Below are 57,671 nucleotides of genomic sequence, written 5' to 3'. Positions count from 1 at the left end.
GACTACCATCTCCGTCAATAAAAATTTTCATGAAAAATTTTCCTTTCTATCAATTAACGAATGGATAAAATAAACGTATAATATAATGTAATCAAAAGAATAGCAGTGTTTAATAAGGAAGTGGCACTATGACCTACAATAGAAATTCAAGTCAAAAAAGACCGTATATGGGAAAATCAATCATTGGTTTTCCAAAAGATTACGTGATGATTGATATTGAAACAACTGGATTAAAACCGAATAATGATGAAATCATAGAATTATCAGCAATTCGTATTCGTGACCACCAAATAACGCAGACATTTTCAACACTTGTTCAACCAAACCAGCCAATTTCAGCTTTTATTACCAATTTAACCGGTATAACGAATGATATGGTCATGACAGCGCCCAAAATTATTCAAGCATTGCCAGAATTTTTAGGTTTTCTACAGGAAGATATTATTTTAGGCTATAACGTAAAATTTGACCTAAGTTTTATTTATGATACGGCAGTTAGTTTGTATAATGCCCCTATAAGGAATGACTATCTTGACGTGTTGACCATTGCAAGAAAATTAGTGACGGGTACACCTAATCATAAGTTGGGGACAATGGCAAAATTTTATGGTATCTCTTATCAAGGGGCTCACCGTGGTTTGAACGATTGCTTTATTACAGTGGCAGTTTATAATCAGCTTTTTCATCAAGCTAAGAAAGTTTACCAAAGTGAGCAAGATTTCAAAAATGCTTTTTATCGCCGATCTTATCCAAAGAAGATTAAAGTTGAAGATTTAAAAGCAGAAACATCTAACTTTAATCCTATGCATCCCTTATTTAATAAAACGATCATTTTTTCCGGTGACCTAGAGAATATGTCGCGTGAAGAAGCCATGCAAAGCGCTTTAAATAAAGGCGCAATATTAGGAAAATCGGTTACCTTAAAAACAGATTACTTAATCGTTGCACAATCTGACTTAAATCAACAAAAAAAGACAAGTAAATTTAAAAAAGCTGAAGAATACGCTAACCGTGGTGAAAAAATTAAAATTATTTCAGAAAAAATATTTAAACAACTACTGGAAATGTCCTAGTATTAGTCACTATGCTAGTAGGTGTTTATTGCTTTATCCTATAGACAGATATATATTTGGATAATTTATTGCAAGTAAAGAAGCTGTGAGTGGTTTGTCACAGTCTAATCTACTATAGGATTAGCCTTTGGGGCCGTGCCGTTGAATAATATCATGGTGTTTTTCAACTAGTTTGTGACCACGTTCAGTAGTTTGATAAGCAATCATAGGCATTTGTGGTGCTAAATCATCTTCACTAATTTCATTTTGGACAAATTTAATTAAAGCATCTTTCTTCATTGATGAGTAACCGGAAAGTCCGGCATTCTTTAGGATTCTCTTCAATGTGCCCGCATTGACCAAGTATAGTGTTTCTTTGGCTGACATTTGGTAAGCTAGGCCAGCTTCAATAAGGACATCTAATTCAGCTAGTGCATTAATACCATAGCTATACTCAAAGTAGCGTGGGATAGCCGATTCAGTTGAGAAGGTACCTAGGTCAAGTCGCCATAATAGAATAATATGTCCAGGAAGCAACCCTTCATCAGTACGTTGCATATTTCTTTTTGGGACAAGATTTTCCTTTTGGACAGCTAACTTATCTATAAAGGTATCAAAATCGCGATTTGGATTGATATAGGGCATTTCAGAATAGTGAGTGTGAGTATAGCGTTTTTTAACTGTATCTATGTTGGCCATAAATTTCTCCTTTAGTTTTGTTTACATTTTAACTTAGTATAGTTTCTAGGAGAAATTTAAACAAGTTTATGTAAGCAAAATAGTAAATAATCGTATAATAATTAGTGGGTTAGTGTACGGGAGGAATTATATGAAAATTGAACCAATCGGTTGGATTGAAAATGCCTTTATTGAAAAATTTGGTATTCCCAGACAAAGTATGGTAGTGCCTGAAGTAAAGGGAACAATTTACTTTTATCCACCTTTCAACCAAGAAGCTTATTTTAAAGGTATTGAAGCATTTGATTATTTATGGCTAGTTTGGCATTTTTCTGAACAAAAAGGACGTACCCATAAGGCAACAGTTAGGCCACCACGGTTGGGTGGAAACCAGAGAGTGGGGGTTTTTGCATCAAGGTCACCGTATCGACCTAATCCAATCGGGCTGTCTTCTGTGAAACTAGAAAAAGTCCATGTAGATGAAAGTGGTAAGGTCTCATTAGAGGTATCAGGTATCGATTTACGCCACAATACGCCTATATTGGATATCAAACCATATATTAAGACAGATATTCATGAAGGCGCTAGATCTGGTTTTATGGATGAGGTGGCCTGGCAACCGCTAAAGGTAGAAATAGCAGATGAGGTTTCGTCTGTGATACCAACTGATCTGGTTGAACAATTGCTTGCTGTTTTAGTCGAAGATCCAAGACCGAGAACTCAAGTGGATACTGATAAAGTATACGGCATGCGATTTGATGCATATGATATACATTTTACCGTAAAAAGTGGTATTTTAAGAGTGGTAAGTATAATCAAAGTAGATAGATAATAGGAGGATAACTATGAAATTTCTTCAATATTATAAAGCAAATTCAGATAATATTCATGTGGGTATTGAGAGTGAATTTGGCATTATAGATCTTTCGGAAGCTAGTGAGACTCTAGGAATCCCTGTCCCAAATCAAATGAAGGCAATTATTCAAGGGTCACATGAGGACCATATTCAACAAATCCTTGATTATTATACACACCATGCACACGAGGTTTCTTTCGTGGATGAATCTACTATTTCCTATGCACCAGTGGTTAATAATCCAGAGAAGATTATTTGTGTAGGTTTAAACTACCATGATCATGTCAGTGAATCGAGTATTTCAGATACCCCGGATGAGCCAGTACTATTTTCAAAATTTAACAATGCTTTAGCTAGTCATCAGCAAGTGATTCCTTTAAATTCACGAGGAGTGCAATTTGACTATGAAGGCGAATTAGCAGTGATTATCGGGAAAAAAGCCAAGAATGTGCCTAAAGATTCCGCATTAGATGCTGTCTTTGGCTACGCTGTTGCTAATGATGTATCTGTTCGTGACTTACAATTCAAATCCGGTCAATGGTTACTAGGTAAAAGCAATGATTTTTCAGCGCCCATTGGACCCTATTTAACTACTAAAGATCAGGTAGACGTTAACCGTCTTAATATTAAAACGTTTCGTAATGGGGAACTTGTACAATCGGCTAATACCCAACAAATGATTTTTAATGTGGCTGAAATTGTTTCGTATATTTCTGAATACATGACGTTACAAGCCGGAGATATTATCCTAACAGGCACCCCATCTGGTGTTGTACTAGGATATCCAAAAAATGCGCAAAATTGGCTAAAGACTGGTGATGAAATTACTGTTGAGATCGAACATCTTGGACGTTTAACCAATACCTTTGAGGTCGAAAAATAAATTGAAGTATAAAGGAGATGTAAATGCTGTTATAGTACTTTTAATCTCTTTTTTGTACAATAATGAATGATATTGCTTTATCGATAATGACATTTAAAGTATAATTAAAACATCAAAAGAAAAGGAGTTGGATATTATGGTGTGGATTGTTGTCATTGCGATAATTGTTTTATTAGTTATATGGGGGATTGGTGCCTATAATAACTTCGTACGTTCTAAAGAAATGGTTTCAAATGCCATGGCGCAAATTGCAGCACAAGTAGAATCTCGATGGGATGCCTTAACGAATTTAATTTCAGCAACAAAACAATATCAAACACATGAACACGATACATTAACTGAAATTGTAGCAGCACGTGCTAGTGTATCTCGAAACTCAACAGTTAGTGATGTAGAAAAAGATGATGCAGCCTTCAATCGTGCGTTACGTTCAATTGATGTTGTTGTGGAACAATATCCTAACCTAAAAGCATCAGAAGTTTATCAATCAACGATGAATTCAGTCAATACATATGAAAATAATGTACGTCAATCACGTATGGTCTTTAATGATACAGTTACTAAATACAATCGTTTAATTAAAACCTTCCCGAATTCTGTTATTGCTGGATTTACAGGATTTACAGCAGAAGAATATTTTGAAAATTCAGCAGAAAAAGCGGAGATGCCACAATGGTAAAAACACATCAAAAAGCTATTGGATTTATCTTAGCCTTTGGTGCGTTGTTTTTATTTTGGGTAATGCCCCAATCAGTATTAGCAAATGAAATTAATGCAATTGATGTAGAGGTGACTTTACAATCGGATGGTTCAGCATTAATTCATGAAACTTGGGATATGAATACTGATGAAGGGACAGAGATTTATAAAGGTTTAAATCTTGAGGATATTCAGGATATTTCTAATTTTACTGTTTCAATGGATGGTCAGCCTTTAGAAGAACAATCATCTTGGGATATTGATGATAGTTTCGAACAAAAAGCAGGAACCTATGGGCAAAACACCAATGAATTGAATTGGGGTATTACTGAATATGGGAATCATACTTATGAGTTATCTTATGAAATTTCAAATTTTGTTACGCAAACTTCAACGGATCAAATGGTTTACTGGCAGTTCATTAACTCAGACCTATCCCCATCACCAGATGCTGTGTCTGTAGAAATTTCTTCAGAGATAGCTTCATTCAATTATGATGATAATCGTATCTGGGGATTTGGGTACAAAGGTAATATTGATATCACAAGTAACGGTGTCGTACATACAGCCTCTACTGAGTCTTTAGGTGCTAATAACTACGTTACTATCCTATTACGTATTCCAGATGGTATGTACCCAACTGACTTTATTATTGAAGACAGAACGTTTGATTCATTTGTAGAGCAGGCTTTTGAGGGTTCTTCATATAACTATGAGGACTATGATCCTAATGCCACTTACGAAGAAATCCAAGAGATGGATGGAGTGAATGAAGCGGATACTTCTATGGGCACAGATACAAAAGTAATCCTAGGTATATCTGCTTTAGCAGCAGCAGGGGGACTTGGTGCTGGTGTCTGGAGTATTGGTCAATACGCGGCTAATCAACGAAAATATCGAAAATATTATCCAACGATGGCCACTATGGAAAGACGTACACAAGGTGAATATTACCGTCAGACGCCTAGTAAAGATATATTCCAACTATATAAAGTTTTAGAACAGTTAATTGATAATGAGAATGAATTACGCCAAAATTATATGACTGCTGGTATTTTATATCTGGTTAAAAATGGCTATATTACCGTCCGTGAAGAAGAAATTACTGGTTTCTTACGGTCTAAAGATCAAGCTGTTATATATATTCAGTCTGAGCAAGCACCAACTGGTCCTGTTGCACGATTATTTAAATTAATGCAAAAGGTCGCGCAAAAGGACGGACGTGTAGAACAAAAAGCCTTTTCTAAATATATCGAAAAAAACTATAAAAAAATTGAAGCTTATCAGTCAGCCCTGGATACCTACTCTTCAGATTATCTAGAAGACAACGGCTATACGCTTACGGGCTTAACAGCTAAGCCCCGTCGTGAAAAGACTGATTTAGATATTGCCCATGAAGTAGCGAAAGTAGCTTATACTGAAAAAGGTTTTGAATTACGAGACAATGTTGTAAAATTTAAAAACTATTTATTAGATTTCTCTTTACTAAATGAACGCCAAACTAACGAGGTAGCACTTTGGGATGAATTGATGATTTATGCCGGTGCATTTGGTATTGCAGATGAAGTAGAAGAAGAGTTTCGCAAGATCTATCCTGAATATGCAGAAATATCAACATACTCGGATGCACCATTCTTCTACTATGCTTACTATGGCTCAATGTTAAATCGTTCATATTCTGATGGACATAGCGCTGCAACAGCCTCGTCATCTTCTGGTGGCGGTGGTGGTACCAGCTTTGGTGGCGGCGGTGGTTCATTCGGTGGCGGTGGTGGCGGTGGTGTTCGCTAACTGAGCCTACTAAATTTAAATAAACATTGTGTTGGAAGTTGAGATAAAAGTAGCTGGGAATTGACGTACTTGGCCAAAAGCCGAACAATAATGAAATGTTATTGGTGCATTTTAAGAAATATCGGACAATGCTATCTTTTAAAATCTGATTATAAACGTTATTATATAGCAAAAGAGGCTGAGATATTTTTTCTCAGCCTCTTTTTATTTTTGAATATTCTCATAATCATTAAAATTAAAAGTATCGATATCATTCAATACTATTTATAATATGGAAGTTGTGATACTAAAGTGAAAAAATCCACTCCAATTACAAATTGTTGGAGGATTAGTCATCATTTTTATCAAAAAAGAACTTAAAATGAGAATTCAATAGTGAATCATGATATATTAGTCGGGATAGCTTTTTAAAAGTATAAAGATGAAAAAACTAGTTTGATAGTAGGAAAGTGAATATTATAGGAGGGTAGAATGGTAGTAAATGTTTTGGCCAATATGGCCATTATTTTTATTGACATCTATTTTATTTGGCGTTGGCAATATAGCATTGAAGAAAGACGTAATCCGACGAATAATCGTTTCTTATTTATCGGTTTACAAACAGTAGCAGGTATTTGTTTGATGCTGTCTTCCTTTATTGTGGAAGGCGTTCGCTTTGATTTTCGTCCTGTATTATTTGCCTATACCATAGTTTATTTAGGTAAGGAAATTGCATACCCATCAATGATCTTGATTGCAATTTGCCGCTTTTTATTTGGTGATTTATTAGTATCTAGCATAAGCCTTATAATTGTCTTCGCTTATATACTATTAAGTTTAGGATTGTTTGATCATTTTAAAGAAAAATTTTCACCATTACTACAATTATGGATTTTAGCCCTTGCAACAACTGTGATTACTATACCAATTTCGCTCGTTCGATTAGATGAACCACCAATAATTTTTGTATCTTATTTATTGCTAGCTGGTCTTTCCTCTGTATTTATTTATATTTCTTATCATTTCACCAAAGATTTAGATAAATTGTACCAATCCTCTGTTCATGGTAGCCTGACTACACTATATAATGCCCGAAAATTAGAAGAGGATTTAGAAAAAATTTCAAGAGAGAATCATTCGTATTCAGTTTTGATTTTAGATATAGATAATTTTAAAAAGTTAAATGATACATATGGGCATCTTGTTGGCAATAAAGCTTTAGAAGAAATTGGGATAGTGCTCAACGATTTGAAATCTGATTTATATGATTATTATCGCTATGGGGGTGAAGAGTTTGTTAGCTTGGTTTTTGACTGGAGCGGACAGAAGGCAATTAAGTTAGCAGAAAAGATTCATCAAAAAATCTCTGAGTTATTCATATTAAGTGAAGATGGAGAACCGATAAGTCTTACTGTTTCAATAGGCATAGCGCACCGCAAGTCCCATGAAGATATGAAAACTACTTTACTTAGGGCAGATCAAGCGCTGTACCAAGCAAAGCTTCAAGGAAAAAATCAAACAGTAAGTGATAAGAAAAAAGTAAATATGTGTTAAGTTATTAAATATTATCCTATCCGCATATTTCTCAATCTTAGGCTAGGAATTTCAGTCTAAAGATTGATACAATAGCTATAATACAAGAGTAGACTAGATTCGTCTTCTATGGGCATCTAGAAAAAAGAATGAAAGAGGAGAATAGATGAATAATAAAAAAGATATTGTTTTTTCGGCAGATTGGTTTATACGTGTACTTAAAGGTGCAGCAGTAGGTATTGGAGGTATCCTTCCAGGATTATCTGGAGGTGTATTAGCCGTTATTTTTGGACTATACGACCAAATCATTCACTTTTTAGCCAATATCACAGAAAACTTTTGGAAGAATGTCCGCTACTTCATTCCTGTAGGTATCGGTTTCTTATTAGGAATCCTTGTTTTCTCTATTTTTGTTGAAAAAGCATTTGGTTTGTATGCAGCTATCTTTATTACCTTATTTATCGGCTTTGTAGTCGGTACATTACCTTCGTTATTTAAATCTGCTGGTAAAGAGGGTAGAAGTACTGCTGATTTAACAATATTAGCAGTCACAGCTATTATTATTTTTCTAATTATGTATTTTGGAGGTCAAGATATTACTCAAGTTACACCTTCCTTTATTACTTGGATTCTTTCTGGCGCTTTAATCGGTTTAGGTGTGATTGTACCTGGGATGAGTCCATCAAATTTTTTAATTTACTTTGGTTTGTATGACAAAATGGCCGCAGGTATTGCTGCACTTGATTTTTCAGTTATTATTCCGCTTGGACTAGGTGGTTTACTATGTGTCATCGCCTTAGCTAAAGCAGCTGAGTGGGCCTTTAAACATTACTATTCAAAAATGTACCATTTTATTTTGGGGACAGTCATCGGTTCATCAATTGCACTATTCCCAACACAAGTGTTTCCAGGCTTTTCTACTGAAGGATTAGCCAATTCAGGTTTATCATTTATGAGTACTTTAGTTTGGTGTGTAATTGCCTTTGTAATCGGCACAATCTTTTCACTTTGGTTCTCAAAAATAGAAGAAAAATATTCTAATGACTAGCTAGATTAAAACAGGTATCTCTTTTTAGGAGGTACCTGTTTTATTTTACGATTAATAATTTATTTTGTATAATGGCAAGACACAGGAGTAGATAGGTGTAGGGAACGGAGTGAGGTTGATGGAAACGATTAAAGATGTATTTGAACAACAGATAGACAAAGTATCAGCTTTGTATATAGATTATCAGAATAATCCATTTTCCGTGAAACTTGTTCATGATCTAAGAGTAGCTATTTCAAGAGTTACGAGGCCTCTTAAATTTTATCAAAAAACGGTTGGATGAAGCATATTATGACCAGTTAAACCAACAATTAGCTGAGGCAGGGCGTGTATTTAGGCCACTTAGAGAATTGGATGTTTTGTATGCCTATTGTGAGCAGTATGCAATTCATCATCCTAAAAATAGTAATCATTATTACGATTTATTTAATACCTTTATGAAAGATAGGCGTTTAGAAATGAATCGAACTTTTAACAAAGGTAATATAGATACGGTTCAACAAGCAATTGAAAGTGCAAAACGAGTGATTGAATTTGATTTATTTGATCAAAAGAAGGATTGGAAAAAGTATGCACTTAAACGTTTCAAGAGAAAAGATAAAAAATTACGTCATGCCTACCAATATGTAAATACTTTAGACTACCAAGCAGTGCACGAGCTAAGGAAAAGCGCCAAGAAGCTTCGTTATGCAGCTACTTATTTTAACGAGACATTACCAAAAGATTTAAACAAATATATTAAGGATACCAAAGCTATTCAAACTGAATTTGGTGAAATAACGGATGCCCATGTAAATTATGAGCTATTAAATGTATATGCTGAAAAAATAGACGATGAGCATGTGCACAACTTATTACGCCAAATCCGAGACAGCATTGATTTATCAAAATAAAAGTATTTAAGTGAGCAAATAGAAAAAGCAGCTGGTTTGACCAACTGCTTTTTCTGTAGTGTGTATTTGATTTATAGGAAGTTTTTTAAAAGTTACGAGCGTATTTATAGCCTCTCACTAAAATCGTTCATTAGCATATCTTGTTAAGAAGGCTTTAGTTCTTTCCTGTTTAGGTGTATCAATCACTTCTTTAGCTGGACCTTGTTCAACAATTACACCTTTATCCATGAATACAATATTCGTTGATACATCTCTAGCAAAAGCCATTTCATGTGTAACAACAATCATTGTTAAGCCTTCTTTAGCTAATTGCGTCATGGTTTCCAATACCTCACCGACCATTTCTGGGTCAAGGGCAGAAGTAGGCTCATCGAATAATAATACCTCAGGGTCCATTGATAGTGCACGCGCAATAGCTACACGTTGTTGTTGACCACCGGAAAGTTGTTCTGGACGAGCATCACGATATGGTGCCATGCCTACTTTTTCCAAGTTTTTGAGTGCAACTGCTTCTGCCTCAGCTTGACTACGGCCTAAAATCTTACGTTGGCCAACAGTACAATTTTCAAGTGCAGTGAAATTTTTAAATAAGTTAAATGATTGGAATACCATACCAACTTGGGTACGGTATTTATTAATATTCATTTTTTTACCATTTAAAATGGATTGGCCGTGATATAAAATGTCGCCCCCAGTTGGTTCCTCCAATAGGTTTAAACAACGTAGTAGGGTAGACTTTCCAGACCCGGAAGACCCAATAATAGAAGTAACTTGTCCTGGGCGTACTTGAAAGTCGATATCTCTAAGGACTAAATTTTCGCCAAAACGTTTTTCTAAATGTTGAACATTTAAGATTAGTTGATCTTGGTTTTGCATGTCTTTTTCCTCCTATTGTTCTTTTGGACTATTGACTACTGAATTCGTACTAGATTCATAGACATGGTAAGTCTTTTTCCCAGCCATTCTACTCTCAATAAAGTTCAAGACACGAGTAGTTGTAAATGTTAATACGAAGTAGATAATGGCTGTAATTAAGAATGTTTGGAAGGTTAAGTATGTTGAACCTGCAGCAGACTTGGTAACGAAGAATAACTCAGTTACCGCAATAACATTCAATACAGACGTATCTTTAATATTTATTACAAATTCATTACCCAAGGCTGGTAGGATTGAACGTATAGCTTGTGGTAACACAATTGTTATCATTGTTTGATAATGGTTCATTCCAATCGCACGTGCAGCTTCTGTTTGGCCTTTATCTACTGAGGTAATACCACCACGAATAACTTCTGCAAGGTAAGCTCCTGTATTAATAGATACAATTAGCAATGCAGCGAACATGGTAGACATTTGGAAGTTGAAGAATAATCTTGAACCATAAAAAATCATCATGGCTTGGACCATCATCGGTGTACCACGGAAAATTTCAATGTATGCAGAAATCAAAAAGTCGAATAATTTATAGAAAAAGTAACCGATTGGCATTTGATCACGACGCACAATTAGCGAACGATAGATAGCAATTAGTAATCCTATAATAAAACCGATGATAGTTGAACTTAAAGCAATAAACATCGTATTACCAGCACCAACTAAGAATTGAGCACCGTAAGTTTGCCAAATTCCTGCTACCTCAGACCAGAAACTAGCACTTTCACCACGTTCGTTAAGGTTTACCATATCTTCCATCAATCGGTCACGTTCAGCAGTTGGAATGACACTTAAAGCTTCATTCACAATCGCGGTTAATGGCGAATCTTTTCTAGTTGCTACGGCAATATCAGAAGTGACTTCTCCTAAATCAAAACCTTGACCTTCAGCAAATTCAACATAAGTCAGGTCAGGATTAGCTGCCACAGCAGCCATAGCCCCAGGCTTTTCAGAGACATAAGCATCAACTGAACCTGCATTCAGCGCTGTAATCATTGTTGGAAATGAGTCTAGTGCAGTTGCTTGGTTGACATTGGGAATTTGTGGGATTAAATCATAATGGAAGGTATTTAATTGACCAGTTACTGTGGTACCAGTAAAATCTTCTAAGGTTGTTGCATTAGCATATTCACCATTTGCCATCGTTACAAGAACAATATCAGATGAGTAATATGAATCTGAGAAGTCCATTTGTTCTAATCGTTCTGCTGTTGGTGACATACCAGCAATGATGACATCAATCATGCCAGATTCAAGAGCAGGTGGTAGACCGTCCCATTCTAGTTTAACGATTTCAAGGTCTAAGGCAAGTAAATCAGCTAAGCGCTTAGCAATTTGAACGTCATAGCCGTTTGCATATTCACCGTCAGAATTTGTTATAGGGACCGCACCATCTGTATCGGATGTTTGCGACCAGTTGAACGGTGCATAGTTGGCTTCCATACCGACACGTAACACGCCATCTTGGTCTAAGCCTTCTGCTAGTGTAGCTTCATCTACCTCAATAGTTGTTCCTACTTCATTTGCCGAAACGAATGAAGAAGTTGGACCAATAACAGCAAATATAATAGTTAAAATAGCCATGAATACTTTTTGCCAAGTATTACTTACTTTGTGATTTTTCATAAAATAACCTCCCGAAAATAATTAAAAGCCTCTACAGCAATAAATTGCAATAGAGGCTTCCATTCGTACGCATCTAGACCGTCTTTGATCTTTCGTCGTTACTCATAGGATAGCGCATCACTAGCATAAGTGACAGTCATAAACATATTTTGTTTATGCCCAATATTTCAACTTGGGGTTAAAATATTTCGGCGAATATTCCTTTCCATACTGTCATAGCTCCCGCTCGAGTATGTACTGATAAGCTCCGCACCTCTATCTCAATATATTGTATCCCATCATACACGAAGAATATTGAATTGTCATGAAAATATGATTAGATCTTTTATATGTTTTTAAAAATATTGTAAATAATATGAAGTATTTTTAGCAGATAATGGCTAGGTCTAGCCATTATCTAGGATAAATGGTAGAATATTTAAGATTATGAAAACAAGATAATTAGCAAATACAAACAGTTAAAAAGTTGGAGTGACAAATATGTCGAATGACAAAAAAAATAGAGTAACGGCAAAATTGGGGTATCATAAGTTCACTATTAAGAGTCATAAAACGAGTGAACATATTCAGCAAGTCAGTCGGGAAATTAACCAATTGCTTGCTGAAATCAGTAAAAAGAACCCAAATATGTCTATGGAAGAAATGGCGTTATTGCTGGCGTTGAATATTCAATCTGATTATTTGGACTTACAGGACCAAATGGCAGCTAAGACAAAAGAGAATGCTGATCTTATGATACGCGTGAAGTCTATGGAACAAACTATGGGTACTTTAGTGAAAGAAATTGCAGAAATTGAAAAAGAAAAACTACGTGCTGGTCAGGATTCTAAAAGTGGAAAATCTAGCCAGAGCCAAGCAAGGACACGAACTCAAAAAACTGGAAAAACAAAACAAGCAGGGCCACAAGCTAAAAAAAATCAAGAAATTCCTCAAATTAGCCAACCCAGTTTGAAATCAAGTGTCAACTCTGCTTCAAAAAAATTGGGACGCTTACGCCAAACACCAAGATCATAGGCAGTAAATAGAATTGGAGCTACGGGAGGAAAGTATGATCAGTTTTTTTATTTTACTGTTTTTTATTCTAAGCGTCGCTATTGGTATTTACCGAGGCGCTTTAATACAAGGGATTCAATCATTAGGTTTATTGATTGCCTACTTATTTGCGTTATTATTTTATCAAAATCTTGTTGATATTGTATCTTTATGGGTGCCTTATGTAGGGTTTGATATCGAAAATACTTTTGCATATTATCCAGTTAGTCTACTTCAAAATATGGATATCATTTACTTTAGATTAGTTGCAATCTTAATAATCATCCTTATTATATGGTTGCTAACTAAGTTACTTACATATAGTGTTAGAGATTTAAAATTTACAGAGATGGATATTCAATGGAACGGTATTCTTGGTGGCTTATTCGGCTTCTTCTCAGCTTGGTTTTGGGCATTTTTTATTCTTATATTTATGACAGTATTAACTTTTGAAGCAGTTCAATCTAGTATAGAGCATTCAACTATTGCGAACTTTATTATTTTGAATACACCAATTTTATCTAGACAAGTATTTAATATCCTATTGCAAGGATTGGGCAATTTACCATTCTAACAACGTACAAATATATGCCTTTGCGTAATGCGCAATCATGGCACCCCTTATGGCTGTGATATCTATCACGGCCTATTTCCAACTTAAGGCGACTTTTTAAGATTATCCCTAATTAAAAATTTGAAGGAGGGCAAATGTTGAATCATAAAATATATCAAACCTTAGAATTTGAAAAAATACAACAACAATTAGCTAAAGAAACCCGCACAGAAATTGGTAAAATTCAGGCATTAAATCTGATACCAAGCTCAAAAGCAGCGGAAATTGAACAACAATTACAAAGTGTTGACGATGTGAAACACTTGTTTGAATTAGACAAGCGAATTCCTATTAGTCAATTAATCAACGTTAAGCCTTATCTCAAAAGATTAGATATTGGCGCAGATTTAAATGGAAAAGAATTGGCGGCGATAAGCCGTGTGCTACGTGCAACTGGTGAAGTTTCTAGCTTTTTCAATAAATTAAGAGAGGAACAAGTAGCATTACAACAGCTATATACAATAGCAGAAGAATTTATTGATTTACGGGACTTAATGCGTAAAATGCAAAATGCGATTGCAGAAGATGGGACAGTTCATGATAATGCTTCAGCAACCCTACATGGCTTGCGACAAGGAATAAAGCGTGAGGAAGCTGGCATTCGTGTTAAGCTTGACCAAATTATACGGTCAAATAAAGCTGCTTATTTAAGTGAAGCAATCATTACAATTCGAAATAATCGCTTTGTTATCCCTGTTAAGCAAGAATATAGAAATGCATTTGGTGGTGTTGTCCATGACCAATCTTCTTCTGGACAAACTTTATATATCGAACCGCAAACTGTTTTGGATGCGAACAACCACTTGCGCTCGCTACAAGTTCAAGAAGATGAAGAAATAAGGCGGATTTTCCAAGAATTGTCAGCTGAATTAGCACCGTATACGAATGAAATTGCAGAAAATAACCAACGATTAGGCGACCTTGATTTCATTCAAGCTAAGTTCTTTTTTGCCCGTGAAATTGGCGCAAATCGACCAATTTTAGCAAAAGAATCAGAACGCATTAACTTAAAAGAGGCGAGACATCCACTCATAGACCGCAAATTAGTAGTAGCTAATGATATTCATTTTAATGAAGACTATAATATGATTGTGATAACAGGACCCAATACCGGTGGTAAGACAATTACATTAAAAACGGTAGGCTTATTGCAATTAATGGCCCAATCAGGTTTATACATTACTGCAAAAGTTGATTCACGTGTAGAAATTTTTAATGAAATTTTTGCCGATATTGGCGATGAGCAGTCAATTGAGCAAAGTCTATCTACCTTTTCAGGACATATGACAAATATTATACGCATCGTTAAAGAAGCAGATGATCATTCACTTGTTCTGATTGATGAATTGGGATCAGGTACCGATCCTCAAGAAGGGGCAGCTATTGCTATTGCAGTATTGAACCGTTTTGCCTTCCTAAATGCTCGAGTGATAGCCACTACCCATTACCCTGAATTGAAAACTTTTGCTTATGAACACCCTGGCGCTATCAATGCTTCGATGGAATTCAATGAAATAACCCTTGAACCGACTTATCAATTGTTGATTGGTATACCTGGTCGTTCAAACGCCTTTGATATTTCGCAGCGTTTAGGTTTACCCGTTGAAATGGTTGATGAAGCCCGCTCTTACATTCAAGAAGACAGTCAAAATCTGAATGAAATGCTACTTGACTTAGAAGCACAACGCCATAAGTATGAAGACCTATCAGCCGAAGCTGCTAAAGATTTAGTAGATGCCGAAAATCTTTTGAATGATTTGAAAAAGGCACAAGCCAGCTTAGAAGCTGACAAACAAACCTATATGAATCGTGCTCGAAAAGAAGCCAATCAATTAGTTGAAGAAACAAAAGCAAAAGCTGATGCAATTCTAGCGGAAATACGGGAATGGCAAATGAACCATCCAACAAAAGGCAATATTAAAGAACATGAAATGATAGATCGTCAAAGCGCTTTAACTAATTTAACGCAAGAAGAAAGTCAATTGAAGAAAAACAAAGTCTTGCAAAAAGCCAAGAAAAATAAAGCTAGAAAAGCAAACTTAGCGCCTGGTGATGAAGTGAATGTGCTAACCTACGGTCAACGGGGTACATTGGTTGAAAAAAGAGATAAAGATTGGGTCGTACAAATGGGTATGCTAAAAATGGAAGTAGCAGAAAAAGATTTGTCATTAGTTGATGAAAAACCTAAAAAAGAAAAGAATCATCGCGTAGGTATTAAGGCAAGCAAAGCAAAATCTGTCAACACCAGCTTAGATTTACGAGGCGAACGTTATGAAGAGGCTATGATTCGTTTAAGTCACTTTATCGATTCAGCGTTACTTGCTGGTCACAGTCAAATAACGATTATTCATGGTCACGGGACAGGTGCTTTAAGACAAGGCGTACAGAAAGCTTTGAAAAATCATCCGCGCATTGAAACATTTGAATTTGCTCCATATAATATGGGTGGAAATGGGGCAACAATCGCCAAATTTAAAGGTTAATCGTTTAAAAGCAGATAAATGTTCAAATTGATCAGAAGATGCTATAATGACGAAGAATTAAAAATGAGAGGGGAAATATAAATGGTTAAAGCTATTACAGATGCAGAATTCAAAAATGAAACAGATGAAGGCGTTGTATTAGTCGACTTTTGGGCTACTTGGTGTGGACCTTGTCGCATGCAATCACCAATCGTAGAAACTTTAGATGATGAAATGGGTGACCAAGTTAAATTTACGAAAATGGATGTAGATGATAATCCAGAAACAGCGCGTGAATTTGGTATCATGTCCATCCCAACCTTAATGATCAAAAAAGATGGTCAAGTTGTTGAACAATTAGTTGGTTATACACCTAAAGAAAACTTAGAACAAGTATTAAACAAATACTTATAATGATGAAAAAGTGTTCGGGAAAAATTCTGAGCGCTTTTTTTATAAGATAGTTTACTATTTCAATTCGTAAAAGGGCACTAGTCGCTAAATTAAAAGTCATGATTTCTTATATTGAAAAAGCGCAATAACTACTTCAAAGATTACTTTTGGTTTTATTGAGGTATATATGTGAGAATGAAAAAAGTAGTGGAAACCAATTAGCTTGGTTATTCCACTACTTTTTATTGATCAGCACTAAAAACAAGCGGTGTCATTGCTTGCTTATTCTATTAATTTACGACCTTCATTGCCTTTTTCTATGTTATCTAAGATATCTCGATTCAAGAAGCCTTCTTCATATTGTTTACGCCAGTCCATAAAACCTGCATTTAAGCCACGAATTAAAACCTCTGCGGTACCTATATTAGTTGCTAAGGGAATGTTGTATACATCACACAAACGAATTAAGGCAGTTACGTCCGGTTCATGGGGCATAGCAGCTAATGGATCACGCATAAAAATAACAAGGTCCATTTCATTTTGGGAAATTGCGGCCCCTACTTGCTGGTCACCACCAAGAGGTCCCGATTTGAAGCGGTGGACGTCTAACCCTGTAGCTTCGATAATACGTAAACCTGTAGTACCGGTTGCAAATAATTCATGTTTCTCTAGAATAAATTTGTAGGCTGTTGCAAAAGAAACCATCATTTCTTTTTTTGAATCATGTGCAATAAGTGCAATTTTCATATACATATCCTCCAGTTTATATCGACAAATGACCTGTGAGCCCCTACTCCATACTTTTTTAAATTACATTTAATAAATGCGAAAGAGTGAAGAGAAACGTTTTCTTCTGTTATAATTGTACCATAGATTATAATTTGTTCATTGCGATTTTTGAATAATCTATTTGTTGAAGGAGGTTATCATGAACAGACCTATAGGATTCTTAGATTCTGGCGTAGGTGGCTTAACAGTAGTGAAAGAAGCAATGCGACAATTACCCAATGAATCAATCATTTATATAGGTGACAACGCACGGTGTCCTTATGGGCCAAGAAGTGTCGAAGAAATAGTGACTTTTACGAATCAAATGGTCGATTTTTTATTGACCAAAGATATCAAATTGTTAGTCATAGCATGTAATACTGCGACTGCAGTTGCTCTAGATGAAATTAAGCAGCGTGTATCTATACCAGTAATTGGCGTAATTCAGCCGGGAGCGCGTGCAGGGAATAAATACACAAAAAATGGTAAAATAGGTGTTTTAGGTACAGAAGGGACGATTAAAAGCGGAGTATATCTTGATAATCTATTACAAAAGAATAAAGATTTGGACATCATTTCGCTCGCTTGTCCAGCTTTCGTGCCACTAGTTGAAAGTCAGCAATATGATACACCATTAGCTAAAAAGATTGTGGCAGAGACTTTGGCACCAATAAAAAACAAAGGGCTAGATACAGTTATCTTAGGTTGTACCCATTATCCTTTATTACGCGAAACGGTTCAAAAAATATTAGGACAGTCAGTGAAATTGATTGATTCTGGGCAAGAAACGATCTCAGATGTTTCTATATTGCTAGATTATAATGACATTGCTAAAATGTCTGATGATCCATCACCAAAAGTAAGACAATTCTATACAACCGGGTCACCTGAACTATTTAAAAACATTGCTGATGACTGGCTAGCTGAGCCAATTGAAGTAAGCCGTGTCACAATTGATACACTAGAAAAAATTCAAAGACAAATGGAAGAAGGCTAATACACAGATGAAACAAGTAATGATAGCAACTGCCAATCAAGGAAAAGCCAAAGAGTTTAAGCATTTATTTGATCAATATGGCATAGAAGTCAAGACACTGTTAGATTTTCCAGATTACCCTGAAATTCCTGAAACTGGCACAACTTTTATAGAAAATGCTACGATTAAGGCAACTACAGCGGCAAAAGGCTTACATATTCCTGTGATAGCTGATGATTCAGGCTTGGCAGTAGATGCGTTGAACGGGGCACCAGGTGTTTATTCCGCACGATATGCAGGGTTAGAGAAATCTGATGCGCATAACCGCCAAAAAGTGTTAGATGAGATGGTTGATGTCCAAGATGAGGATAGAGGGGCGACATTCCATACTTATTTAGTGGTTGCGGATGCAGATGGTCAAGTAATCAGTCAATATCATGGTACTTTATCCGGCGTGATTATACGCGAAGAACGAGGAGAAAATGGTTTTGGATATGATCCGATTTTTTACTTGCCTAGCGAAGGTTTGACAACTGCAGAGATGTCTGCAGAAAAAAAAGATTCAATAAGTCACCGTGGAAATGCCTTACGGTTACTGGCCAAAGACTTGGAAAGTGGGGAGCTGAAATTATATGAAGATACTGATTACTAGTGATAATCATGGAGATCATGAAGCCTTAACTGATTTAGTCTTAAAAGCGGGGGATGATATCGATTTATTTATCCACTGTGGCGATTCAGAATTATCAGAAGAAGATACCATATGGGGCGTCTTCAATACTGTACGTGGAAATACAGACTATGGCAATTACAAAGATACAATTAGTTTAAATACACCTGAGGGGAAAATTGTGGTGACACATGGCCACTTATATGGTGTAAAACAAAACTTGAATAAATTGGTTTCCTTAGCGAAAGAAAACCAAGCAGACGTCATTATGTATGGTCATACGCATGTTATGAATGACCAAGATATTGACGGTATTAAGATTATTAATCCAGGGTCAATTCGTATTCCAAAAGGGAAGTACCCTTACCCATCCTTTGCTATTTTAGATTGGCAAGGAGATAGTAAGCAAGTCACGTTTTATAACCAAAATTGGGAAGTTATCACAGAAATTGGTTAATGAAAATACAAAATAATCGCACGATTATAGCATGATATTCATGTCAATCGTGCGATTTATTTATATTGTTTTGGGTATTGTAAAAAAATATTGATACGTTAAAGTTCAGCATATGAGTCATAAACGGGTTGCTTGTAGCCATTTTGAACAAGTAATGCAGTTAATTGTTCATAGTAATATGAACGAACAACCATTTTATCGCTATCTCTAGTATTAAAGACTACGCGATAGAATAAACGACCAACTGCATCACGCTGATAGCCCCAAACTTCTGGTTCGCCTAAGACACGGTCATCAGTTGAAGCCATACTTAGTCCATTTTTAATCATAGACTCTATATCAGCAAGGTCTGAGTTAGGATCAATATATAAATCCACATACATATGGCGAGTGGTGTTAGATGAATTCGTTACATTATCAATATTGCGGTTAGGGATAAAGTGTCTAGAGCCATCATCGCCTGAGAGAATAGTCGTACGAATACCGGTTGAAATGATTGTGCCTGATAAACCAGCAATTGTTACATAATCGCCAACAGCAAATTGATGTTCTAATAAAATAAAGAAACCATTCACAACGTCTGTGATAAAACCTTGTGCTCCAAGACCTAAGGCCAATGAAGCAACCCCAGCACCGGCAACTAGCGTAGCAACTGGTAGACCAAGAATAGCTAGGATAGAGTATCCTAATAGGAAAAAGTAAGTGTATTGTAAAACATTTTCTACTAATTTATGGATTGTTTTATTACGCTGTATTGAGCCAATATTACGATTTTCAATCCGCTTAGCATCACGCTCAAAGTATACATCAACAATACGGTCGACAATTTTTTTTACAATCCAAAAAATGATTATCGTGATGATGAGTTCAAAAACAGTCGAAATGAAGCTGGATAGTAAGCTAGCATAATCGATGGATTCAATATATGTGCGCCACCATTGTCTAATTTGATCCAAATAAATCATCCTTTCATTATTCACCTTTTTTATTAATGTTATCTAATGGGGAAATTATTGTAAAGTTATTTGCAAAATAGACAATAAATAGATATGGATGCAAGATTTATTTCCTTAAAATAAGTGCGTTATGTTTTGTAAAGCCCTTGCAGTCTATGGTAAAATATTCTTATAGTTATATATTAAATATCTTATATTTAATGGTATGAGAGATGGAGAAGGAGTGATTTTTACATGATCGGAGGCCAAATTGCGGGCTTAATTGCAGCAATAGCATTTGCGGCATTAGTGATTTACATTATTCTATTCTTACGTGAGCTAACAAAGACCATGAAAGAAGTAACGGGTATTGTTAATGAAGCGAATGAAACAGTAAAGGTAGTCACCAAGGATGTGGATGCATTATCAATTGAGGTGCAAGGATTACTCAATAAATCTAATGTTTTATTAGATGATGTAAACGGAAAGGTGGCGCAGGTTGATCCGTTATTTAAAGCAATTGGGGATATTGGTGTAACTGTTTCAGACGTGAATGACTCTACAAGAAACCTAGTACTGAATATCACCAATACTGCACAAACCAAAGTAGATGATATTAAAGAAAAAACAGTGGGTGGTTCTGATAACGAAACGGCTAGTTCAGTAACTACTGATCAAATCGTTAAGCCTGGTCAACCTACTGTCACTGGTATTCAAAAGGTTGGGCAATCAGCTAAGGCTTTATACCAAAAACGCCAAGTACGTAAGGCGCAAGAAAATTCACAATCTAAACCATATTAATCAATAATATTATTTAAAGAAAGAAGGAAATATATATGTCTAAAAATACAGGGTCATTCTTATTAGGTGCAATTATCGGGGGAACAGCAGGTGCGGTAGCAGCTTTATTATTTGCACCAAAATCAGGGCGTGAATTCCGCGATGATTTAAATCAACAAGCAAATGTTCTTCGTGACACAGCTTTAGATTATGCAGATATTGTTACTGAAAAAGGTAATATTATGTATCAAACTGCAAGTGATGCTGCTCAAGATATCCGTGTTAACTTATCAGAATCAGCAGAAGCATTAAAGTCGCAATTAAATGAAACAGCAACTGAAGCGACTAAGCAATATCAAGAAGCACGAGATGAAGTTGCTAGTGCTTATGCAGATGCGAAAGAAACAACAGCTAAAGCAACGGAAGATGCTAGATCTGAAGTTAAAGAAGGTGCTGAAGAAGTGAAAGATACTACTGATAAAGCAGCTTCTAAGAAACAACCACTTAAAGAGGATGCTAAAAAAGTAAAAGAGCAAGTAGAAGAAGTTAAAGAGAAATAAGTACAAAATTAAATAGTTATATAGTATTGCCTACAGGGATTTCAAGATTTTGAAATCCTTGTAGGCAATTTTTAGTATATTTCTTAAAAATCATGCAAAAATTGTACTTTTTTATGAAAATAGCTTGTTAAACGCTTTAAATACTGATAGAATATGAAAATGCGAATGAAAGCAAATATCATAACGAAGAAAACGTTTGCAAATGTATTGTATTAATGCTATATTTGCCAATGTAAGTATGAAAACAAATGAATAAAAAGGAGCGATGAAGATGGAAAAACAAACTGTTACAATCTATGATGTTGCCAGAGAAGCGCAAGTGTCTATGGCGACAGTTTCTCGTGTAGTCAATGGCAATACCAACGTGAAACCTTCAACGCGGGCGAAAGTATTAGATGTAATTAAACGACTAGACTACCGTCCAAATGCAGTTGCACGTGGCTTAGCAAGTAAAAAAACCACTACAGTTGGGGTATTATTACCAGATATCACAAATAATTTCTTTAGTTCGTTAGCATTAGGAATTGATGATATTGCGTCAATGTACAAGTATAATATCATCCTAGATAATGCTGATAACAAAAAAGAATCTCAAGTATTATCAAACATTCTAGCAAAACAAGTAGATGGTGTTATTTATATGGGACACCAATTATCTGATACTGTACGTGAAGAAATCAATCGTACAAATACACCATTTGTATTAGCAGGCTTAAATGATGATCGCTATGAGATACCATCAGTAAATATTGACTACACTCAAGCATTCTATGAAGCTGTATCAGGCTTATTCGAACAAGGCTATCAAAACATTGGTTTCTTGGCTGCAAAACCATACTTCCACAATAACTTAGACCGCTATCAAGGTTATTTGAAAGCTTTGGAAGAAGCTGGGAAAGAAGTAGATGAATCGTTATTATTTGAGGTGGCTGATTCTCGCTTCAAAAATGGTGAAGATATCGCTCAACAAATTCGTGAATCAAAAGCTGATGGCATTGTAGTAGTTGGTGATGAGTTAGCTGTTAAAGTAACAAATCATATGGTAGACAATGGTGTGAAAGTGCCAGAAGAATTTGCTGTTGTAACATCAAATAATACGGCGCTAACTGAAATTGTAAGACCATCTTTAACTTCAATTGAACCACCATTGTATGATATTGGTGCGGTTTCAATGCGTATTTTAACCAAATTAATGAATAAAGAAGATGAAATTGAAAATCATGTTACCTTACCGCATAAGTTTATTTTACGTGACTCTACTAAGAATGCGTAATGAAATAAAAATCCCCCAAAGCGAAAGTTTTGGGGGATTTTTAATTAACATAGCATTATGTTACATTATTTAGGGGTATAGCAAATATAAGCTTTATTTTTTGATTTGTAAATTATACGTTTATAGAATGTCTTGATTACGCGTAACTTCTAGTGGGTGTGGGTATTTTTCTTCTTGTTGTTTAAAAATACTTCCATTATGATGGGTATAGTCACTAGGAGGGGTGCAAGATGAAGAAAATGAAACAAGGTAATCGTATTTTATTATTGATTATAGCCATAGGCATTGTATGTTTATCAAGTATAGGTTTAGCTTATCAAGGGGCCATTTCATCAAGGAATTTTCAGATACATGATGAAGAACAAGTGAGTGATGATAAGCCAGCTATACAAGTTCCAATCTTTTTATCTCATCTCCCTGCTAAAGAAGTTGAAGAGCAGTGGAAAGGTGAGGATGGCACTTTTGTGTTACGGTCTGTTGGGGATGTATTAATCCATTCAGAGGTAACAGCAACTGCGGACACCTCTGCAGATATTTTTTCTAAGCAATCAGCTAAACTCCAAGAGATTGCTGCATTAACTTCGGATAATTTAATTGCTTATGGAGGCGAAGGTGGAACTGTTGACTTAGGTGTATCTGAATATAATTTTGATCCAATGATTGCTAGAATTGCTGCTTTTACATCTTATGCAGACTATACTGTAGCCAACTTAGAAATCCCAGCAGCATATCCTGATTTACCAATATCTTCCTATCCAAATTTTAATATGCCTTCATCTATCCTTGGTAGTTTGAAACGGGCGGGAATTGACGCGGTTTCAATGGCAACTAACCATACACTAGACCAATTTGCGGATGGGGCGTATATGACAATGGATTACTTGGATGAAGCTGGGTTGATGTATTACGGTGCATTCGCTAGTGAAGAAGATAAGGAAACAGTTAGAATTGTTGAGAAAAATGGTATTAAGTTGGGTTTTCTATCCTATACATACGGCACTAACGGTATGATGCCACCTGAAGATGAACCTTGGGTAGTGAATTATGCCGAATTACCAACGATGTTAGAAGATGTAGCTGATTTACGCGATAAAGTAGATGCGGTGATCGTATCTTTGCATATGGGAACTGAGTATGGAACTTTACCTGACGATGAACAAATTGCTGTGACACAAGCATTAGCAGATGCAGGTGTAAAACTGGTCATTGGTGGACATCCACACGATATTCAACCAGTTAACTGGCTTAATGATAAAGAGACCTATGTTATTTATTCGCAAGCTTCTTTCATGACAGGGCAGGTTGCAGATGATAACAAGTTAGGTGGTATTCATGAAATCACTTTTGTCCGTGACGAGAATGGTGAAGTGCAAGTGAGTGAAGGGAAATTTATGCCAACATACTTTTCAGGTACAGCCAATGAAACAGCTTATGAAAGTTTCCCTTTAGCAGATTATAAAGGACAGGAGACTGCGCAAGCGTCTTTGGTTGATACAATTCATAACCGGATGATCACTTATACAGAGGATTTCTCATATCAAGACTATTTAGAGACTGCCTGGACAAAAGGTGTTAACGCTGAATAGATTTTCTAAAATGCAATAATGAATTGTTTTTGTATTGATTATCAAACAAATTGGGTGCTTTTTCCAGAGAAGATGAGATTTTGATTTTGTTTTCAATTAGCATAGATTATAATAGGATGAGATTTTGTTTCATTTGGTTAAGAGGCATATGTACTTTGAATTGGATAAAACAACAACCTTATTTATGTTATCAGTGGGACTTGTATTAGATAAGGTGATAAATAAATTGGAGGATGATGAAGTATGCAAGCTGTAATCACAGTAATTGGTAAGGATAAGGTCGGTATTTTAGCAACAGCAGCTAGCAAGTGTGCGGAATTGAATGCGAACATTGTTGATGTAGATCAATCAATTATGCAAGACCTTTTTACGATGGTGATGATTGTTAATATTGACAATCTAAGCGTTGAATTTGAAAATTTTAAAAAGGAAATCAAAGATGCATTAACTGAAATGGAAGTTTATGTAATGCATGAAGATATTTTTAATGCGATGCATGAGATTTAGTTCAGTTAAGGAGAAGGAAAAATGCTAGAAATGAATAATATCATTGAAACAGTTTCAATGATTAAAGACAATAATTTAGATATTCGTACAATTACAATGGGGATTTCTTTAATTGATTGTGCGGATGCGGATATCGACCGTTCATGTCAAAAAATTTATGATAAAATTACAACTGTTGCTAAAGATTTAGTGAAAACAGGGGAAGAAATTGAAGAAAAATATGGTATTCCGATTGTAAATAAACGAATTGCTGTAACACCTATTTCTCAATTGTTAGCCGCTTCAGGTGGTGACCCGTTAAAGTATGCCCACATCTTAGATAAAGCAGCAAATGCAGTAGGCGTTAACTATATTGGTGGGTATACTGCTTTAGTACATAAAGGTTTTTCTGCAGGAGACCGTGAGCTAATTGAATCTATTCCACAGGCAATGGCAGAAACTGAACATGTGTGTTCGTCCGTAAATATTGGTTCAACTCGAGCTGGTATTAACATGGATGCTGTAAAGATCATGGGGGAAGTTGTTCGTCAAGCTGCCGAATTAACCCAAGAAAATGAAAGCATGGGAGCTTCTAAAATTGTGGTCTTCTGTAATGCAGTCGAAGATAATCCATTTATGGCAGGTGCCTTCCACGGACAAGGAGAACCAGATGTTGTCATCAATGTTGGTGTTTCTGGACCAGGTGTTGTTAGAAATGCTTTAGCAGAACTTTCAAAGGATGCTTCACTTGAAACAGTTGCAGATACGATCAAACAGACAGCTTTCAAGGTTACACGTATGGGGCAATTAGTTGGGACTGAAGCTTCTAAGATGCTGGGTGTACCTTTTGGTATTGTTGACTTATCTCTAGCCCCTACACCGGCTGTTGGTGATTCTGTTGCTCATATTCTAGAAGAAATAGGTTTAGATCAAGTAGGTGCTCATGGATCAGTAGCAACTTTAGCGATGCTTAATGATGCAGTTAAAAAAGGTGGCATCATGGCATCTTCTAACGTTGGAGGTCTGTCAGGTGCCTTCATACCGGTTACAGAAGATGCAGGTATGATTGCAGCGGCAGCTGATGGTACTTTGAATATTGAAACTTTAATGTCAATGACAGCTGTTTGTTCAGTCGGTTTAGATATGATTGTTATTCCAGGAGATACTACGCCAGAAATTATTTCAGCTATTATTGCGGATGAAGCAGCAATTGGAATGATCAACTCTAAAACGACAGCCGTCCGTGTAATTCCAGCAATTGGTCGTCAAGATGATGAAGTATTAAACTTTGGTGGATTATTCGGTGAAGGATCTGTCATGCAAGTGAATAGAACCTCTCCAAGTACTTTTATTCACCGAGGTGGCCGTATTCCGGCTCCAATCCAATCACTTAAAAATTAAGCTGATTTTTAAGTCAAAGCCGTTACCTTATCACAAGGTAAGGGCTTTTATTTGGTGGTCTGAAATATTCCAACTATAATGTAATATACAGTGTAAACTGAATAAATACTAAGGAGTATTGCCATGAATTTATTAAACCAAACATTCACCTTAAATAACGGTGTAGAGATTCCAAAAATTGCCTTAGGTACTTGGCAAACGCCAACGGCAGAAGCGGTAAGCTCAGTCCGCTTTGCCTTAGAAAATGGCTATAAACATATTGATGGTGCACATGCGTACGAAAATTCTAAGGGAATTGGTGAAGGCATTAAATCTTCAAATGTGAGTCGTGAAGATATCTTCATTACGACTAAAGTACGTGGTGAGTCGAAAACTTATGAAGCAGCTATGGACAATTTCTATCAAGAATTAAAAGATTTAGATACTGATTATATTGATTTATTATTAGTACATTGTCCGACGCCTTGGCGATTTTTCTCTAGAACAGATGAAAATCGTCCAAATTTCTATGAAGAGAATATTCAAGTCTGGCGTGCTTTAGAAGAGCTGTATGACAAAGGATTGGTTCGTGCAATCGGTGTTTCTAACTTTAACGCAGATGACTTACAACATTTAATTGAAAATACAAAGATTAAACCAGTTGTAAACCAAATTAAATACCATATTGGTTACACTCAAGAAGATATTGTATCATACTGTGAAGCGAATGATATTATCGTTGAAGCTTATTCATCTTTAGGTACAGGTCGCTTGTTAGGTAATGAAGACATTAAAGCTATTGCAGATAAGTACAATGTATCTGTACCACAATTATGTTACCGCTATCCACTGCAAAAAGGTCACATCATCCTACCGAAATCTGTTCATGAAGAATATATTCTTGCCAATGCTAAATTAGATTTTGAGATTGCTGAAGCTGATATGGCAACTTTAGATGCATTTATGATTGAATAATCTAATGTCATATTTCATGGAAAATGGAGATAGAAAGCAATTAACGCTAAAATAAAAATCGAGATGAATCATTATATATATGATTTCTTAATGCAGTTTTTATTTTCGACTCACTACGTTTTTTAAACGCTTAAGAAACCTTCAACTCTTTCTAATTTACAAGGAGTTGAAGGTTTTCTTTGTTGGGAGAATGGATAGTTTTTAACTCATCTTTTAAACCCCTTTTTAGAGACAATGTACTGATTAACTAAGCGATAGTATTCGCGCATAATAGTCAAAATGATTGGATTTTTTATTGATTCTAGTGCGATGTTATTGATAGAAGCTATAGGCAATATATCATTACCTGTTCCTGAAATAAAAGCACCATCAATGGTATTTAATTCAGACACAGGTATCTTTTGTTCAATAATATCAATTTGCTGCTGCCGACAAATATCTACAACTTTAGAACGAACAATTCCTAAAAGAACATTTTTAGCTGGAGAAGTATAGAGTTTATCTCCTTTAACAATAAATAAATTTGAACGACTGCCTTCTGTAAGATTATCTTCTTGATCAACTAATAGCACTTCATAAGCACCTGTTTTTTCTCGTTTTGCTAGTACAGTTTTTTGATACTCTTCACGTTGGAGCTTGATATTCGGATCTTCTCTTTCCAAATTCAATAATGTTGTTTTAATGCCAGACTGATAATAGCTCCTAGGCGGATAAAAACTTTTAGTAAAGAAAGCCAGTAAACCTATGTCTTTATTCCATATCAATTTGATGTTCTGATCAAAGGCGCTATTCTTATTTATAAGTTGATATAAACGACTGATTAAGGTATTATCTGAATCCGTTAAGGGATTACCGACGTATAAAGCAGATGTTCTGAATCTTAGCAAATGATCTTCTAAAAACAGGGGTATGCCTTCTTTAACACGAATCACTTCATACACATTTTTTTCTGTTAATTGTTCAAAGGGATGTAAGTTGTCTGTAGATTGTTCTTTATCATTATGATAGTACAAATTTTGTTCAACATATTCCATATTTTTCATCCTTTTTATTTTATAAAGCTAGATCATTTATTTAGGAGAGCAACAATGTTCTATTCTACATAAGTTTATCACTTTTTCTAAATGAAGACAGTAGTATTTTTTTAGAGTATATAGATACAAAATACTTGATATAAGAAGCTTTTAATGCCGAAAAAATAATAAAAAAGACTTCAAAAATATAGGGTGGATGGGGTTTATTTACTTCATCTATCTTTTCGTAATGATTAGGTATGTGATCTGCTATATTTTAAAAAATAAAACCCTTCAACGCTTTCTAATTTAGAAGGCGTTGAAGGGTGTCTTTGTTAGGTGATTGAGTTATTTTCCAGTGTCACCTTATTTATTTACTTAACCATCTTGTTGAATGTTATCTTCTTCAAGTTCTTGACGACGTTGTTCATTTTCTGCACTACGTAGTTTAAAGGATTCTAATACTTCTTGTACTTTAGTATTCACTGAAGCATTTGTCTTAGAACGGTAAGGTTCTAATTTATTCATATAGTCATCCATTGAACCGCCGATTCCAAATGTAAAGCTTGGCTCTTTTGGATCCATCGCAGCTGTGAACAACTCAGTATTCGTAGAAGCTGAAGAAGGAATAGAGTAGTTGGTATCGTATGGTCCTTCAAAGTTTCCAGATTTTGTACCTGTTTCAGTAACAACAGTTTCTTCATGAATGCCTTCCGGTTCCTCAAGGACTTCGCCAGATCCCATCGTTTTTGGATAGTAATAATTTAATCGGTTTCCTAAAGTTGTCCAGTATTGTAATGAACGTTGAGCAGGTGTTCCGTAAACTGCATTTTCTGCTTGGCTATATAAATCGCGTGTTTGGGTGATGTTATCATAACCAATCCAAGAGGTAAGGGTGACATTAGGTGTTGAACCATTGGCCCATAAATCTCTAAATTGTTCTGAAGTACCAGTCTTTAAGAACCAGTCTAAATCACTGTCCATTTGCGCTTTATAAGAGGCCATAGCACCTGCACTTGTTGCATCCTTTAAGATGTCGGCGATAATGTAAGCGACGTCTTCATCGAATACTCGCTCTTTTGTAGTTTGATGCTGATACACCACGTTGCCATTAGCATCAGTTATTGTTTCAATTAGATAAGGCTCAACATATACACCACCGTTAGCAAATGTTGCAAAGGCAGCAGCATTTTCCAAGACAGTAGGTCCATATGTAGTACCCCCTAGTGATAATGCAATGTGATTGAATTCATCAGGTGTAATAGCGTCGCTCAATCCCATCTTATAAGCATAGGATTGAATATCTACACCTTGATTTAATAATTCATTATACAAGGCTAATGTTGGGTTATTCATCGAATTTGATAGGGCATAACGGGCAGTCACAAAATCATTTGAAATGGTAGTTCCAAAGTTTGTAGGTTCATACACAGTACCATTTGGCTCTACAATTCGTGTATAGGTATCTGCAAGCATGGTATTGGCACCTGCAATCTGCTCTTGTAGAGCTGGTCCGTAAGTTAAGATCGGTTTAAATGATGAACCTGGTGAACGCCGTGACCTAAAAGCATGGTCTACCTGACTAGTATCAAAGTCAATTCCGCCAACAAAACCAAGCACTTGACCTGTATCATTATCTAATAAAACTGTTCCATTTTGAACGGGTTCTTCTACTTCAATCGTTTCTCCAGTTTCTGAGTCTGTTGATTCTCCGTAATAAGTTGTACCAAAAGAAGCCGAAAACTCTTGTACAGTTGAATTCATTGTTTCATAAATATCAGGATCAACGGTTGCTTTAATTGTTAAACCACCATTACGCATTTGGCTTTCAGCTTCAGCATAATATTGGTTATATAACTGATCATTGGCATTAACATCCGACATCGTTAAACCATCAGCAGCGACTTTTTGTTCCATTAAAATGTCGATCGTTTCTAACTCAACAGCTTGGTATATATAAGAATTCCGTTCGTCTGGCACTTCTTCACTCGTACCAGCACTTAAGAAGTCTTGCGTAATATCATAGTTCATAGCCTCTTGGTATGCTTCTTCTGTAATATAGTTGGTTAATCGCATACGCTGCAAGACTTCATGTGAACGAGTAATACCATCCTCTAAATATTCACTCTCCTTCAGCTCACCAGATTGTAAGAAGGGTGTGTAGGTATATGGATTTTGTGGGATACCGACTAGGAAGGCTGCTTGAGCAAGTGTTACATCACTAGCTGAAACGCCAAATATACCTTGAGCAGCAGTTTCAACACCAGCTATATTTTCGCCTTTATTATTCCGACCATACGGAGACTCATTTAGGTAGCCCTGTAGAATTTGTTCTTTTGAATAGTGGTTTTCTAAACGCATAGATAATAGCATTTCTTTTGCTTTACGTTCAAAAGAAACTTCATTCGTTAATAACTTTTGCTTGATTAATTGCTGAGTTATAGTTGAACCACCAGAAGACTCTCCCACACCAAGGAAAGTTGAGACCCCAGCACGAATGATTGCTGAAGGCACAATACCATCATGCTCGAAGAAGTTCTCATCTTCAGTAGCCACTAAACCATTAATGATAAAGGGACTCACATTTTCAAGTTCAGTGTTTTCACGAACCAAATCAGCACGAATACTTGAAATCTCCGTATCATCACTATAGGTCATGGTGGAGATTTCGCCAGCATTTTCAACCGCATTGGCCAGTTCTTCTTCAGTAGGAATTGGCATATCTTCTACTAAACCAATGAAATAACCTGCGCCCAATCCGAATCCAAATGCTCCTGCAAGAAAGAGGATGAGTAATAAGATTAGGAAGATCTTTGTTAAAGATTTGAAAGCAATACTTACATAGAACATGACTTTTTCAAGTCTAGAAAGTTCGTTCCCGGTTTTCTTCTTTTCTTCATTGTTTTTTTTCACTATACACACACTTTTCTATAACGTTTTTTATTGTAAAAAATAGGTTAATTTCCTGTTAATTATATCAAAACAATTGTATACATGCTATTAGAATTAGTCATTGTAAAGTGAATGAGCCACCATAATTAAACTTAAAAATTATAAAATCTTAAAGATAGCTTAATTTTCTTCGTTTTAGTAAAATAAAGTTAACTTAAATAAAATGGAGGTAAAGCACATGTCTAAAGCAATGTTGATTATTAATCCAGCATCAGGTAAAGGAACAGGTGAAAGAATCCAAGCTGATTTAGAAATGGCTTTGACCGCATCTTTTGACGAAATTGAAACAAGATTTACTCAAGGTGAAAGCGACACCAAATACTGGTCTCGTGAAGCAAGTGAAAAAAACTATGAAGCTGTTGTTGTAGTTGGTGGAGATGGTACTGTTAATGAGGGAATTTCTGGTATAGCTGAGCTAGATACGCGTATTAAATTCGGATTTATACCTCTTGGAACAGCTAATGACTTAGGACGAGCTTTGGGTATCAGCTTAAATCCGAGGAAAGCAGCTAAAGATTTAACAAATTTTAAAACAAGAAAAATTGATATTGCAAGAATTAATAATCAATACTTTTGTAATGTAGCAGCAATTGGTGCTATTCCATCAGCAGTTATGGAAACATCAAGTGAAGAGAAATCAAAGTTTGGTTTTTTCGCTTATGTGCGCGATTCAATGCGAGCAGTCTTAAAGAACAGTCCATATACTTATAAACTGATCTTAGATGATGATAAAGAAGTTGAAATTTCTACAAAAGTTCTTGTCATCGCTTTAACTAATAGTGTGGGATCTTTTGAGAACATGGTTGCCAAAGCTTCGCCAGATGATGGCCTGTTACATATTATGGCTTTGAAAGATGAAAATTTATTAATGGAAATACCAGGATTGTTAAAAGAGCTGAATGGTGGTTACATATCGGAAGCAAATAATATGCTCACATATCACGTCAAAAAAGTGGTAATTAGTGTAATGAATGAGAACGCAATGGATGTGAAGGTGAATATTGATGGAGAAACTGGACCGATTTTGCCAGTTGAAATTGAAATCTTACCATCACATATTGAAGTTATGGTACCGAGTGAAGCGACGGAATAGGCTTTATTGCTATGATGTCAATACTTTGCTATAATAATTTAGTGGAATACTACGTGAAAGAAGGTATATATCTTGGCAGGACATAATAAATGGAGCAAGATTAAAAATAAAAAAGGTGCAACTGATGCTAAGCGTGCGAAAGTCTTTCAAAAACTTTCTCGTGAAATCTATGTAGCAACAAAAGCAGGTGGACCAGATCCAGAATCAAATCCATCTTTACGTTTGGTTATGGATAAAGCAAAAGCTGCAAACATGCCTAATGACAATGTCAATCGTGCAATTGAAAAGGGATCTAGCAATAATGCAGGTGAAGACTACGACGAAGTAACTTACGAAGGTTATGGACCAGGCGGTATTGCTATCTTAGTAGAAACGCTAACTGATAATACAAACCGTACACTAACAAGTGTTCGTACTATTTTTAATAAAAACGGTGGTTCATTAGGTGAATCTGGTTCAGTAGCTTATATGTTTGACCGTCAAGGTTATATCGTCATTGAACGTGAAGGATTAGACCTTGATGAAGACGAAATGCTTATGAATGTGATTGAAGCTGGTGGAGAAGATATGACCACTTCAGATGAGGTATTTGAGATTTATACAGAAGCCTCTGACTTTACATCTGTTCGTGATGCTTTAGAAGAACAAGGATTTAAATTAGCACAAGCCGAACTGACAATGGTAGCTAAAACAATGTTAGATTTACCTGAAGATAAAGCAAGTCAACTTGAAAACCTAATCGATCTATTAGAAGACGATGACGATGTACAAAATGTACACTATAATACAGAGCTCAGTGAATAACTGAAAGATATGATTAAAGGTATTGGTGAGATATTCTTAGGAGCTTCTTGCCAATGCCTTTTTGCATACAAAAAGACGACCTATGTGAATAAGCTGGTAGCTTATCTACATAGGTCGCTTTTGTTATTTACTATTTATGATACGTTTAACTACTTTTAGACGTGTAAATTCTTCACGTTCTTTTTCTTCAAGAGCTGAAGAAATTGATTTTTGTGCATCTTCCAATTGTGGAATAGTAACATTTTGAAGGGCATTTACCCGTTTTTGCGTTTTTTGCATATTATTTGCTAAACGATATGCCGCATTCTCAACTTCGGCGATTTGAATCAGTAATTCTTTTACTCTATGAAAAGCAATTCTAGCTTCATCAATCGCAACAGTATTGTCATAGAATGAGTAAGCGGGTTTCATAGGTCGAGGTTGATAGTTAATTTCTGGTACCTCTGAACCCATGACACTACGTACTTTTAATTGGATATCGTCTTCAACATCTACGTTAGTTGATGCATCATTTACACTTAAAATACCATTTTCATATGCAGCAATTGACAATTTATGATATGCCAATTCATAAGCTTTTTTTAAGTCATCCTGTAAACCAGAAGCCTTATTCAGCAATTCAATTAACTCATTCATTAAGATAATTCGTTTGCGGTCCATCAATAGGTAACCGCTACGTGAAAGATCTAATGTCTTTTGAATTTGCATTAGGTTCCCCTTGGTAGGGGTGTTGTTAATATCCATTAATTTTCACCACCTTAAACTAGGGGCTTTTCAGTTGTCTGTTGGTTTAATACCTCATCAGCAGTATCTTTGTAGTATTTATCAAGGATTTCAGTATCCATACGAGTCAATTCTTCACGTGGGAAAATACCCAATAATTTCCAACCTAAATCTAATGTTTCTTGAATTGTTCTAGTTTCATCTTGACCTTGACCAACAAAATGTTGTTCAAATAATTCACCAAATTTTAGGTAAAGTTTATCAACATCTGATAATTCTTCCTCACCGATAACAGAAGCTAAAGACTTAGCTTCATTAGCACCAGAATAAGAAGCGAATAATTGGTTAGCAACGTCAGAATGGTCTTCACGAGTATAACCTTCACCAATACCGTCTTTCATCAAACGAGAAAGTGATGGTAAAATTCCAACTGGTGGATAAACGTTTTTACCCTCAATTACACGGTCAAGTACTATTTGGCCTTCAGTTATATATCCTGTAAGGTCAGGGATAGGGTGAGTAATATCATCATTAGGCATGGTTAGAATTGGAATTTGAGTTACAGAGCCCGGTTTACCTTTAACAATACCAGCCCGTTCATAAATTGTTGCTAACTCAGAATAAAGATAACCTGGGTAACCTTTACGAGAAGGGATCTCTTGTTTAGCAGAGGATACTTCACGTAAGGCTTCAGCAAATGAAGTCATATCGGTTAGAATAACCAACACATGTTTACCTAAATCATAAGCTAAGTATTCAGCGGTTGTTAGCGCAACACGAGGGGTGATTAATCGCTCCATAACAGGATCATCAGCTGAGTTTACAAACATCGTTACATGGTCCATTGCACCAGACTCTTCGAATGAACGACGGAAATAATCCGCAATATCATGTTTTACACCCATCGCAGCAAATACAACAGCAAATTCTTCATCAGAATTTTCGCCCAATTTCGCCTGTTTAACAATTTGAGCAGCTACCTGATTATGACTCATACCATCACCAGAGAAAATAGGTAATTTCTGACCACGAATTAACGTCATTAATCCATCGATTGCTGAGAACCCAGTTTCAATATAATCACGTGGGTATACACGAGATACAGGGTTCAGTGGTGCACCATTCACATCACGTTTAATGTCAGAATGTATTGGGCCTAAATTATCAATTGGTCGACCGATACCATCAAACACACGACCTTGAATTTCAGGCGCAAGTTCGATTTCTAAACCGTGACCAGTAAATTGAGTGTGTGTATTGTCTAGAGACATAGAAGTAGTAGAATCAAATACTTGAATGATGGCTTTTTCACCTTCCATTGTAATAATTTGACCTAATTTTTCTTCATTACCGTTTACGCGAAAGCGTACGATATCGTTATATGCAGCGCCTCTAACACCGTCTACAACTACTAGAGGGCCATTAATGGAATTTAGTCCTAGATATTCTATTGCCATTATTATTCCCCCTTAACCATTCTCTTGCATAGCATTTTCATAGAATGTATCAATATCCTCAAAGTAGTGATCGAAATCAGCTAAGTTATCATTTGAGGTCGTATACTTCATATTGATGACATCAGTGAAAATATTTGATTTATTCAGATATGACATAGGCATTCCCCATTGAATCAATGACTTCGCGCGGTGATGTAAGTAAAGAATTACTGCCATCATCTTTTCTTGTTTAGCCATTGGTACCGCTGAGTCAACTTTATGGAAGGTATTTTGTTGTAAGAAACCTTCACGGAAGACACGAGCAGTTTGTAAGACTAATTTTTGGTGGTCAGGTAAGACATCAGAACCAATTAATTTTACAACTTCCATTAATTGATCTTCTTCATGTAAAAGAGCCATCATTTCAGCCCGGTTAGCTAAGAATTTTTCAGAAACGTTCGCATTATACCAAGCACCTAAATCGTCCACATATTGACTATAGGAGTTCATCCAGTTAATAGCAGGATAATGGCGTTTATGCGCAAGTTCTGAATCTAATCCCCAGAAACAACGAACAAAGCGTTTAGTGTTTTGTGTAACTGGTTCAGAGAAGTCTCCTCCTTGAGGTGAAACAGCACCGATGATCGATACTGAACCCTCAGATTGGTTTAAGTTACGCATGTAACCAGCCCGTTCATAGAAAGTTGCTATACGACTAGCCAGGTAAGCAGGGAAACCTTCTTCAGCAGGCATTTCTTCAAGTCGGCCAGATAATTCACGTAAAGCTTCCGCCCAACGGGAAGTTGAATCGGCCATAATTGCTACGTCATAACCCATATCACGGTAGTATTCAGCGATAGTCAACCCAGTATAAATTGAGGCTTCACGAGCTGCCACCGGCATATTAGAGGTATTGGCGATAAGAACTGTACGTTCCATTAGTGGTGCATTTGAACGTGGGTCAATCAATTTTGAGAAGTCTTCAAGTACTTCTGTCATTTCATTACCGCGTTCTCCACAACCGATATAAACAATTACATCCGCATCTGCATATTTCGCAATCTGATGTTGCATAGTAGTTTTACCAGTACCGAAACCACCTGGAATAGCAGCCGTACCGCCTTTTGCAATAGGGAAGACAGAATCAATAATCCGTTGTCCAGTAATTAGTGGTGTTGTGGATTCAAAACGCGAAGCAACAGGACGTGCTTGGCGAATTGGCCATTCTTGGTAAGCCTTGATTTCATCGATATCACCATTAAAACGACGCACTTTAACCAAGATATCTTCTATAGTATAGTCACCCTCAACTACAACATCTACTACTTCACCAACGATTGTTGGTGGTACTAATACCTTGTGCGTAACCGCATTAGATTCAGGAATTTCTGCGACAATAGCACCACCAGAAACTTGATCACCGACTTTCACAACAGGTTTCACATGCCATAAAGTAGATTTGTCTAATGAGTCTACTTGTACACCACGTTTAATCATATAGCCAGATTGTTTTTCAATCTCAACTAATGGGCGCTCAATACCATCATAAATATTATTGATTAAGCCAGGGCCTAATTGTACTTTAATAGGCATTGTTGTACCGTAAACGTGTTCTCCAGGACGGATACCAGCGGTTTCTTCATACACTTGGATCGTGGTTTCTTTTTCATTGATTGAAATCACTTCACCAACTAATTTATCCTCACCAACATGTACCATTTCTTGCATAGATAAGTCGGTTGGACCAGCAATTTTAACGATTGGACCCGAAACTGAATAAATAATATTTTCGCTTGCCATTCTAGTCATCAACCTCCTTGATTGTAAATTCATTTTCAGCATTCGCTAACAGGGTAGAGAAAGAATAATCAACTAAAACTTGACGGTCTTTTAGCACTCCACGAACGCCGCCTAAAAACTCACGGTCTGAAATTTTAACATTTGCATTTGTTTCATCTAAAAGAGAAGCTTGCAAAGCTTGGTCAGAGTGATTGATATAAACAACCAATTCTTCACGACTCTTATCAGCATATTTTTTTAAGTTATTAATCATCACAACTAATTGATTGCGATATTCATCTGTTTGCATATATTTTTGAACCGCTTCGTTAAATTCAGCGAATAAAGATTTTTTTAACTTTTCTTCTTGTAAGTACAAGTCATGTTGTAAGTGAATATGACTTTGAGAAATATTCTTATTTAACTCTTTTCGCATATCTTTTTTTGCATTTACAAACTTTGCATCAAACTCTTGATTGGTATTTTTTACAAACTCATCATAGTCTTTTTGCAAAGTTGCTTGGTATTGATTAACTTGTTCATCAATAATACTTTGTGCTTGTTGGTTTACTTGCGTTTCAAAATAAGCAAATTTATCTTCTAAATCCATTGCTTAAAACTCCCATTCTATAATTGAATACCAATTGCATGTTGAATCGTTTCTGCAATGGTATTGGTCGCATTTTGATATTCATTTGCACCTAAGACTGAAGTGATAAGTGGTGTCGCTTGGTTAAAGCGAACATCATTAACAAGGTCTTGATTGCTTTCAATTAGGGAAGGTGAAATATAAAGAATGCCAATGTCTTTATTTGCTATTGCTTTTTTAAAGGCAGGTTCAAATTCCGCAGGCTTTACAATTTCACCTTCAATGCCTACTAACCGCAATCCAGTCAAAGTGTCTAAATTATCACAGATTACGTAAGCTTTCATTATAGTTGACCTAAAATCATGAATGAGATGATCAAACCATAAAGGGCAACCCCTTCAGCAAGACCAACGAAGATTAATGAACGACCGAAGATTGAACCATCTTCTGAAATAGCACCTAGAGCAGCTGATGCAGCAGAAGCAACGGCAATACCACCACCGACACAAGATAAACCGGTAGATAAAGCAGCGGCAATGTAGCCAAGACCAGTTGCTAAGCCAGCAGCTTCACCAGCTGTTTCTGCAGCAGCACCAGTGGATGCCAGTGCAACTTCAGGGTTATAAGCTAATACGATGGCAATTAAGATTCCAGCAACAACGAATACGATATTAGTTGTTAATGATTTCTTGTAGCGTTTTTTTGTCTTTTTGCCTGTATAGAAATAACCAAACGGTAAAACGAACCCTAAAACGAAAGTAGCAATCATAGTTAGTTTAATTAATAATTCTGTTGTCATTTTTATTTTCTCCTTTAATCTTTAATCCAAATATTTTTAAATTCAATACCATCGCCACGATAGAAGTGACTGAAAATTTCATAAAATTCAAGACGTAAAACTTGAATAGCCACAACTAACCCTTCAAAACCAGTTACAAATAAATTACCTAAAATGACTACTAACCAGTTGATATTACCGCTATTCTCAGCGCCAGCAAACATCAATACCACACTCATCATAGCGCCATGGGAAATCGCAAAAGCACCCACACGAACGAATGAAATTGAATTTGAGAAGTAAGTTAGTAGGGTTTCAAAAGTTTCAAAGAAGATAGTTAAAGCTTTAATTACGATATTATCGCCATTAGCTTCTTTGTGATTTTCTAATTTATGAATAATTTCTTCTTTAAAGGCAATTGTAATTAAGGTTAATGCTAGGATAGCGATTAAAATACCAATTGCTGGAATTGTATGTCCAGACATATATAGTATCAGCATGGCTACTAAAACAAAGTAGAAAAGAAAACCGGCAATACCATTCTTATCAAGAATAGCTTCCCATTTTTCTCCAGCATTAAATCGTTGTACGATATTCATCATCATTGTTGCTAAAATCATAAACATACCAAAGGCAACAGCTACGATAAATACTGTATTTAAGCTTCCAAAGAACGGAATATCAGTCATATGAGTCATTGGATGTAACCACAAAGCAGGAATCACATCTTCAAATCCAAAAATAGACCCGTATAGAAAACCAAAGATGGTTGAGCTCAAACCAATTGGCGCTAGCATACCGATTGGACGTAATTTCTTGTTAAAGAATCCGATTAGTCCCACTAAAAATAGCATTAAACCTTGTCCCACATCTCCAAACATGGCACCAAAGAGAAGGGAGTAAGAAATACCTACAATCGCCGTTGGGTCAAGTTCGCGATAGTTTGGAACACCATACATCTTGGTCAATAACTCAAATGGACGGATTAAGAAATTATTCTTCATTTTGGTTGGAGGATTTAAATGACTATTATCATCTTCATCTTCTATATACATCGTTACGTTTGGATCATTCTTTACTTCATCGCTGAATTTTTGTGCGTCAGATTGTGCCATCCAACCAATTAATAAGTAACGTGTTTCTTTCTGTGCAAATTCTTCACGCGTAATCGCTGCAAATTTTCGAACACCAAAAGCCTGTGATAAGTCCATTAATCGACTCTTAGCCGCTAATAAGTCTGGGGCAACTGGTGTAACCAAAGCACGCATTTTTCGTTTTAATTGAATTAATTGGCTCTCAGTTTCTTCTACTAGATTCTGATATTTGTGTGTAATTTCACGGAAACTACCACTTTCTTCAGGTAAGTAAATTCGTTCCCAAGCTAATGAGAAAAGAAGGGCATCCACACGTTGTCGTGCTTCATCTGGTGTGAAGTATACACCGTAAACATATTTTTCAGTTTCTTCACTTTCAACGAAGATAGCAGGTACCATTGTTTCGACATATTTTTTAAATTTACGGTAGTTTTCACGAGTGAAGCGACCAAAACGGAATTTAATATGATTCATTTCGTAAATTTTATCAAGGGTGAAATCAATCGATTGGAAAGGTCTAAACATTAATAATTTTTCGTTTGCTTCATCATGTTCGGCTTGAACCTTCGCAATTGCTTCGCGTTCTTTTTGTAGGCTGGCTTCTACCTCGTTCACTAAAGATTGTGCTTCCGTAAAAGACATTGGTTTGTCTATGTGGATGTTTTTACCATGTTCGACGTTTGTGTAATCTAATAAGTTATCAATTCGTTCTTCCCAAGGTTCGTAAGGGTTTGGACTTGTATAGGGACGAAGTGTTCGAATCTCTGACAACTCCTTCAATGCATTTTCTAAATGGATAGGATAGTGGGTCAAATAACGATCCGCCATCCGGTCAATATCGTCACGAGGACCTGTAATATTGACTAAGCGCATTTCGGTTATCATTGATTTAAACTCCTTTCTATGGGTGAAATATTTTTATATGAAATTCGTTCAGTTAATTCTTCTAACATTAGTAATGAGCGACGGCTATCTTCTAAATAATGAATAATTGCATACATAGATTTCGGCGCTCTTGTTGCTAGATGCCGTTGTAAAGAACTTAAAAACGCTATTTCATATTTTTGAAGGGATTCATCAGTTGATAAATGTTCAAAAATATCACCATAGCCTAGCTCAGCAACTGTGATTTCGAAATTACGAATATCAGGTGCCTCTAGCAATCGATCAATATACTCATCGTTTAAGCGATAATGAGCATCCACTAGAGCAGAAGTCACTTCGTTATTACTTAATTGATAGAGGAATTTCAAACGATAAATTGTAAAGATATTTAAAATATCAAAACGAGCACCAAACAATTTCTTAAAACCGTTTAGCGATTCTCCTGTTAGATATTTTTTGCCGCCATGCCAAATTTGTTGGATAACGAATTGGTCAAAGGCGATTTCAAATTCATAGCGTTGATAGTCATTTTGACTAAATAAATTGCTATAATTTTGGAAAAAAGGTCCATAAATGGTGTCAGCAAGTGCATCTACAACGGTCTTCACATCGGTTGCCATGATGAGTTCTGTAGTTTTGAACTTACGATTATCATCAAGATAGTGAGTAACAGGACTCATGATGACTGTTGTTTCACCACGATTAACTACCGATCTTAGGGTATGTTTGATAAACCAAGCTTCAAAAAACATTGCATATCGTTTAAGGAAAGCGCGTTGTTGTAATGAGGCAAATCGATATATCTTTAAAAACTCAAAGAAATTGCCGTAATTAAGCATCAACTCAATATCTTCACGCGAAGAGACATCAGTGTTTAATACTTCTGCTGCTTTTTTGTAAGAAGGATTTTCAGTGATCAATGTGTACAATTCATTTAATGTACGAACATCCCCTTGGGCTTCTATTTTTTCACTAGTCAGTAAATGCTTCCGCATACCATGAATTTTTGTATCTATAGCAGTATAGTTATCCAATTTCATCGACTCCAAGCTTTGTTACTTTTTCCATGAACTTGTCTACATAAAGACCGCGTTCATTGTCAAGAATTTCTTGAATGCGTTGCATTTTACGGGAAAATTCGGCAGAAAGATTATGAGAAGTTTCATAGTCTTCAGAACTAAACGATTCTTTGGTTGTTTCGATTTTTTTTGCATAAGCCTCATTAGATGCTTGTAAAAAAACGCGTTTTTTATCATCAAAAGATTTTTTAATTTTCATTTTCTGATTTTGAACCGTATTCTCCGCATCTTTAGCCGTATTTTCAATTTGATATAAACGATTTACGATGTCATCCATTGCAGTTCCCTCCCTTTTTTTTGTGCCATTTTTATGGCCTAACTTAAAGTATATCATTTCAAAAAAAATTCAAAATTAAAACGGTAGCTTATCATGCAAAAGTGGGCAAAAAAATGAGATGCGCTTTTTTTTGCATATTATTTTCATTTTATTAGTGCATTTGCAAATATTTTTCGTATAAATTATATGATCTTAAAATACTTGGAGGTGGTAGGTTGAAAGAAATTATTGATGAAATTATTAGTATGGCATTATTAAAAAGGTCTGATGATATTCATATACTGCCAGAAGGAGAGGAATACCACGTTTTTCTTAGAGACGGACACCAATTAATTTTGCAGAATACCTTTGACTTTGAAAAAGGTAGTCAGTTGATTCGGTTATTGAAATATATGGCGAATATGGATGTGGGTGAAAAACGAATGCCACAAGATGGGGCAATGGTTTATGACTTGGTAGATGAAAAAATTGAATTACGTCTATCCTCAATATCTAATTATCTTATGCACGAATCTTTAGTTATTCGTGTTTTCCATGATAAGTTAACCTATGAATTTGAATCTAATCATTTAAATCAAGAAGCTTATGACATTATGAATAAATACATGAAGCGTAAGAGTGGGTTAATTATTTTCTCTGGACCAGTATCTTCAGGAAAAACCACAACCATCTATCAGTTACTTAGAAATGCTTATCAATCAAGGGCTAGTCAAATCATAACGATAGAAGAGCCAATAGAAATTAAAGAACCAACTTTTCTGCAGACGGAAGTTAATGAAAAGGCGGATATCACCTATGATCGACTGTTAACCGCTAGTTTGCGTCACCATCCTGATATTATTCTAATTGGTGAAATTCGTAGCGAGGAAACAGCTAGAATGGTCATAAGAGCGTCATTAACTGGTCATCTAGTATTAGCCACTGTTCATGCAAAGAATACTTTTGGTGTGATTGGTAGATTAAAGGAATTGGGCATTACTAATGAACAATTAGTACAAACACTCCTTTTGGTTGTTGCCCAACGGCTGCTACCTAAAACATCTAATTCCGTAAGTAATTTGACAGAAAAGATCGCTTTATTTGAGCTACTTCATAGTGAGGAATTGAGTAATTTTATTTTAAATCATATTTATCCAAATAATTTTCAATCGCTCAATTTATTGTTAAAGGAGGCCTATACCAATGGCTATATTACGAAAAACACTATGGAAGAGTATCGATTGGAAACAGTTAGCGAATACTGAAATCACATCGACTTGGAACCCTCAATTACAGGCAAATGTTCTCTTATATATTGCTGAAATGCTCCAAGAAGGTTTTCCAATGTTAGAAATTTTTGACTTTTTAATGATCATTTATCCTAAACAAGCAATATCATTTAGGAAAATGAGCACAGGATTTTCAGCTGGTCAATATTTCTACCAAGTTGTTCATATCATGAAAATCCATGGAAATGTAGCTTATCAAATCCAGGTTGCAGAAGCATATGGTCAATTTGGGTTAGGGCTAGAAGTAATTGCAAAGTACATTCAAGAGCGTGACCTACAGATGAAAAAACTAAAAGGTGTATTGATTTATCCGTTAGTGTTAATTGCTTTGATGATTGGGATGTTATTTGGTCTACGTATATTCCTTTTGCCTCAACTAGAGACGATGTTAGTGGGTGAAAGTAACAGTTTATTGACAGGGTTATTAATTTTCTTGCAAGAGCTGCCTTTAATCGTCATAGGGTTCACTATAGCAATATTCACTATCCTTACGCTTTATTATTTTTGGAAGAAGCGGACTAACCCATTAGATAGAGCAAAGCTATATGTGAAATTACCAGTTGTAGGCAAAATTTGTAGAATTTACTACACACAATTTTTTGCTTACGAATTTAGCCAACTCTTTAAGATAGGCTATTCAGTAAGACAAATTACTGAATCTTTAATGAATCAAAATGAGGTGGCTTTTTTACAGGCATTTGGTGAATATTTAGATAAAAAATATTACCAAGGTGTATCATTTGCAGATAGTTTAAGAGCAGTAAATGTGTTTACCCATGAATTTCCAGCGATAGTTATCCAAGGTGAGTTGTTGAATCAATTAGCAATTAAGACAAGGCTGTATAGTGAAAGGACGCTAAGGCTCTTATATGAAACGATTGATAAACGAATCAAAATGATTCAGACCTTTCTATTTCTTAGTGTCGCCATTTGTGTGGTGATGGTTTATTTAATTTTAATGTTACCTATGCTGACAATGTTAGGAACACTATAAGGAGAATTTATTATGAAAAAATTATTAACGAACTTAATTATAAAGTGTCGAAAAAACAAAGCGTTTACATTGATCGAGATGGTTTTGGTCCTATTTATTGTAGCAGCCTTGCTACTGCTCATTATACCGAATATGACAGAACAAGCAAATAATGCAAAAGCGAAGACGGATAAAGCGTTAGTTGAAACAGTTGAAGCACAAAAAAATTTATATTTATTAGAAAATGATGGCCTACAAAGCGTTACAGCTGAAAAATTAGCAAATGACGGCTATATTACTCAAGATCAATTAAATCAATATAATGCTATAAAAAAGTAAATTAGAAAAATTCTAGATGATTAGGAGGGGTAGATCTTGAAAAACAACTTTAAAAGTAAATTGGGATTTACCCTTCTTGAATTAATACTGGTACTATTTACCTTATCATTATCACTAATACTTGCGGTCCCATATGCAAGAGAAGCTAATACTCGCTATGAATCAAAAGTAATGGTGCGTAATGTCATGCAACATTTTGAATATGTACACAAGATGACCGTAGTTCGAAAAGGCGTGTACTTTGTGACTTTTAAAGAAAATACAGTTGAGTTTAGGGGAGATCTAACTAAATCTTTACCAGATGATAAAACTTTTGTATTTCCTGAAGAAACTACTTTTAACAAAATTAATAGAATTACTATCACACCTTCAGGAAATGTGGGTGCACAGACAATTACTTTAATTACACCAACAAAAAATTATGCCATTGTATTTCAATTAACAGGAGGTCGCTATCGAGTTGAAGAAAAATGAATATATACGCTCACAACATACCAATAACAAGTATAAACGGGGTTTTATGTTAGTAGAGTCTCTTATCGGTATCTATTTGATAGGAATGATGGTAGTTTTATTGGTTGCAAATCAACAAATCCAAATCCAGAAATTAGGCGAAAGTGAAGCCGCATTAGCTCGGAGTCGTGAACAGTTTCATCAGTTAAATGCTGTTCAATTTGGCGCTAGTATTCATGAAGGTATTAGCATAGATTTAGCTAGAGGAATGCTGGAGGATCAACGATATGATAAAGTCGAGATATTTAAGATTCAAAACTAACTCAAGACACACAAAACATAAGGAAGGTTTTACTTTACTAGAATTAATTTATGGTTTATTTTTTTATGCACTCATTCAGTTCACTTTTATAGCAGTTATGGGATTAGAAATGGATATTTATCAATACTTTGAAAAAATCGCTTATGATGATTTTGACGTCTTTTCATTTCAATTTTTACAAGATCATAATCAAGCCAAACTGGTCTCTTCAACAGCACACAGTCTTTCGATAATAGAAGATAAAAAAATAGGTACATTTCGTTATCAGAAGGCAAAGGGAAATACTGACTGGATTGTCTACCGATTAAATGGTGGCTACGAGCCTAAAATCCCTAATGCTACTAGTTTAAATATTAAAGCAGTAACATCTAGTAATTATTTGTTTACTGTCATACTATCTGACGGAAAACAGTATCAAGTACTTTTACCTCTAGAAAAAGGTGATAAGTAGATGAGAAAAAGAGGATTTATACTATATACTTCCTTATTGTTCATGTCTATTCTAACTATTATATATTTAGTCAATTTGAGTATGTATAGTAGTCAAATTAAACTGAATGAAGAGATACATGCTTCTTATCAAGCACAAATACTTTCCAGGCTTGCAGTTGAACATATTATCGCTAAGCATAGCCTTGAATCCTCTAAGAGGTTAGAGGATAGAAATAATATGTCAATAGACGAAAGCAAAGAAATAGAAAAGGAAATGAATGGAGCCAAAATCGATTCGAATGATGTAAATCAAGACAAACAATTAGATGAAAAAGATAACATTACAAATGAGACGATATTAGCTAATGGTGAATGGACCAAGTCTTTTAATAAAGGAAGTGTGTATGTAGAACTAAAAAATGGTCAATTTAATACTAGAGTTAAATTAGTAAAAAACAGTTCCCAGTATACCTACAAAGATATACCCTATGATAGGAGAAAAAATAAATAATATATCATGATTAAATGTAAGATAATTTGATACAAATTCAGGGGTGAGTAAAGGCAATTTTCAATAAAAGCTGATATATGCTATACTAATTGGGCTATAAAAGTGGTTCTATTTAGAGAGATAGATTAGTCAATATGAGGTGAAAAAGTTTGGAAAACAGAATAAGTGCTTTGCAAGAAAGCATGGCAGCTGAAGGCATTAATGCATATTATGTCACTGATCCTTTTAACTTAAGATATATCAGTGGATTCACTGGAACAAGTGGTACCGCGTTAATTACTTCTAATAAAGCTTACTTCATTACAGATTTTAGATACAGAGAACAAGCGAAAGCACAGTGTATAGGTTTTGAAATCATCATTGCTGGTGGATCAGCAGCTCATACTAGTCCTTTGAGATTTGTACAATCTGTGGTGGTAAACGAAAATCTGAGTCAATTAGGTTATGAAGAAGAATATATGACAGTTGCGAAGTTCGATGAGCTAGAAGATATTGTTTCTGCTCGATTAATTCCTGCATCTGGTATGATAGAAGCTTTACGTCAGACTAAGGATGAAGGAGAAATTGCTACTATTCAACACGCCTGTGAAATTGCAGATGCAGCTTTTAACCATATCTTAGACTTTATTAAAGTAGGGATGACAGAGATTGAAGTCGCAAATGAATTAGATTTCTATATGCGAAGTAAAGGTGCTAGTGGTGTATCATTTGAAACGATTGTTGCTTCAGGCTATCGTTCCGCAATGCCACACGGTGTTGCTTCTGATAAAATAATTGAAGAAGGAGATATCGTGACCTTGGATTATGGTTGTTACTATAATGGGTATGTCTCTGATATTACTAGAACGATTGCTGTAGGGGAACCTACAAGTAAAATGAAAGAAATATATGATATTGTCTTTCAAGCTAACCAGCTTGTAAATGAGCAGGCTAAAGCAGGCATGACTGGTGAAGAAATGGATGCAATAGCACGTGATTTTATAGCTAGCCATGGATATGGAGATGACTTTGGACATTCACTTGGTCACTCTATTGGTTTAGATATTCATGAGTCACCAAACGCAAGTATGCATAATAAACAAGTATTGAAAGTGAATACGGTTATCACTAACGAACCTGGTATTTATCTAGAGGGTATCGGTGGCGTCAGAATTGAAGATGATTTGATTTTAAAAGAAGATGGTAATAAAGTGCTTACTCACTCACCACGCCATTTGATTATCATCTGATTTAGTGCAAATGAACGAATGCATCCGACTTTTTGAGCCAGGATGCATTTTAATGTGTTATAATTTTGATAGGATTAAATTTTTAGGAGATGTAAATATGATTACAACAAACGATTTTAAAACAGGATTAACGATTCAAGATAACGGAAACTTATTCCGTGTTGTGGAGTTCCAACATGTTAAACCGGGTAAAGGGTCTGCTTTTGTGCGTTCAAAATTAAAAAACTTACGGACTGGCGCATTGTTAGATAAAACTTGGCGAGCAGGTGAAAAAGTAGAAACTGCGCATATTGAAAGTCGCGATATGCAATATCTATATGCGGATGGTGATATTCATGTATTTATGGATAATGAAACGTATGAACAAATAGAAATTCCGGAAAATCAAATTAATGATGAACTAAAATTTATGTTAGAAAATATGGAAGTAAAAGTCATCACTTTTGGTGCCGAAGTTTTAGGTGTTGAATTACCAAAAACTGTAGAATTAGTAGTTACTGAGACTGAACCTGGAATAAAGGGAGATACAGCTTCAGGTGGGTCAAAACCAGCTACTATGGAAACAGGTGTAGTGGTTAATGTGCCGTTCTTTGTTAACGCTGGTGATAAATTAGTCATTAATACCACTGATGGTGGAGAGTATATTTCACGCGCGTAATTTGATATAAGGAGTGAACGACAATGGCTAACAATAATGAAGCATACAAGCAAAATCAGCTGCAATCTACTGGTGCAATTGAAATTGCTCCTCAAGTAATCGAAAACATTGCCGCAGCAACTGCCTTACAAAGTGAAGGTGTTCGGGCAATTAAACGTGCGAATAAGACTATTCAAGATGTTTTCCAACGTGATGCCGGAGTAATCCTTTATCAAAATGATCTAAATGAAATGGTGCTAGATATGTCTGTTGAATTATATTTTGGCTCTGCAGTTATTGCAGTTGCTCAAAATATTCAAACACAGGTAATCGATCAGGTAAAATTTATGACAGATATTACGATTGATGTTGTGAATGTACATGTGACGAACTTATCTATGGAAAAAACAAGTAAATAAATCGTATTAAGGGGAACAAGTATGAAATTAGGGTTATCACAAATTAGAGAACTCGCTGTATTAATATCTTATCAACAAGAGTTCAATCCACAACTTTCTTTAGAAAGTGCCTTCAAGCATATTCTTCAAAATCATAAGAAATTGGGTCAGAAGGTTAACTTTGAAGAATTAACAGAAGAAGAATTTATTGAGTATGAAAACCATGCAATTAAGTTGAAGGATAGTATTGAGCATATTTCAACAAAAAATCATTTTGATAAATTACCGGATGTAACTGAAGATGTGACTGTTCCCGCTTATTTACGTACATTAGTAGAAGGTGTTAAAGCCAATCGCTTTGAAATAGATCAAATGATCGATAACCACATTCATGGTAATTGGTCGGTACAACGTTTAGAGTTAGTAAACCTTCAAATTTTACGCATTGCAGTATTTGAATTATTATTTACGGATAAAGAAACTGTCCCTCGAGTAGTTGCAGTTAATGAAGCAATTGAGTTAGCAAAACTTTATTCAGACGATCGTGCGCGTAAATTTATAAATGGTATTTTATCGAATATCTTAGCAGAATTAAAAGCCAATGAAGATACAAACGATGAGCATAAAACAAATGTAAGTGCTGAGAATATGGTTGAGTAATAGTTTGGAGTGTTAGAGGCCGGGACTTAAGTCCCGGCTTTTTAAAATTCGTGATATATGATGATTAATTTATGTAGGTATAATATCAGTACATGACTGTTATTATAGTGAAACATTCGATATACTTGTTACATTACAAATTGAATAAGGTGGGCAATCATGATAGAAATTCGTTCAAAAGAATTTGTTAAGGTACAAACTGATTTATTAAAACAGAGAGTTAGTGAATTGAAAGATAATGGTATTCACCCAAAGATAGTGATTATTCTTTGTGGTGATGATGAGGCAAGTGCATCATATGCACGAACTAAAACAAAGTTTGCTGATAAAATTGGCGTAGCACATGAATTAATTTCTTGTCCAAATGAAACAACAACTGAGGAATTATTAGCAATCATTAAACGTCTTAATGAAGATAACAGTGTACAAGGCATCATGATTGAAATGCCGCTACCAAAACAAATTGATTTTCAAAAAATCAATGTTGCTATTGATCCGGATAAAGATCTAGATGCTATCCACCCAATACATTTGGGGAATTTGCTAGCAGGTAATCAGAGTCGTGTGCCGAATACACCACTTTCGGCAATTACATTGATGGATGAAGTGAATACAAGTTTCAAAGGTAAGAGAGCAGTAATGATTGGGCGGTCAACTATCGTAGGTAAACCTTTAGCTGAATTAATGTTGCAACGTGGCGCAACGGTTACGCTTGCCCATAGTCAAACCGAAAATATGGCAGAATTAACACGTTCAGCAGATATTATTTGTGTGGCTGTTGGTATTCCAAAATTTTTAACTGCAGATATGGTTTCACCAGGGACTACGGTTATTGATATCGGTACAACTTATGATGAGACTGGTAAAGTATTTGGAGATGTAGACTACGAAAATGTAGCAGAAAAAACACATGCCATTACCCCGGTTCCAGGAGGGGTTGGACCAGTTACTAAGTTAATGGTATTTAAACAGATGATTGATAGACTAGAGGAAGTGACAGATGTTGTCTGACAAAAATTACTTAACGGTTAGTCAGCTGACGCAATATATTGCTACGAAATTTGAAAAAGATCCTTACCTACATCAAGTCTATGTAACTGGTGAAGTGTCTAATTATCGTAAACGGGCGAAACACCAATATTTTTCATTAAAGGATGATCATGCTGTCCTATCGGGTGTCATGTTTGCTAATGCCTTTAACCAGTTAAAGTTTGACTTAGAAGATGGTATGAAAGTATTAGCTATCGGTCGGATAGGTGTATTTAATCAAACGGGGCGCTATCAACTATATATAGACCACCTTGAGCCAGATGGCGTTGGTGCCCTCTACCAACGTTATGAACAATTGAAGCGGCAGCTGACTGAGGAAGGCGTTTTTCAGTTTGATCCCAAACCGATACCACACTTTCCTAAGAATATAGCAGTGATTACTTCACCCTCGGGAGCTGTAATAAGAGATATTATTACTACAGTTAAACGTCGTTACCCGATTGTTCAGCTAACACTTTATCCAACTGCAGTTCAAGGTAAATATGCGGCGGATGAATTAGTGAAAAATTTAGAACGTGTCTCAATACATGGTGAGTATGATACGGTGATTATCGGACGTGGTGGCGGATCAATAGAAGACTTATGGCCATTTAACGAAGAGAAAGTGGTACGTGCCGTTCGTAAAATGAATATTCCTATCATTTCCTCAGTTGGTCATGAAACAGATACGACGCTTGTAGACTTTGCAAGTGACATGAGAGCAGCTACACCAACCGCAGCGGCAGAAATTGCGACACCAGTATTGTCGGATGAATTAATTCGGATTCAAGAATTACAGGCAAGGTTATATCGTGCGCAAGCAAATCGGATCCAATATCTTAATCAGCGATTATTAGAATATCAAAATGCTTATATTTTTAGGCAACCTTTGAGATTATATGAAGGTTACCAACTGAAACTTAGAAACCTACAAGCTCAACTGATCCAGTCTCAAGAAAGTAATATGCGATCACAAAGAATGGCTATCCAACATTTGGACCAAAGTTTATATCAATCAACGCCATTGACTACATTAGGAACTTATCATACAAAAGTGAATTACTTACAGCACCAATTAATCAGTAATCATAGTCAGCAAATAAGAGCTAAAGAGTATCAACTGCAAAAAGCCATTTCACAATTAGATCTATTGTCACCATTGAAACGTATGAGTAAAGGTTTTGCCTACGTAACAAGTAATAAAATGCCTGTAGATTCAATTACTAAGGTGGATATAGGCGATTCATTAGCTATACAATTAGCTGATGGAAAAATTACCGCGCAAATTACTGGAACAGATAAGAAACAATTATCTAAAATTAAAGGAGAATCATAAATGTCTATTGACACCTCAAAATTATCTTTTGAAGAAGCATTAGAAAAATTAGAAGAAATTGTGAATCAGCTCCAAGATGGTGATATCAAGTTGGAAGAGTCGATGGAAGCATTTCAAGATGGTATCGCTTTAAGCAAATATTGTAGCCAAACCCTTGAAAATGCGGAAGAAACGATGACTAAACTGATGTCAGAAAGTGGACAACTCGAAGCATTTGAAGAACCAACAAGCCAAGGGGATGTATGATGAAGGCAACAACTTTCATAGAAAAATATTTGCCAGTTTTAGATGAAGCGATACTTAATGCTGTCGATCAATATGAACAAACACAACCAGAACAATTAAAAGAATCAATGGTATATTCATTAAATACTGGTGGTAAACGTATTCGTCCAATGCTACTATTGGCAACTTTAGAATCTTTAAATACAGATATTCGCTTAGGGTTAAATACGGCTATTGCATTGGAATATATCCACACTTATTCCCTTATACATGATGATTTACCAGCAATGGACAACGATGATTATCGTCGTGGAAAGCTAACAAATCATAAAGCCTTTGATGAGGCAACCGCTATCTTAGCAGGTGATTCTTTACTGACTGATGCGTTTGCGCTGATAGCTAATGATGATTATATTAGTGACAATCAAACGAAAGTGAAATTGATTGCGGAGTTGTCGAAGGCAGCAGGAAGCACGGGTATGATTGCTGGACAAGTAATGGATGTCGATTCAGAAGGCAAACGAATAGATTTGCTTACCATGCAGAATATACATAAACATAAAACTGGTGAACTGATTAGATATGCAATTTTTGCCAGTGCACAAATTGCACAAGTATCTAAAGATGTGGCAATTTTATTAGATGATTTTGCTTGGACCTATGGCGTTGCTTATCAAATTCAAAATGATTTACAAGAAGTAATGTGGACAGACGAAAAAAGAGGTAAGCTTAATCATTCAGATATTGATCTAAATAAAAGTACCTATCCATCTATAATGGGAACTAATGGTGCGTTGACAGCATTGGATGATAAAGTAAATATATGTAATGATATATTAAAACAAATACAAGAAATCGAACCAACTTTTGACCGTGACCTACTAGCAGGTTTCTTGAAGTACTTAAAAATTTAGCGAAATAAATAAGGAGAATAAATGGAGAAAGAGAGAGCTGACATTTTAGTTGTTCGGCAAGGATTAGCAGATTCACGTGAGAAAGCAAAACGTTTTATCATGGCTGGACAAATTTATACTGAAAAAGCCCAGAGAGTGGATAAACCGGGTGAGAAACTATCTGTGACAACAAAATTAACTTTAAAAGGTGAAGATATACCATTTGTATCCAGAGGTGGTTTTAAATTGGTAAAAGCCATGGAAACTTTTGCTATCGATTTCACTGATAAAAAAGTTTTAGATATTGGATCGTCCACAGGTGGTTTTACGGATGTAGCACTACAAAATGGTGCAAGTATGTCTTATGCATTGGATGTTGGTACGAATCAACTAGACTGGAAATTGAGGTCGGATGACCGTGTAGTGGTCATGGAACAAACCAACTTCCGGTATTCAAAACCAGAAGATTTTGTGGCTGGACAACCAGATATTGCAACCATTGATGTTTCTTTTATTTCCTTAGACTTAATCCTACCGCCTTTACGGTCTATTTTAAAAATAAATGGTCAGGTTGCGGCCTTGGTTAAACCTCAGTTTGAAGCAGGTAAAGATAAAGTTGGTAAAAAAGGTATTGTACGAGATAAGCAAGTACATAAAGACGTTATAACTCACACAATGGAAACTGCAATTGGTTTAGGATATGATGTTTCAGGTTTGACCTACTCACCAATTACTGGTGGGTCAGGAAATATAGAATTCTTGATGCTATTAACAAATACAGAAGGTGAACTAGGGAAAATCGATTGTACCATTGATATAAGTGCGGTAATTGAAGAGGCGCATTCGGTTTTTCATTAATGATGGATATCTAAATGGTTAGATAAGGGGAGAGATGTAAATGCTTCAGCATCTTACAATTAAAAATTTTGCGATTATAGAAGATTTAACGATTGATTTTGATACCGGCATGACCGTTCTAACTGGGGAAACAGGTGCGGGGAAGTCAATCATTATCGATGCTGTTGGCTTATTAGTAGGAGGTCGTGGATCAACAGACTTCATTCGCTATGGTAGTGAAAAATTTGATTTACGCGGTATTTTTTATATGCCTGATCTTTCAGATGAAGGACGAGCTATGCTGGTAGATAATGATATACCATTTGATGACGCTCAGTTGATGGTCGTTCGACAACTAGATACTAACGGTAAGAATACGATTAAAGTCAATGGCGTTTCTATGACGGTTAGTATGCTTAAAGCGCTAGGGACACATATTGTAGATATTCATGGACAAAATGAGCATCAAACTTTAATGAATACTAGCAATCATATTCATTTGCTGGATCACTTTGCAAAAAGTGATATCGCTCCTAAGTTGGCTGAGTATAAAGAAGCATATGCTAGTTATCAAGCTGCTAAAAGAAAATTAGATAGTCAGGATTTAAATGAACAAGAAGCAGCTCAGCGGGTAGATCTACTGAAGTTTCAAATAAATGAAATCGAATCTGCTAACTTGCAAGTTGGTGAAAACGAAGCTTTGATTATTGAGCGGGATCAACTACAAAATTTTCAAAAAATTGCGGATGCATTAGGTGCTTCTAATAGTTTATTATCTAATTCAGAATTTAATATTATAGACTTAGTGGGTCAAGTTATTGGGGAATTGGAAACTATTCGCGATTTTGACTCGGCTTATAGTGATTATTACGAGCAAATAACAGGTACTTACTATGCCTTACAAGATATAGCTTCTAGCATTTCAGATCAGGTTGACCAACTACATTATGACCCTAACCGACTAGATGAAATTATCGAACGATTAGCTGTTTATAAAAATCTCACCCGCAAATATGGAGAAAATACAGAAGCAATTTTAGTATACTTGGATAAAGCTAAAGAAGAGTTAAAAGAGTTGGAAAATCGTGAATCAAATCAACAGAAGTTAAAGAACGCTGTAAAAAAAGCACATAGCAATGCATTAGATATAGCACAGAAATTATCTGATAGTAGAAGAGCAGCTATTGATGGATTAGTTAAAGCAATCGAAAGGCAAATGCAAGCACTCTATATGGAAAAGGCCAAATTCCGTGTAGATATGCAACCATTGGCTGAATTAGGGCCAGATGGTATGGATGATGTGACGTTTATGATTGCGACAAACCCTGGAGAGCCATTTAAACCCTTAGTTAAGGTTGCATCAGGTGGTGAATTGTCGCGGTTGATGTTAGCCATGAAAACTATTTTTCAAAATGCATCTGGTGTAACAGCGATAATATTTGATGAAGTGGATACAGGTGTATCTGGTCGTGTGGCACAAGCAATCGCAACTAAAATGTTTGAGATTGCTCTTAAAGCTCAGGTTTTATGTATCACTCATTTACCACAGGTAGCTGCTATGGCAGACCATCAATTATTTATTTCTAAAGAAGAAAAAAGTGATCGTACATATACCAATGTACGATTATTAACAAATGAAGAACGCATAAATGAAGTTGCAAGAATGCTAACTGGGTCAAACATTACCGCAGTTGCAAAAGAGGCAGCAGCAGAGCAGATTGAAGAAGATCGACAATTTAAAGCAAATCTTCGGTAAAATAGAAGGAGTGGGCGCATGAAACCCAAACTAATCGTGATAGCTGGACCGACTGGGGTAGGGAAGACTAGCTTATCTTTAAAATTAGCCAAAGCATTTAATGGCGAAATTATTAATGGTGATTCCATGCAAATATATAAATCCTTAGATGTTGGTACAGCGACACCAACTAAAAGTGAACAAGCAGAAGCAGTACATCATTTAATTTCATATGTTAGAGTTGATGAAGAGTATTCTGTTTCCCGTTTTAAGTCAGACGCAAAGGCGGCGATGGAGGATATTTTAGCTAAGGGTAAAATCCCTATATTGGTTGGTGGAACTGGTTTATATTTGGAGTCTTTCATTTATGATTTGTCATTAGGTGGCGATAACCTAGAGCATCCTAAATTTCGTACGCAAATGGAAAAGTTAGCTAAAAATGAAGGAAACCAGGTTGTTTATCAAAAATTAGTTGATTTAGATCCTAAGGCAGCAGAACAAATTCATCCAAATAATTTAAGGAGAGTTATTCGAGCACTGGAAGTAGGGACTTTTTCAGATAAACTCTTTTCTGACCAGTCAGAAACACATGATAATCATGTTTCTCCTTATGAACTATGTATTATTGCTTTAAATACTGACCGTCAAGTGCTATATGATAGAATTAATAAGCGTGTAGATGATATGGTAAATCAAGGCCTTGTCGAAGAAAGTAAATGGTTATTATCTCAAAATCTAGATAAAAACCAACAATCAATGAAAGCCATTGGATATAAGGAACTATTTCCTTATATCCGTGGAGAGATATCGCTTGATATTGCTTTAGAAGATTTAAAGCAAAATTCAAGACGTTATGCCAAGCGTCAAATAACATGGATCAAAAATCGTTTAACAGATGTGCATTGGGTAGATTTAGTAGCACATCCACAAGATTTACAGGATTTATTAAAACTAGTTGATGATTTTTTAAATACCACTAGTGTGCATTAGCATAGATTTTCGGTTCAGAAGGAGGAAGATGTATGCAAAAAGTTTTATTAGCAGCAGTTCAGACACCTGATATTAGTGACCGTCAATTTGATATGCAAATTGAAGAATTAGAGGAGTTAGTGAACACAGCAGGTGGAAAAGTTGTAGGATTCGTTTCACAAAAACGTGAACGCTATGATGCTAGAACCCTTATTGGTAAAGGGAAAGTAGATGAATTAGCGTCGCAGGCTGAAGTAAAAGAAGCTGACTTAATTATTTTTTACCAACAATTAACACCATCACAAAATAATAACCTTCAACAAGCTGTGGATTTCCCAGTAATTGATCGTATTCAATTAATTTTAGATATTTTTGCTATGCGCGCAACTTCAAAAGAAGGTAAGTTTCAGGTAGCTTTAGCACAAAATGAATATCTTTTACCGCGATTAGCTGGTAACTATAATGCACTCTCCAGACTTGGTGGGGGAATCGGGACAAGAGGTCCTGGTGAAACAAAGATTGAACAAGATCGTCGGGTGCTTCGAAACGATATTCAACGTATTAAGGGGGAGTTAAAAGAAGTTGAAAAACATCGCAGTCGAACTCGTGAGAATCGGGAAAAGGGCGCTATTTTTCAATTGGGTTTAATTGGGTATACAAATGCTGGAAAGTCTACGATTACCAACGCTTTAACTGAAGCGAATACTTTAGAAGAAAATCAATTGTTTGCAACTTTAACACCGTTAACTCGCGTATTTTCGTTAAACAACCACTTTCAAATGTCTATAACTGATACAGTAGGCTTTATCCAAGATTTACCACCACAAATCATTGATTCATTTCATTCAACCTTGGAAGAGAGTAGACAGGTAGACTTGATGTTAATTGTGATTGATGCTTCCTCACCATATGCTAGTGAACAAGAAGCAGTTGTGTTGGATACTTTGAAGCAATTAGATATGTTAGATATACCACATTTATTCGTTTATAATAAGATGGATAAGTTAGATAGCAGTCAAGCTGTTTTAGCTTTTAATCAACCCAATATACAGATTAGTGCTAAGTCTGGTGATAGCATTCAAAATTTATTAGTGGCTATTATCGATGAATTGAAGAAGCAATATGATGAAATTGAAATCTCAGTTTCTCCTAATCAAATTGGTAACTGGATGGGTTTACAAGATCGTATTTATTTTGAAAACTTATCCTTCGATGAGGAAGCCCAAACATACAAATTGCATTTATTTAAGCCTAAATATTTACAATTGCCTAAGCCAAGATAAAAAGTGCTTGACAGAACTTACTATCTTGGTATAAAATTTAGTAGTTGTCATTTAAGATTGGCAGCTTTTGTTAGGATAGCTCAGCTGGATAGAGCAACGGTCTTCTAAACCGTAGGTCGTGGGTTCGAATCCCACTCTTAACATTAATAGAAACCGCTATATATCAACGTTTCGAAGTTGGTGTATAGCGGTTTTATTTATTTAAAAAACTGGTTCTGTGTCAAATAGTGTTGGTGACCAAAAATAAATAATCACAGTTATTTTTTTAATTAAGTTTTTAATAAAGGAGGGGTCATGTTTATTTACAAGATAAGCATGGCCCTTTT

General features: G+C 35.7%; 61 protein-coding genes, 1 tRNA gene and 1 riboswitch (1 of these 63 running past the window's edge). Of the genes, 45 read left to right on the top strand and 17 right to left on the bottom strand.

Annotated features, from left to right (window positions below; all coding sequences use genetic code 11):
- Positions 1 to 31: the 5' end (the start) of a YaiI/YqxD family protein gene (locus CJ191_RS03590; protein ID WP_070467482.1), read on the bottom strand. 413 nt of this gene lie to the left of the window's left edge; the window shows 31 of its 444 coding nt (coding positions 1-31); the start codon lies at positions 29 to 31; its stop codon lies beyond the left edge, outside the window.
- Between the two features lie 97 nt (positions 32 to 128).
- On the opposite strand from CJ191_RS03590, the gene CJ191_RS03585 reads away from it, so the two are divergent.
- On the top strand, positions 129 to 1,073 hold the full coding sequence (locus CJ191_RS03585; RefSeq protein ID WP_102198993.1) for an exonuclease domain-containing protein: 945 nt from the start codon (positions 129 to 131) through the stop codon (positions 1,071 to 1,073).
- A gap of 120 nt (positions 1,074 to 1,193) precedes the next feature.
- Here the strand turns inward: CJ191_RS03585 and CJ191_RS03580 are convergent, their stop codons facing one another.
- Entirely contained in the window at positions 1,194 to 1,751 is a 558-nt protein-coding gene (locus CJ191_RS03580) for a hypothetical protein (RefSeq protein ID WP_070467485.1), read from the bottom strand.
- A gap of 130 nt (positions 1,752 to 1,881) precedes the next feature.
- On the opposite strand from CJ191_RS03580, the gene tsaA reads away from it, so the two are divergent.
- The 8 genes from tsaA (at position 1,882) to CJ191_RS03545 (ending at position 9,412) form a co-directional block, all read left to right on the top strand.
- Complete coding sequence (gene tsaA / locus CJ191_RS03575; RefSeq protein ID WP_070467487.1) at positions 1,882 to 2,562, top strand: tRNA (N6-threonylcarbamoyladenosine(37)-N6)-methyltransferase TrmO; 681 nt, start codon at positions 1,882 to 1,884, stop codon at positions 2,560 to 2,562.
- Positions 2,563 to 2,575: 13 nt separating this feature from the next.
- Positions 2,576 to 3,469 carry a fumarylacetoacetate hydrolase family protein gene (locus CJ191_RS03570; RefSeq protein WP_070467489.1) on the top strand — a complete coding sequence of 298 codons (894 nt, stop codon included), beginning with the start codon at positions 2,576 to 2,578 and terminating at the stop codon, positions 3,467 to 3,469.
- A 136-nt stretch (positions 3,470 to 3,605) separates the two neighbouring features.
- Positions 3,606 to 4,148, top strand: coding sequence for a LemA family protein (locus tag CJ191_RS03565; RefSeq protein WP_070467490.1), 543 nt, complete (start codon positions 3,606 to 3,608; stop codon positions 4,146 to 4,148).
- On the top strand, positions 4,142 to 5,959 hold the full coding sequence (locus tag CJ191_RS03560; protein ID WP_102198992.1) for a DUF2207 family protein: 1,818 nt from the start codon (positions 4,142 to 4,144) through the stop codon (positions 5,957 to 5,959). Before CJ191_RS03565 ends, CJ191_RS03560 begins: the two co-directional genes overlap by 7 nt.
- Positions 5,960 to 6,430: 471 nt before the next feature.
- A complete protein-coding gene (locus CJ191_RS03555) occupies positions 6,431 to 7,492 on the top strand; it encodes a GGDEF domain-containing protein (protein ID WP_102198991.1) in 1,062 nt (353 codons plus the stop codon).
- 145 nt (positions 7,493 to 7,637) lie between these two features.
- A complete protein-coding gene (locus tag CJ191_RS03550) occupies positions 7,638 to 8,519 on the top strand; it encodes a DUF368 domain-containing protein (RefSeq protein ID WP_070468840.1) in 882 nt (293 codons plus the stop codon).
- Between the two features lie 118 nt (positions 8,520 to 8,637).
- A complete protein-coding gene (locus CJ191_RS09245; RefSeq protein WP_257994116.1) occupies positions 8,638 to 8,802 on the top strand; it encodes a hypothetical protein in 165 nt (54 codons plus the stop codon).
- A complete protein-coding gene (locus tag CJ191_RS03545) occupies positions 8,795 to 9,412 on the top strand; it encodes a CHAD domain-containing protein (protein ID WP_257994115.1) in 618 nt (205 codons plus the stop codon). The genes CJ191_RS09245 and CJ191_RS03545 overlap by 8 nt, the downstream gene beginning before the upstream one ends.
- Positions 9,413 to 9,529: 117 nt before the next feature.
- Here CJ191_RS03545 and CJ191_RS03540 read toward each other — a convergent pair whose 3' ends face one another.
- On the bottom strand, positions 9,530 to 10,288 hold the full coding sequence (locus tag CJ191_RS03540) for an amino acid ABC transporter ATP-binding protein (protein WP_070468844.1): 759 nt from the start codon (positions 10,286 to 10,288) through the stop codon (positions 9,530 to 9,532).
- Between the two features lie 12 nt (positions 10,289 to 10,300).
- Positions 10,301 to 11,968, bottom strand: coding sequence for an ABC transporter substrate-binding protein/permease (locus CJ191_RS03535; protein ID WP_102198990.1), 1,668 nt, complete (start codon positions 11,966 to 11,968; stop codon positions 10,301 to 10,303).
- A gap of 102 nt (positions 11,969 to 12,070) precedes the next feature.
- A riboswitch (Lysine riboswitch) is annotated at positions 12,071 to 12,234 on the bottom strand.
- A 214-nt stretch (positions 12,235 to 12,448) separates the two neighbouring features.
- Here CJ191_RS03535 and CJ191_RS03530 point away from each other — a divergent pair.
- The 4 genes from CJ191_RS03530 (at position 12,449) to trxA (ending at position 16,489) form a co-directional block, all read left to right on the top strand.
- Positions 12,449 to 12,982, top strand: coding sequence for a cell division protein ZapA (locus CJ191_RS03530; protein WP_070468848.1), 534 nt, complete (start codon positions 12,449 to 12,451; stop codon positions 12,980 to 12,982).
- A gap of 34 nt (positions 12,983 to 13,016) precedes the next feature.
- Positions 13,017 to 13,574, top strand: coding sequence for a CvpA family protein (locus CJ191_RS03525; protein WP_070468849.1), 558 nt, complete (start codon positions 13,017 to 13,019; stop codon positions 13,572 to 13,574).
- A gap of 137 nt (positions 13,575 to 13,711) precedes the next feature.
- Entirely contained in the window at positions 13,712 to 16,096 is a 2,385-nt protein-coding gene (locus tag CJ191_RS03520) for an endonuclease MutS2 (protein ID WP_102199024.1), read from the top strand.
- 81 nt (positions 16,097 to 16,177) lie between these two features.
- Positions 16,178 to 16,489, top strand: a complete 312-nt coding sequence (trxA, locus tag CJ191_RS03515; RefSeq protein WP_070468852.1) for a thioredoxin — start codon at positions 16,178 to 16,180, stop codon at positions 16,487 to 16,489.
- 261 nt (positions 16,490 to 16,750) lie between these two features.
- On the opposite strand, the gene mgsA is transcribed toward trxA, so the two are convergent.
- Positions 16,751 to 17,215, bottom strand: coding sequence for a methylglyoxal synthase (gene mgsA / locus CJ191_RS03510; protein WP_070468854.1), 465 nt, complete (start codon positions 17,213 to 17,215; stop codon positions 16,751 to 16,753).
- Positions 17,216 to 17,396: 181 nt separating this feature from the next.
- Here mgsA and racE point away from each other — a divergent pair, with 181 nt between their 5' ends.
- Genes racE through CJ191_RS03495 form a run of 3 tightly spaced genes read left to right on the top strand, consistent with a single transcriptional unit; the run spans position 17,397 to position 19,339 of the window.
- Complete coding sequence (gene racE, locus CJ191_RS03505; RefSeq protein ID WP_070468856.1) at positions 17,397 to 18,233, top strand: glutamate racemase; 837 nt, start codon at positions 17,397 to 17,399, stop codon at positions 18,231 to 18,233.
- 7 nt (positions 18,234 to 18,240) lie between these two features.
- A complete protein-coding gene (locus CJ191_RS03500) occupies positions 18,241 to 18,864 on the top strand; it encodes an XTP/dITP diphosphatase (RefSeq protein WP_070468858.1) in 624 nt (207 codons plus the stop codon).
- Positions 18,845 to 19,339: a YfcE family phosphodiesterase gene (locus CJ191_RS03495; protein ID WP_070468859.1), complete on the top strand. Its 495-nt coding sequence runs from the start codon at positions 18,845 to 18,847 to the stop codon at positions 19,337 to 19,339. Before CJ191_RS03500 ends, CJ191_RS03495 begins: the two co-directional genes overlap by 20 nt.
- 98 nt (positions 19,340 to 19,437) lie before the next feature.
- Here the strand turns inward: CJ191_RS03495 and CJ191_RS03490 are convergent, their stop codons facing one another.
- Positions 19,438 to 20,304, bottom strand: a complete 867-nt coding sequence (locus CJ191_RS03490; RefSeq protein WP_246819076.1) for a mechanosensitive ion channel family protein — start codon at positions 20,302 to 20,304, stop codon at positions 19,438 to 19,440.
- A 225-nt stretch (positions 20,305 to 20,529) separates the two neighbouring features.
- On the opposite strand from CJ191_RS03490, the gene CJ191_RS03485 reads away from it, so the two are divergent.
- The 7 genes from CJ191_RS03485 to CJ191_RS03455 all read left to right on the top strand — a co-directional run bounded on the left by CJ191_RS03485 (position 20,530) and on the right by CJ191_RS03455 (position 27,314).
- The gene (locus CJ191_RS03485; protein WP_102198989.1) at positions 20,530 to 21,075 is read left to right on the top strand and encodes a DUF948 domain-containing protein; all 546 of its coding nucleotides are present in this window, start codon (positions 20,530 to 20,532) and stop codon (positions 21,073 to 21,075) included.
- A gap of 35 nt (positions 21,076 to 21,110) precedes the next feature.
- Positions 21,111 to 21,614 (top strand): YtxH domain-containing protein, encoded by a 504-nt coding sequence (locus CJ191_RS03480; RefSeq protein WP_070468864.1) that lies wholly within the window; start codon positions 21,111 to 21,113, stop codon positions 21,612 to 21,614.
- Positions 21,615 to 21,885: 271 nt separating this feature from the next.
- Complete coding sequence (gene ccpA, locus CJ191_RS03475) at positions 21,886 to 22,887, top strand: catabolite control protein A (RefSeq protein ID WP_102198988.1); 1,002 nt, start codon at positions 21,886 to 21,888, stop codon at positions 22,885 to 22,887.
- 230 nt (positions 22,888 to 23,117) lie between these two features.
- Positions 23,118 to 24,473: a CapA family protein gene (locus CJ191_RS03470; protein ID WP_070468868.1), complete on the top strand. Its 1,356-nt coding sequence runs from the start codon at positions 23,118 to 23,120 to the stop codon at positions 24,471 to 24,473.
- Positions 24,474 to 24,716: 243 nt separating this feature from the next.
- Positions 24,717 to 24,980: an ACT domain-containing protein gene (locus CJ191_RS03465; RefSeq protein WP_070468869.1), complete on the top strand. Its 264-nt coding sequence runs from the start codon at positions 24,717 to 24,719 to the stop codon at positions 24,978 to 24,980.
- Positions 24,981 to 25,001: 21 nt separating this feature from the next.
- A complete protein-coding gene (locus tag CJ191_RS03460; protein WP_070468871.1) occupies positions 25,002 to 26,360 on the top strand; it encodes a PFL family protein in 1,359 nt (452 codons plus the stop codon).
- Positions 26,361 to 26,483: 123 nt separating this feature from the next.
- Positions 26,484 to 27,314, top strand: a complete 831-nt coding sequence (locus CJ191_RS03455; RefSeq protein WP_070468873.1) for an aldo/keto reductase — start codon at positions 26,484 to 26,486, stop codon at positions 27,312 to 27,314.
- Positions 27,315 to 27,520: 206 nt separating this feature from the next.
- Here CJ191_RS03455 and CJ191_RS03450 read toward each other — a convergent pair whose 3' ends face one another.
- Positions 27,521 to 28,348 carry an aminotransferase class IV gene (locus tag CJ191_RS03450; protein ID WP_102198987.1) on the bottom strand — a complete coding sequence of 276 codons (828 nt, stop codon included), beginning with the start codon at positions 28,346 to 28,348 and terminating at the stop codon, positions 27,521 to 27,523.
- A 357-nt stretch (positions 28,349 to 28,705) separates the two neighbouring features.
- Entirely contained in the window at positions 28,706 to 31,240 is a 2,535-nt protein-coding gene (locus CJ191_RS03445; RefSeq protein WP_070468877.1) for a transglycosylase domain-containing protein, read from the bottom strand.
- A gap of 217 nt (positions 31,241 to 31,457) precedes the next feature.
- Here CJ191_RS03445 and CJ191_RS03440 point away from each other — a divergent pair, with 217 nt between their 5' ends.
- Both CJ191_RS03440 and CJ191_RS03435 read left to right on the top strand, forming a co-directional pair.
- Positions 31,458 to 32,372 carry a diacylglycerol/lipid kinase family protein gene (locus tag CJ191_RS03440; protein ID WP_070468879.1) on the top strand — a complete coding sequence of 305 codons (915 nt, stop codon included), beginning with the start codon at positions 31,458 to 31,460 and terminating at the stop codon, positions 32,370 to 32,372.
- 72 nt (positions 32,373 to 32,444) lie between these two features.
- Positions 32,445 to 33,176 (top strand): YebC/PmpR family DNA-binding transcriptional regulator, encoded by a 732-nt coding sequence (locus CJ191_RS03435; protein WP_070468881.1) that lies wholly within the window; start codon positions 32,445 to 32,447, stop codon positions 33,174 to 33,176.
- Positions 33,177 to 33,299: 123 nt separating this feature from the next.
- On the opposite strand, the gene CJ191_RS03430 is transcribed toward CJ191_RS03435, so the two are convergent.
- Genes CJ191_RS03430 through CJ191_RS03390 form a run of 9 tightly spaced genes read right to left on the bottom strand, consistent with a single transcriptional unit; the run spans position 33,300 to position 41,816 of the window.
- On the bottom strand, positions 33,300 to 33,920 hold the full coding sequence (locus tag CJ191_RS03430; RefSeq protein WP_070468883.1) for a V-type ATP synthase subunit D: 621 nt from the start codon (positions 33,918 to 33,920) through the stop codon (positions 33,300 to 33,302).
- A gap of 14 nt (positions 33,921 to 33,934) precedes the next feature.
- On the bottom strand, positions 33,935 to 35,356 hold the full coding sequence (locus CJ191_RS03425; protein WP_070468886.1) for a V-type ATP synthase subunit B: 1,422 nt from the start codon (positions 35,354 to 35,356) through the stop codon (positions 33,935 to 33,937).
- A gap of 12 nt (positions 35,357 to 35,368) precedes the next feature.
- Complete coding sequence (locus CJ191_RS03420) at positions 35,369 to 37,135, bottom strand: V-type ATP synthase subunit A (RefSeq protein WP_070468888.1); 1,767 nt, start codon at positions 37,133 to 37,135, stop codon at positions 35,369 to 35,371.
- A 1-nt stretch (position 37,136) separates the two neighbouring features.
- A complete protein-coding gene (locus CJ191_RS03415) occupies positions 37,137 to 37,724 on the bottom strand; it encodes a V-type ATP synthase subunit E (protein WP_102198986.1) in 588 nt (195 codons plus the stop codon).
- Between the two features lie 17 nt (positions 37,725 to 37,741).
- Entirely contained in the window at positions 37,742 to 38,047 is a 306-nt protein-coding gene (locus CJ191_RS03410) for a V-type ATP synthase subunit F (protein ID WP_070468892.1), read from the bottom strand.
- Positions 38,047 to 38,502 (bottom strand): ATP synthase subunit C, encoded by a 456-nt coding sequence (locus CJ191_RS03405; RefSeq protein WP_070468894.1) that lies wholly within the window; start codon positions 38,500 to 38,502, stop codon positions 38,047 to 38,049. Before CJ191_RS03405 ends, CJ191_RS03410 begins: the two co-directional genes overlap by 1 nt.
- A 14-nt stretch (positions 38,503 to 38,516) precedes the next feature.
- Positions 38,517 to 40,460 (bottom strand): V-type ATP synthase subunit I, encoded by a 1,944-nt coding sequence (locus CJ191_RS03400; RefSeq protein WP_070468896.1) that lies wholly within the window; start codon positions 40,458 to 40,460, stop codon positions 38,517 to 38,519.
- Positions 40,457 to 41,500: a V0D/AC39 family V-type ATPase subunit gene (locus CJ191_RS03395; RefSeq protein ID WP_070468899.1), complete on the bottom strand. Its 1,044-nt coding sequence runs from the start codon at positions 41,498 to 41,500 to the stop codon at positions 40,457 to 40,459. Before CJ191_RS03395 ends, CJ191_RS03400 begins: the two co-directional genes overlap by 4 nt.
- Complete coding sequence (locus CJ191_RS03390; protein WP_102198985.1) at positions 41,487 to 41,816, bottom strand: hypothetical protein; 330 nt, start codon at positions 41,814 to 41,816, stop codon at positions 41,487 to 41,489. The genes CJ191_RS03395 and CJ191_RS03390 overlap by 14 nt, the downstream gene beginning before the upstream one ends.
- A 215-nt stretch (positions 41,817 to 42,031) precedes the next feature.
- Here CJ191_RS03390 and comGA point away from each other — a divergent pair, with 215 nt between their 5' ends.
- The 20 genes from comGA to CJ191_RS03290 all read left to right on the top strand — a co-directional run bounded on the left by comGA (position 42,032) and on the right by CJ191_RS03290 (position 57,488).
- The gene (gene comGA / locus CJ191_RS03385) at positions 42,032 to 43,060 is read left to right on the top strand and encodes a competence type IV pilus ATPase ComGA (RefSeq protein WP_070468903.1); all 1,029 of its coding nucleotides are present in this window, start codon (positions 42,032 to 42,034) and stop codon (positions 43,058 to 43,060) included.
- Positions 42,999 to 44,078 (top strand): competence type IV pilus assembly protein ComGB, encoded by a 1,080-nt coding sequence (gene comGB, locus CJ191_RS03380; protein ID WP_070468905.1) that lies wholly within the window; start codon positions 42,999 to 43,001, stop codon positions 44,076 to 44,078. Before comGA ends, comGB begins: the two co-directional genes overlap by 62 nt.
- 12 nt (positions 44,079 to 44,090) lie before the next feature.
- Positions 44,091 to 44,396: a competence type IV pilus major pilin ComGC gene (comGC, locus tag CJ191_RS03375; RefSeq protein WP_070468907.1), complete on the top strand. Its 306-nt coding sequence runs from the start codon at positions 44,091 to 44,093 to the stop codon at positions 44,394 to 44,396.
- A gap of 36 nt (positions 44,397 to 44,432) precedes the next feature.
- Positions 44,433 to 44,870 carry a prepilin-type cleavage/methylation domain-containing protein gene (locus CJ191_RS03370; protein WP_070468908.1) on the top strand — a complete coding sequence of 146 codons (438 nt, stop codon included), beginning with the start codon at positions 44,433 to 44,435 and terminating at the stop codon, positions 44,868 to 44,870.
- A complete protein-coding gene (locus CJ191_RS03365; protein WP_257994114.1) occupies positions 44,857 to 45,171 on the top strand; it encodes a type II secretion system protein in 315 nt (104 codons plus the stop codon). Before CJ191_RS03370 ends, CJ191_RS03365 begins: the two co-directional genes overlap by 14 nt.
- The gene (locus CJ191_RS03360) at positions 45,137 to 45,622 is read left to right on the top strand and encodes a hypothetical protein (protein ID WP_102198984.1); all 486 of its coding nucleotides are present in this window, start codon (positions 45,137 to 45,139) and stop codon (positions 45,620 to 45,622) included. Before CJ191_RS03365 ends, CJ191_RS03360 begins: the two co-directional genes overlap by 35 nt.
- Positions 45,623 to 46,114, top strand: a complete 492-nt coding sequence (locus tag CJ191_RS03355; RefSeq protein WP_070468912.1) for a hypothetical protein — start codon at positions 45,623 to 45,625, stop codon at positions 46,112 to 46,114.
- Between the two features lie 149 nt (positions 46,115 to 46,263).
- Entirely contained in the window at positions 46,264 to 47,343 is a 1,080-nt protein-coding gene (locus CJ191_RS03350; protein WP_083272814.1) for a M24 family metallopeptidase, read from the top strand.
- A gap of 97 nt (positions 47,344 to 47,440) precedes the next feature.
- Positions 47,441 to 48,001 carry an elongation factor P gene (gene efp / locus CJ191_RS03345; RefSeq protein ID WP_070468914.1) on the top strand — a complete coding sequence of 187 codons (561 nt, stop codon included), beginning with the start codon at positions 47,441 to 47,443 and terminating at the stop codon, positions 47,999 to 48,001.
- A gap of 23 nt (positions 48,002 to 48,024) precedes the next feature.
- Positions 48,025 to 48,399: an Asp23/Gls24 family envelope stress response protein gene (locus tag CJ191_RS03340; RefSeq protein WP_070468916.1), complete on the top strand. Its 375-nt coding sequence runs from the start codon at positions 48,025 to 48,027 to the stop codon at positions 48,397 to 48,399.
- 21 nt (positions 48,400 to 48,420) lie between these two features.
- A complete protein-coding gene (gene nusB, locus CJ191_RS03335; RefSeq protein ID WP_070468918.1) occupies positions 48,421 to 49,038 on the top strand; it encodes a transcription antitermination factor NusB in 618 nt (205 codons plus the stop codon).
- A gap of 159 nt (positions 49,039 to 49,197) precedes the next feature.
- Positions 49,198 to 50,049 carry a bifunctional 5,10-methylenetetrahydrofolate dehydrogenase/5,10-methenyltetrahydrofolate cyclohydrolase gene (locus CJ191_RS03330; RefSeq protein ID WP_070468920.1) on the top strand — a complete coding sequence of 284 codons (852 nt, stop codon included), beginning with the start codon at positions 49,198 to 49,200 and terminating at the stop codon, positions 50,047 to 50,049.
- Positions 50,039 to 51,403, top strand: a complete 1,365-nt coding sequence (gene xseA, locus CJ191_RS03325) for an exodeoxyribonuclease VII large subunit (protein ID WP_070468921.1) — start codon at positions 50,039 to 50,041, stop codon at positions 51,401 to 51,403. The genes CJ191_RS03330 and xseA overlap by 11 nt, the downstream gene beginning before the upstream one ends.
- Positions 51,404 to 51,649, top strand: a complete 246-nt coding sequence (locus tag CJ191_RS03320; RefSeq protein ID WP_070468923.1) for an exodeoxyribonuclease VII small subunit — start codon at positions 51,404 to 51,406, stop codon at positions 51,647 to 51,649. It abuts the gene before it with no gap.
- On the top strand, positions 51,649 to 52,542 hold the full coding sequence (locus tag CJ191_RS03315; RefSeq protein ID WP_070468924.1) for a polyprenyl synthetase family protein: 894 nt from the start codon (positions 51,649 to 51,651) through the stop codon (positions 52,540 to 52,542). The genes CJ191_RS03320 and CJ191_RS03315 overlap by 1 nt, the downstream gene beginning before the upstream one ends.
- A 21-nt stretch (positions 52,543 to 52,563) precedes the next feature.
- On the top strand, positions 52,564 to 53,379 hold the full coding sequence (locus tag CJ191_RS03310; protein WP_070468926.1) for a TlyA family RNA methyltransferase: 816 nt from the start codon (positions 52,564 to 52,566) through the stop codon (positions 53,377 to 53,379).
- 40 nt (positions 53,380 to 53,419) lie between these two features.
- Positions 53,420 to 55,114 carry a DNA repair protein RecN gene (gene recN / locus CJ191_RS03305; protein WP_102198983.1) on the top strand — a complete coding sequence of 565 codons (1,695 nt, stop codon included), beginning with the start codon at positions 53,420 to 53,422 and terminating at the stop codon, positions 55,112 to 55,114.
- 18 nt (positions 55,115 to 55,132) lie between these two features.
- Entirely contained in the window at positions 55,133 to 56,083 is a 951-nt protein-coding gene (gene miaA, locus CJ191_RS03300) for a tRNA (adenosine(37)-N6)-dimethylallyltransferase MiaA (RefSeq protein WP_102198982.1), read from the top strand.
- 32 nt (positions 56,084 to 56,115) lie between these two features.
- A complete protein-coding gene (gene hflX / locus CJ191_RS03295) occupies positions 56,116 to 57,345 on the top strand; it encodes a GTPase HflX (RefSeq protein WP_070468932.1) in 1,230 nt (409 codons plus the stop codon).
- A 69-nt stretch (positions 57,346 to 57,414) separates the two neighbouring features.
- Positions 57,415 to 57,488: transfer RNA gene (locus tag CJ191_RS03290), tRNA-Arg, on the top strand.
- Positions 57,489 to 57,671: the final 183 nt, after the last annotated feature.

The sequence above is a fragment of the Aerococcus viridans genome (assembly GCF_002871935.1).
GTDB lineage: Bacteria > Bacillota > Bacilli > Lactobacillales > Aerococcaceae > Aerococcus > Aerococcus viridans_B.
Note: the sequence above shows the minus strand (reverse complement) of the source record. Positions and strands in the feature narration are given on the sequence as shown.

What these genes read in the sequence shown, in the direction of transcription:
- CJ191_RS03585 (WP_102198993.1), top strand. Translation starts at nt 129, where the DNA reads ATGACCTACAATAGAAATTCAAGTCAAAAAAGACCGTATATGGGAAAA.
- CJ191_RS03580 (WP_070467485.1), bottom strand. Translation starts at nt 1,751, where the DNA reads ATGGCCAACATAGATACAGTTAAAAAACGCTATACTCACACTCACTAT.
- tsaA (WP_070467487.1), top strand. Translation starts at nt 1,882, where the DNA reads ATGAAAATTGAACCAATCGGTTGGATTGAAAATGCCTTTATTGAAAAA.
- CJ191_RS03570 (WP_070467489.1), top strand. Translation starts at nt 2,576, where the DNA reads ATGAAATTTCTTCAATATTATAAAGCAAATTCAGATAATATTCATGTG.
- CJ191_RS03565 (WP_070467490.1), top strand. Translation starts at nt 3,606, where the DNA reads ATGGTGTGGATTGTTGTCATTGCGATAATTGTTTTATTAGTTATATGG.
- CJ191_RS03560 (WP_102198992.1), top strand. Translation starts at nt 4,142, where the DNA reads ATGGTAAAAACACATCAAAAAGCTATTGGATTTATCTTAGCCTTTGGT.
- CJ191_RS03555 (WP_102198991.1), top strand. Translation starts at nt 6,431, where the DNA reads ATGGTAGTAAATGTTTTGGCCAATATGGCCATTATTTTTATTGACATC.
- CJ191_RS03550 (WP_070468840.1), top strand. Translation starts at nt 7,638, where the DNA reads ATGAATAATAAAAAAGATATTGTTTTTTCGGCAGATTGGTTTATACGT.
- CJ191_RS09245 (WP_257994116.1), top strand. Translation starts at nt 8,638, where the DNA reads ATGGAAACGATTAAAGATGTATTTGAACAACAGATAGACAAAGTATCA.
- CJ191_RS03540 (WP_070468844.1), bottom strand. Translation starts at nt 10,288, where the DNA reads ATGCAAAACCAAGATCAACTAATCTTAAATGTTCAACATTTAGAAAAA.
- CJ191_RS03535 (WP_102198990.1), bottom strand. Translation starts at nt 11,968, where the DNA reads ATGAAAAATCACAAAGTAAGTAATACTTGGCAAAAAGTATTCATGGCT.
- CJ191_RS03530 (WP_070468848.1), top strand. Translation starts at nt 12,449, where the DNA reads ATGTCGAATGACAAAAAAAATAGAGTAACGGCAAAATTGGGGTATCAT.
- CJ191_RS03525 (WP_070468849.1), top strand. Translation starts at nt 13,017, where the DNA reads ATGATCAGTTTTTTTATTTTACTGTTTTTTATTCTAAGCGTCGCTATT.
- trxA (WP_070468852.1), top strand. Translation starts at nt 16,178, where the DNA reads ATGGTTAAAGCTATTACAGATGCAGAATTCAAAAATGAAACAGATGAA.
- mgsA (WP_070468854.1), bottom strand. Translation starts at nt 17,215, where the DNA reads ATGAAAATTGCACTTATTGCACATGATTCAAAAAAAGAAATGATGGTT.
- racE (WP_070468856.1), top strand. Translation starts at nt 17,397, where the DNA reads ATGAACAGACCTATAGGATTCTTAGATTCTGGCGTAGGTGGCTTAACA.
- CJ191_RS03500 (WP_070468858.1), top strand. Translation starts at nt 18,241, where the DNA reads ATGAAACAAGTAATGATAGCAACTGCCAATCAAGGAAAAGCCAAAGAG.
- CJ191_RS03495 (WP_070468859.1), top strand. Translation starts at nt 18,845, where the DNA reads ATGAAGATACTGATTACTAGTGATAATCATGGAGATCATGAAGCCTTA.
- CJ191_RS03490 (WP_246819076.1), bottom strand. Translation starts at nt 20,304, where the DNA reads ATGATTTATTTGGATCAAATTAGACAATGGTGGCGCACATATATTGAA.
- CJ191_RS03485 (WP_102198989.1), top strand. Translation starts at nt 20,530, where the DNA reads ATGATCGGAGGCCAAATTGCGGGCTTAATTGCAGCAATAGCATTTGCG.
- CJ191_RS03480 (WP_070468864.1), top strand. Translation starts at nt 21,111, where the DNA reads ATGTCTAAAAATACAGGGTCATTCTTATTAGGTGCAATTATCGGGGGA.
- ccpA (WP_102198988.1), top strand. Translation starts at nt 21,886, where the DNA reads ATGGAAAAACAAACTGTTACAATCTATGATGTTGCCAGAGAAGCGCAA.
- CJ191_RS03470 (WP_070468868.1), top strand. Translation starts at nt 23,118, where the DNA reads ATGAAGAAAATGAAACAAGGTAATCGTATTTTATTATTGATTATAGCC.
- CJ191_RS03465 (WP_070468869.1), top strand. Translation starts at nt 24,717, where the DNA reads ATGCAAGCTGTAATCACAGTAATTGGTAAGGATAAGGTCGGTATTTTA.
- CJ191_RS03460 (WP_070468871.1), top strand. Translation starts at nt 25,002, where the DNA reads ATGCTAGAAATGAATAATATCATTGAAACAGTTTCAATGATTAAAGAC.
- CJ191_RS03455 (WP_070468873.1), top strand. Translation starts at nt 26,484, where the DNA reads ATGAATTTATTAAACCAAACATTCACCTTAAATAACGGTGTAGAGATT.
- CJ191_RS03450 (WP_102198987.1), bottom strand. Translation starts at nt 28,348, where the DNA reads ATGGAATATGTTGAACAAAATTTGTACTATCATAATGATAAAGAACAA.
- CJ191_RS03440 (WP_070468879.1), top strand. Translation starts at nt 31,458, where the DNA reads ATGTCTAAAGCAATGTTGATTATTAATCCAGCATCAGGTAAAGGAACA.
- CJ191_RS03430 (WP_070468883.1), bottom strand. Translation starts at nt 33,920, where the DNA reads ATGGATATTAACAACACCCCTACCAAGGGGAACCTAATGCAAATTCAA.
- CJ191_RS03425 (WP_070468886.1), bottom strand. Translation starts at nt 35,356, where the DNA reads ATGGCAATAGAATATCTAGGACTAAATTCCATTAATGGCCCTCTAGTA.
- CJ191_RS03420 (WP_070468888.1), bottom strand. Translation starts at nt 37,135, where the DNA reads ATGGCAAGCGAAAATATTATTTATTCAGTTTCGGGTCCAATCGTTAAA.
- CJ191_RS03415 (WP_102198986.1), bottom strand. Translation starts at nt 37,724, where the DNA reads ATGGATTTAGAAGATAAATTTGCTTATTTTGAAACGCAAGTAAACCAA.
- CJ191_RS03410 (WP_070468892.1), bottom strand. Translation starts at nt 38,047, where the DNA reads ATGAAAGCTTACGTAATCTGTGATAATTTAGACACTTTGACTGGATTG.
- CJ191_RS03405 (WP_070468894.1), bottom strand. Translation starts at nt 38,502, where the DNA reads ATGACAACAGAATTATTAATTAAACTAACTATGATTGCTACTTTCGTT.
- CJ191_RS03400 (WP_070468896.1), bottom strand. Translation starts at nt 40,460, where the DNA reads ATGATAACCGAAATGCGCTTAGTCAATATTACAGGTCCTCGTGACGAT.
- CJ191_RS03395 (WP_070468899.1), bottom strand. Translation starts at nt 41,500, where the DNA reads ATGAAATTGGATAACTATACTGCTATAGATACAAAAATTCATGGTATG.
- CJ191_RS03390 (WP_102198985.1), bottom strand. Translation starts at nt 41,816, where the DNA reads ATGGATGACATCGTAAATCGTTTATATCAAATTGAAAATACGGCTAAA.
- comGB (WP_070468905.1), top strand. Translation starts at nt 42,999, where the DNA reads ATGGCTATATTACGAAAAACACTATGGAAGAGTATCGATTGGAAACAG.
- comGC (WP_070468907.1), top strand. Translation starts at nt 44,091, where the DNA reads ATGAAAAAATTATTAACGAACTTAATTATAAAGTGTCGAAAAAACAAA.
- CJ191_RS03360 (WP_102198984.1), top strand. Translation starts at nt 45,137, where the DNA reads ATGATAAAGTCGAGATATTTAAGATTCAAAACTAACTCAAGACACACA.
- CJ191_RS03355 (WP_070468912.1), top strand. Translation starts at nt 45,623, where the DNA reads ATGAGAAAAAGAGGATTTATACTATATACTTCCTTATTGTTCATGTCT.
- efp (WP_070468914.1), top strand. Translation starts at nt 47,441, where the DNA reads ATGATTACAACAAACGATTTTAAAACAGGATTAACGATTCAAGATAAC.
- CJ191_RS03340 (WP_070468916.1), top strand. Translation starts at nt 48,025, where the DNA reads ATGGCTAACAATAATGAAGCATACAAGCAAAATCAGCTGCAATCTACT.
- nusB (WP_070468918.1), top strand. Translation starts at nt 48,421, where the DNA reads ATGAAATTAGGGTTATCACAAATTAGAGAACTCGCTGTATTAATATCT.
- CJ191_RS03330 (WP_070468920.1), top strand. Translation starts at nt 49,198, where the DNA reads ATGATAGAAATTCGTTCAAAAGAATTTGTTAAGGTACAAACTGATTTA.
- xseA (WP_070468921.1), top strand. Translation starts at nt 50,039, where the DNA reads ATGTTGTCTGACAAAAATTACTTAACGGTTAGTCAGCTGACGCAATAT.
- CJ191_RS03320 (WP_070468923.1), top strand. Translation starts at nt 51,404, where the DNA reads ATGTCTATTGACACCTCAAAATTATCTTTTGAAGAAGCATTAGAAAAA.
- CJ191_RS03315 (WP_070468924.1), top strand. Translation starts at nt 51,649, where the DNA reads ATGAAGGCAACAACTTTCATAGAAAAATATTTGCCAGTTTTAGATGAA.
- CJ191_RS03310 (WP_070468926.1), top strand. Translation starts at nt 52,564, where the DNA reads ATGGAGAAAGAGAGAGCTGACATTTTAGTTGTTCGGCAAGGATTAGCA.
- recN (WP_102198983.1), top strand. Translation starts at nt 53,420, where the DNA reads ATGCTTCAGCATCTTACAATTAAAAATTTTGCGATTATAGAAGATTTA.
- miaA (WP_102198982.1), top strand. Translation starts at nt 55,133, where the DNA reads ATGAAACCCAAACTAATCGTGATAGCTGGACCGACTGGGGTAGGGAAG.
- hflX (WP_070468932.1), top strand. Translation starts at nt 56,116, where the DNA reads ATGCAAAAAGTTTTATTAGCAGCAGTTCAGACACCTGATATTAGTGAC.